This window comes from Halobacterium sp. R2-5, from assembly GCF_011734195.1.
Taxonomy (GTDB): domain Archaea; phylum Halobacteriota; class Halobacteria; order Halobacteriales; family Halobacteriaceae; genus Halobacterium.
In genome coordinates, this window is record NZ_JAANTH010000002.1 from 109,655 (window position 1) to 163,221 (window position 53,567).

62 protein-coding genes, 2 tRNA genes and 1 pseudogene (2 of these 65 running past the window's edge) are annotated in these 53,567 nt (G+C 69.7%); 41 read left to right on the forward strand and 24 right to left on the reverse strand.

Annotated elements, in window-relative coordinates:
- The 3 genes from G9C83_RS09045 to G9C83_RS09055 form a co-directional block, all read left to right on the forward strand.
- Positions 1-982 carry the 3' portion of a flippase activity-associated protein Agl23 gene (locus G9C83_RS09045; protein ID WP_167245820.1) on the forward strand. The gene continues 695 nt to the left of window position 1, outside the view, so only the last 982 of its 1,677 coding nucleotides appear in the window; its start codon lies off the left edge, out of view; it ends in the stop codon at positions 980-982.
- Positions 983-1,222: 240 nt separating this feature from the next.
- Positions 1,223-2,542: an ATP-binding protein gene (locus G9C83_RS09050; RefSeq protein WP_347877794.1), complete on the forward strand. Its 1,320-nt coding sequence runs from the start codon at positions 1,223-1,225 to the stop codon at positions 2,540-2,542.
- A complete protein-coding gene (locus G9C83_RS09055; RefSeq protein ID WP_167245822.1) occupies positions 2,539-3,357 on the forward strand; it encodes an MBL fold metallo-hydrolase in 819 nt (272 codons plus the stop codon). Before G9C83_RS09050 ends, G9C83_RS09055 begins: the two co-directional genes overlap by 4 nt.
- Here the strand turns inward: G9C83_RS09055 and G9C83_RS09060 are convergent.
- Both G9C83_RS09060 and G9C83_RS09065 read right to left on the reverse strand, forming a co-directional pair.
- Entirely contained in the window at positions 3,354-3,695 is a 342-nt protein-coding gene (locus tag G9C83_RS09060) for a hypothetical protein (protein WP_167245823.1), read from the reverse strand. The genes G9C83_RS09055 and G9C83_RS09060 overlap by 4 nt on opposite strands.
- A gap of 58 nt (positions 3,696-3,753) precedes the next feature.
- Positions 3,754-4,740: a DUF5787 family protein gene (locus tag G9C83_RS09065; RefSeq protein ID WP_167245824.1), complete on the reverse strand. Its 987-nt coding sequence runs from the start codon at positions 4,738-4,740 to the stop codon at positions 3,754-3,756.
- Between the two features lie 167 nt (positions 4,741-4,907).
- Here G9C83_RS09065 and G9C83_RS09070 point away from each other — a divergent pair, with 167 nt between their 5' ends.
- The 10 genes from G9C83_RS09070 (at position 4,908) to rdgB (ending at position 10,902) form a co-directional block, all read left to right on the forward strand.
- Positions 4,908-6,146 carry a translation initiation factor IF-2 subunit gamma gene (locus tag G9C83_RS09070; protein ID WP_167245825.1) on the forward strand — a complete coding sequence of 413 codons (1,239 nt, stop codon included), beginning with the start codon at positions 4,908-4,910 and terminating at the stop codon, positions 6,144-6,146.
- Positions 6,146-6,523, forward strand: coding sequence for a twitching motility protein PilT (locus G9C83_RS09075; RefSeq protein ID WP_208288674.1), 378 nt, complete (start codon positions 6,146-6,148; stop codon positions 6,521-6,523). The genes G9C83_RS09070 and G9C83_RS09075 overlap by 1 nt, the downstream gene beginning before the upstream one ends.
- Positions 6,524-7,093, forward strand: a complete 570-nt coding sequence (locus tag G9C83_RS09080) for a DNA-directed RNA polymerase (RefSeq protein ID WP_167245827.1) — start codon at positions 6,524-6,526, stop codon at positions 7,091-7,093.
- Positions 7,094-7,291, forward strand: coding sequence for a transcription elongation factor subunit Spt4 (gene spt4 / locus G9C83_RS09085; RefSeq protein WP_059057698.1), 198 nt, complete (start codon positions 7,094-7,096; stop codon positions 7,289-7,291).
- A 1-nt stretch (position 7,292) separates the two neighbouring features.
- On the forward strand, positions 7,293-7,826 hold the full coding sequence (locus G9C83_RS09090; protein ID WP_167245828.1) for a GTP-dependent dephospho-CoA kinase family protein: 534 nt from the start codon (positions 7,293-7,295) through the stop codon (positions 7,824-7,826).
- Between the two features lie 77 nt (positions 7,827-7,903).
- A complete protein-coding gene (locus G9C83_RS09095) occupies positions 7,904-8,215 on the forward strand; it encodes a 30S ribosomal protein S24e (RefSeq protein ID WP_167245829.1) in 312 nt (103 codons plus the stop codon).
- Positions 8,216-8,350, forward strand: coding sequence for a 30S ribosomal protein S27ae (locus G9C83_RS09100; RefSeq protein WP_167245830.1), 135 nt, complete (start codon positions 8,216-8,218; stop codon positions 8,348-8,350).
- A gap of 8 nt (positions 8,351-8,358) precedes the next feature.
- Complete coding sequence (locus tag G9C83_RS09105; RefSeq protein WP_167245831.1) at positions 8,359-9,987, forward strand: bifunctional N(6)-L-threonylcarbamoyladenine synthase/serine/threonine protein kinase; 1,629 nt, start codon at positions 8,359-8,361, stop codon at positions 9,985-9,987.
- Between the two features lie 41 nt (positions 9,988-10,028).
- The gene (locus G9C83_RS09110) at positions 10,029-10,304 is read left to right on the forward strand and encodes a DUF5808 domain-containing protein (protein WP_167245832.1); all 276 of its coding nucleotides are present in this window, start codon (positions 10,029-10,031) and stop codon (positions 10,302-10,304) included.
- A 43-nt stretch (positions 10,305-10,347) separates the two neighbouring features.
- Positions 10,348-10,902 (forward strand): RdgB/HAM1 family non-canonical purine NTP pyrophosphatase, encoded by a 555-nt coding sequence (rdgB, locus tag G9C83_RS09115; protein ID WP_167245833.1) that lies wholly within the window; start codon positions 10,348-10,350, stop codon positions 10,900-10,902.
- Position 10,903: 1 nt separating this feature from the next.
- Here the strand turns inward: rdgB and G9C83_RS09120 are convergent, their stop codons facing one another.
- From G9C83_RS09120 to G9C83_RS09130, 3 genes are all read right to left on the reverse strand, one after another.
- Positions 10,904-11,374, reverse strand: coding sequence for a hypothetical protein (locus tag G9C83_RS09120; protein WP_167245834.1), 471 nt, complete (start codon positions 11,372-11,374; stop codon positions 10,904-10,906).
- Between the two features lie 87 nt (positions 11,375-11,461).
- Complete coding sequence (locus tag G9C83_RS09125) at positions 11,462-12,229, reverse strand: DUF6517 family protein (protein ID WP_167245835.1); 768 nt, start codon at positions 12,227-12,229, stop codon at positions 11,462-11,464.
- Positions 12,230-12,288: 59 nt separating this feature from the next.
- The gene (locus tag G9C83_RS09130; protein ID WP_167245836.1) at positions 12,289-13,155 is read right to left on the reverse strand and encodes a dihydrodipicolinate synthase family protein; all 867 of its coding nucleotides are present in this window, start codon (positions 13,153-13,155) and stop codon (positions 12,289-12,291) included.
- Positions 13,156-13,366: 211 nt separating this feature from the next.
- Between G9C83_RS09130 and G9C83_RS09135 the strand changes: the two genes are divergently transcribed.
- Both G9C83_RS09135 and G9C83_RS09140 read left to right on the forward strand, forming a co-directional pair.
- Positions 13,367-14,566, forward strand: coding sequence for an inorganic phosphate transporter (locus G9C83_RS09135; RefSeq protein ID WP_167245837.1), 1,200 nt, complete (start codon positions 13,367-13,369; stop codon positions 14,564-14,566).
- 44 nt (positions 14,567-14,610) lie between these two features.
- Positions 14,611-15,003, forward strand: coding sequence for a hypothetical protein (locus G9C83_RS09140; RefSeq protein ID WP_208288678.1), 393 nt, complete (start codon positions 14,611-14,613; stop codon positions 15,001-15,003).
- Between the two features lie 16 nt (positions 15,004-15,019).
- Here G9C83_RS09140 and G9C83_RS09145 read toward each other — a convergent pair whose 3' ends face one another.
- From G9C83_RS09145 to G9C83_RS09155, 3 genes are all read right to left on the reverse strand, one after another.
- Positions 15,020-15,211: a hypothetical protein gene (locus tag G9C83_RS09145; protein WP_167245838.1), complete on the reverse strand. Its 192-nt coding sequence runs from the start codon at positions 15,209-15,211 to the stop codon at positions 15,020-15,022.
- Positions 15,212-15,484: 273 nt separating this feature from the next.
- Positions 15,485-15,556: transfer RNA gene (locus tag G9C83_RS09150), tRNA-Thr, on the reverse strand.
- Between the two features lie 44 nt (positions 15,557-15,600).
- Positions 15,601-16,263 carry a hypothetical protein gene (locus G9C83_RS09155; protein ID WP_167245839.1) on the reverse strand — a complete coding sequence of 221 codons (663 nt, stop codon included), beginning with the start codon at positions 16,261-16,263 and terminating at the stop codon, positions 15,601-15,603.
- A 59-nt stretch (positions 16,264-16,322) separates the two neighbouring features.
- Here G9C83_RS09155 and G9C83_RS09160 point away from each other — a divergent pair, with 59 nt between their 5' ends.
- Complete coding sequence (locus G9C83_RS09160) at positions 16,323-17,006, forward strand: enoyl-CoA hydratase/isomerase family protein (protein WP_167245840.1); 684 nt, start codon at positions 16,323-16,325, stop codon at positions 17,004-17,006.
- Here G9C83_RS09160 and G9C83_RS09165 read toward each other — a convergent pair.
- Positions 17,003-17,809: an NAD+ synthase gene (locus G9C83_RS09165; RefSeq protein ID WP_167245841.1), complete on the reverse strand. Its 807-nt coding sequence runs from the start codon at positions 17,807-17,809 to the stop codon at positions 17,003-17,005. The genes G9C83_RS09160 and G9C83_RS09165 overlap by 4 nt on opposite strands.
- Positions 17,810-17,985: 176 nt before the next feature.
- Here G9C83_RS09165 and G9C83_RS09170 point away from each other — a divergent pair.
- A tRNA-Gly gene (locus G9C83_RS09170) sits at positions 17,986-18,056 on the forward strand.
- A 263-nt stretch (positions 18,057-18,319) separates the two neighbouring features.
- On the opposite strand, the gene G9C83_RS09175 is transcribed toward G9C83_RS09170, so the two are convergent.
- The 4 genes from G9C83_RS09175 to G9C83_RS09190 all read right to left on the reverse strand — a co-directional run bounded on the left by G9C83_RS09175 (position 18,320) and on the right by G9C83_RS09190 (position 20,540).
- A complete protein-coding gene (locus G9C83_RS09175; RefSeq protein WP_167245842.1) occupies positions 18,320-18,580 on the reverse strand; it encodes a glutathione S-transferase N-terminal domain-containing protein in 261 nt (86 codons plus the stop codon).
- 32 nt (positions 18,581-18,612) lie between these two features.
- Positions 18,613-19,323 carry a hypothetical protein gene (locus tag G9C83_RS09180; RefSeq protein ID WP_167245843.1) on the reverse strand — a complete coding sequence of 237 codons (711 nt, stop codon included), beginning with the start codon at positions 19,321-19,323 and terminating at the stop codon, positions 18,613-18,615.
- Complete coding sequence (locus G9C83_RS09185; protein ID WP_167245844.1) at positions 19,320-19,562, reverse strand: zinc ribbon domain-containing protein; 243 nt, start codon at positions 19,560-19,562, stop codon at positions 19,320-19,322. The genes G9C83_RS09180 and G9C83_RS09185 overlap by 4 nt, the downstream gene beginning before the upstream one ends.
- Before the next feature lie 66 nt (positions 19,563-19,628).
- Positions 19,629-20,540: an acyltransferase gene (locus G9C83_RS09190; RefSeq protein WP_167245845.1), complete on the reverse strand. Its 912-nt coding sequence runs from the start codon at positions 20,538-20,540 to the stop codon at positions 19,629-19,631.
- Positions 20,541-20,704: 164 nt separating this feature from the next.
- On the opposite strand from G9C83_RS09190, the gene G9C83_RS09195 reads away from it, so the two are divergent.
- Positions 20,705-21,763 (forward strand): aldo/keto reductase, encoded by a 1,059-nt coding sequence (locus G9C83_RS09195; protein ID WP_167245846.1) that lies wholly within the window; start codon positions 20,705-20,707, stop codon positions 21,761-21,763.
- 134 nt (positions 21,764-21,897) lie between these two features.
- On the opposite strand, the gene G9C83_RS09200 is transcribed toward G9C83_RS09195, so the two are convergent.
- Positions 21,898-23,412 carry a heme-binding protein gene (locus G9C83_RS09200; protein ID WP_167245847.1) on the reverse strand — a complete coding sequence of 505 codons (1,515 nt, stop codon included), beginning with the start codon at positions 23,410-23,412 and terminating at the stop codon, positions 21,898-21,900.
- 230 nt (positions 23,413-23,642) lie between these two features.
- Between G9C83_RS09200 and G9C83_RS09205 the strand changes: the two genes are divergently transcribed.
- Positions 23,643-24,164: a PadR family transcriptional regulator gene (locus tag G9C83_RS09205; protein WP_167245848.1), complete on the forward strand. Its 522-nt coding sequence runs from the start codon at positions 23,643-23,645 to the stop codon at positions 24,162-24,164.
- A gap of 10 nt (positions 24,165-24,174) precedes the next feature.
- On the opposite strand, the gene G9C83_RS09210 is transcribed toward G9C83_RS09205, so the two are convergent.
- Genes G9C83_RS09210 through pyrH form a run of 3 tightly spaced genes read right to left on the reverse strand, consistent with a single transcriptional unit; the run spans position 24,175 to position 28,396 of the window.
- Positions 24,175-25,968, reverse strand: a complete 1,794-nt coding sequence (locus tag G9C83_RS09210; protein ID WP_167245849.1) for a site-2 protease family protein — start codon at positions 25,966-25,968, stop codon at positions 24,175-24,177.
- Positions 25,969-26,022: 54 nt separating this feature from the next.
- Entirely contained in the window at positions 26,023-27,669 is a 1,647-nt protein-coding gene (gene lysS, locus G9C83_RS09215; protein WP_167245850.1) for a lysine--tRNA ligase, read from the reverse strand.
- A gap of 1 nt (position 27,670) precedes the next feature.
- The gene (gene pyrH / locus G9C83_RS09220; RefSeq protein ID WP_167245851.1) at positions 27,671-28,396 is read right to left on the reverse strand and encodes a UMP kinase; all 726 of its coding nucleotides are present in this window, start codon (positions 28,394-28,396) and stop codon (positions 27,671-27,673) included.
- Between the two features lie 104 nt (positions 28,397-28,500).
- Here pyrH and G9C83_RS09225 point away from each other — a divergent pair, with 104 nt between their 5' ends.
- From G9C83_RS09225 to G9C83_RS09240, 4 genes are all read left to right on the forward strand, one after another.
- The gene (locus G9C83_RS09225) at positions 28,501-28,767 is read left to right on the forward strand and encodes a hypothetical protein (protein ID WP_167245852.1); all 267 of its coding nucleotides are present in this window, start codon (positions 28,501-28,503) and stop codon (positions 28,765-28,767) included.
- 41 nt (positions 28,768-28,808) lie between these two features.
- Entirely contained in the window at positions 28,809-29,573 is a 765-nt protein-coding gene (locus G9C83_RS09230; protein WP_167245853.1) for a molybdopterin synthase, read from the forward strand.
- A gap of 268 nt (positions 29,574-29,841) precedes the next feature.
- A complete protein-coding gene (locus tag G9C83_RS09235) occupies positions 29,842-30,096 on the forward strand; it encodes a hypothetical protein (RefSeq protein WP_167245854.1) in 255 nt (84 codons plus the stop codon).
- A gap of 103 nt (positions 30,097-30,199) precedes the next feature.
- Positions 30,200-31,309 carry a site-2 protease family protein gene (locus G9C83_RS09240; RefSeq protein ID WP_167245855.1) on the forward strand — a complete coding sequence of 370 codons (1,110 nt, stop codon included), beginning with the start codon at positions 30,200-30,202 and terminating at the stop codon, positions 31,307-31,309.
- Here G9C83_RS09240 and thiL read toward each other — a convergent pair.
- Complete coding sequence (thiL, locus tag G9C83_RS09245) at positions 31,306-32,166, reverse strand: thiamine-phosphate kinase (protein WP_167245856.1); 861 nt, start codon at positions 32,164-32,166, stop codon at positions 31,306-31,308. The two genes, G9C83_RS09240 and thiL, sit on opposite strands and share 4 nt — an antisense overlap.
- Positions 32,167-32,268: 102 nt before the next feature.
- Here thiL and G9C83_RS09250 point away from each other — a divergent pair, with 102 nt between their 5' ends.
- The 5 genes from G9C83_RS09250 to G9C83_RS09270 all read left to right on the forward strand — a co-directional run bounded on the left by G9C83_RS09250 (position 32,269) and on the right by G9C83_RS09270 (position 35,788).
- The gene (locus tag G9C83_RS09250; RefSeq protein WP_167245857.1) at positions 32,269-33,288 is read left to right on the forward strand and encodes a lysylphosphatidylglycerol synthase transmembrane domain-containing protein; all 1,020 of its coding nucleotides are present in this window, start codon (positions 32,269-32,271) and stop codon (positions 33,286-33,288) included.
- A gap of 37 nt (positions 33,289-33,325) precedes the next feature.
- Positions 33,326-33,781 (forward strand): 30S ribosomal protein S19e, encoded by a 456-nt coding sequence (locus G9C83_RS09255; protein ID WP_167245858.1) that lies wholly within the window; start codon positions 33,326-33,328, stop codon positions 33,779-33,781.
- A gap of 96 nt (positions 33,782-33,877) precedes the next feature.
- Positions 33,878-34,240, forward strand: coding sequence for a DNA-binding protein (locus G9C83_RS09260; RefSeq protein ID WP_167245859.1), 363 nt, complete (start codon positions 33,878-33,880; stop codon positions 34,238-34,240).
- A gap of 3 nt (positions 34,241-34,243) precedes the next feature.
- On the forward strand, positions 34,244-34,837 hold the full coding sequence (locus tag G9C83_RS09265) for an alpha hydrolase (protein WP_167245860.1): 594 nt from the start codon (positions 34,244-34,246) through the stop codon (positions 34,835-34,837).
- A gap of 75 nt (positions 34,838-34,912) precedes the next feature.
- Entirely contained in the window at positions 34,913-35,788 is an 876-nt protein-coding gene (locus G9C83_RS09270) for a DMT family transporter (RefSeq protein ID WP_167245861.1), read from the forward strand.
- Positions 35,789-35,809: 21 nt separating this feature from the next.
- On the opposite strand, the gene G9C83_RS09275 is transcribed toward G9C83_RS09270, so the two are convergent.
- On the reverse strand, positions 35,810-36,016 hold the full coding sequence (locus G9C83_RS09275) for a hypothetical protein (RefSeq protein ID WP_167245862.1): 207 nt from the start codon (positions 36,014-36,016) through the stop codon (positions 35,810-35,812).
- A gap of 104 nt (positions 36,017-36,120) precedes the next feature.
- On the opposite strand from G9C83_RS09275, the gene hisS reads away from it, so the two are divergent.
- Entirely contained in the window at positions 36,121-37,419 is a 1,299-nt protein-coding gene (gene hisS, locus G9C83_RS09280) for a histidine--tRNA ligase (protein WP_167245863.1), read from the forward strand.
- Positions 37,420-37,422: 3 nt separating this feature from the next.
- Positions 37,423-38,322: a tRNA pseudouridine(38-40) synthase TruA gene (gene truA / locus G9C83_RS09285; RefSeq protein WP_167245864.1), complete on the forward strand. Its 900-nt coding sequence runs from the start codon at positions 37,423-37,425 to the stop codon at positions 38,320-38,322.
- Here truA and G9C83_RS09290 read toward each other — a convergent pair.
- Entirely contained in the window at positions 38,319-39,644 is a 1,326-nt protein-coding gene (locus G9C83_RS09290) for a M28 family metallopeptidase (protein ID WP_167245865.1), read from the reverse strand. The two genes, truA and G9C83_RS09290, sit on opposite strands and share 4 nt — an antisense overlap.
- A gap of 116 nt (positions 39,645-39,760) precedes the next feature.
- Between G9C83_RS09290 and pepF the strand changes: the two genes are divergently transcribed.
- From pepF to G9C83_RS09335, 9 genes and pseudogenes are all read left to right on the forward strand, one after another.
- On the forward strand, positions 39,761-41,557 hold the full coding sequence (pepF, locus tag G9C83_RS09295) for an oligoendopeptidase F (RefSeq protein ID WP_167245866.1): 1,797 nt from the start codon (positions 39,761-39,763) through the stop codon (positions 41,555-41,557).
- A gap of 84 nt (positions 41,558-41,641) precedes the next feature.
- Entirely contained in the window at positions 41,642-41,779 is a 138-nt protein-coding gene (locus tag G9C83_RS09300; protein ID WP_082678834.1) for a plasmid partition protein ParG, read from the forward strand.
- Positions 41,776-43,050: an RNA-guided endonuclease TnpB family protein gene (locus G9C83_RS09305; protein ID WP_167245867.1), complete on the forward strand. Its 1,275-nt coding sequence runs from the start codon at positions 41,776-41,778 to the stop codon at positions 43,048-43,050. Before G9C83_RS09300 ends, G9C83_RS09305 begins: the two co-directional genes overlap by 4 nt.
- Before the next feature lie 46 nt (positions 43,051-43,096).
- Positions 43,097-43,333 (forward strand): annotated as a pseudogene (locus tag G9C83_RS09310) (M3 family metallopeptidase); the annotation flags it as partial.
- A 110-nt stretch (positions 43,334-43,443) separates the two neighbouring features.
- Positions 43,444-44,676: a proteasome-activating nucleotidase gene (locus tag G9C83_RS09315; protein ID WP_167245868.1), complete on the forward strand. Its 1,233-nt coding sequence runs from the start codon at positions 43,444-43,446 to the stop codon at positions 44,674-44,676.
- 48 nt (positions 44,677-44,724) lie between these two features.
- Positions 44,725-45,198: a pyruvoyl-dependent arginine decarboxylase gene (locus G9C83_RS09320; RefSeq protein WP_167245869.1), complete on the forward strand. Its 474-nt coding sequence runs from the start codon at positions 44,725-44,727 to the stop codon at positions 45,196-45,198.
- 181 nt (positions 45,199-45,379) lie between these two features.
- On the forward strand, positions 45,380-47,095 hold the full coding sequence (locus tag G9C83_RS09325; protein WP_167245870.1) for an ABC transporter substrate-binding protein: 1,716 nt from the start codon (positions 45,380-45,382) through the stop codon (positions 47,093-47,095).
- Position 47,096: 1 nt separating this feature from the next.
- Positions 47,097-47,939 carry a phosphatase PAP2 family protein gene (locus tag G9C83_RS09330; protein WP_167245871.1) on the forward strand — a complete coding sequence of 281 codons (843 nt, stop codon included), beginning with the start codon at positions 47,097-47,099 and terminating at the stop codon, positions 47,937-47,939.
- A gap of 70 nt (positions 47,940-48,009) precedes the next feature.
- On the forward strand, positions 48,010-48,381 hold the full coding sequence (locus G9C83_RS09335) for a DUF5811 family protein (protein ID WP_167245872.1): 372 nt from the start codon (positions 48,010-48,012) through the stop codon (positions 48,379-48,381).
- 54 nt (positions 48,382-48,435) lie between these two features.
- On the opposite strand, the gene infB is transcribed toward G9C83_RS09335, so the two are convergent.
- Positions 48,436-50,238 carry a translation initiation factor IF-2 gene (gene infB / locus G9C83_RS09340; RefSeq protein ID WP_167245873.1) on the reverse strand — a complete coding sequence of 601 codons (1,803 nt, stop codon included), beginning with the start codon at positions 50,236-50,238 and terminating at the stop codon, positions 48,436-48,438.
- Positions 50,239-50,375: 137 nt separating this feature from the next.
- Between infB and G9C83_RS09345 the strand changes: the two genes are divergently transcribed.
- Together G9C83_RS09345 and G9C83_RS09350 are read left to right on the forward strand one after the other, a co-directional pair.
- Entirely contained in the window at positions 50,376-50,618 is a 243-nt protein-coding gene (locus tag G9C83_RS09345; RefSeq protein ID WP_167245874.1) for a PRC-barrel domain-containing protein, read from the forward strand.
- Positions 50,618-51,076 carry an NOB1 family endonuclease gene (locus G9C83_RS09350; protein WP_167245875.1) on the forward strand — a complete coding sequence of 153 codons (459 nt, stop codon included), beginning with the start codon at positions 50,618-50,620 and terminating at the stop codon, positions 51,074-51,076. The genes G9C83_RS09345 and G9C83_RS09350 overlap by 1 nt, the downstream gene beginning before the upstream one ends.
- Here G9C83_RS09350 and G9C83_RS09355 read toward each other — a convergent pair.
- The 3 genes in view from G9C83_RS09355 to G9C83_RS09365 are tightly spaced (at most 60 nt apart) and all read right to left on the reverse strand, a layout consistent with a single transcriptional unit that may run on beyond the window.
- Positions 51,073-51,237 (reverse strand): CopG family transcriptional regulator, encoded by a 165-nt coding sequence (locus G9C83_RS09355; protein WP_167245876.1) that lies wholly within the window; start codon positions 51,235-51,237, stop codon positions 51,073-51,075. The two genes, G9C83_RS09350 and G9C83_RS09355, sit on opposite strands and share 4 nt — an antisense overlap.
- A 60-nt stretch (positions 51,238-51,297) precedes the next feature.
- Positions 51,298-52,332: a type II CAAX endopeptidase family protein gene (locus G9C83_RS09360; protein ID WP_167245877.1), complete on the reverse strand. Its 1,035-nt coding sequence runs from the start codon at positions 52,330-52,332 to the stop codon at positions 51,298-51,300.
- A gap of 45 nt (positions 52,333-52,377) precedes the next feature.
- Positions 52,378-53,567: the 3' portion of a glucose-6-phosphate isomerase gene (locus tag G9C83_RS09365; protein ID WP_167245878.1), read on the reverse strand. It continues 88 nt past the right edge of the window; the window shows 1,190 of its 1,278 coding nt (coding positions 89-1,278); its start codon lies off the right edge, out of view — the gene reads right to left on this strand; its stop codon occupies positions 52,378-52,380.

Below are 53,567 nucleotides of genomic sequence, written 5' to 3' on the forward strand. Positions count from 1 at the left end.
CGCACTCGCCGAGGCCGCGGCCGTCGTCGTGATGTTCTACGCGCCGAAGCCCGACCTCTACGAGGCGCTGTCGAACCCCGCGCTGCTGCCGGGCGTGCTCCGAGACGCGACCCTCGGATCGTGGAGCGAGTTCATGCGGCTCTGGGGGTCGACGGGGATGCAGGAGCACTCCTACATCGCGTTCCTCGAACACGACCTCACGGTGCTCGCGGTCGGCGCCACCGCGCTCGTCGCGTTCGCCCTCCTCGGCTTCTTCTACGAGCGCTACGTCACCGCGGAGCCCCGCTCCGTCGTCGAGGTGTGCTTCTACTGGGGGGCGTTCTCGCTGTTCGGCTACCCGGCGGTCGCGGACATCTCCGCGGCGTGGACGATGATCAACGTCGTCGTGCCGCTGGCGGTGCCCGCGGGCGTCGGCGCCGGCCTCCTCTTCAGCCAGGGTCGCGCGGCCGTCGCCGCCGGGAACGCGCCCGCCGCGCGCGCCGTCGCGCTCGCGTTCCTCGTCGCCGCCGCCGGCACCGGCGCCGTCGCCGCCCAGACGACGTACGTGAACGCGCAGGGCCCGGACAATCCACTCGTCCAGTACGCCCAGCCCTCGGGCGAGATGAAGCCCACGCTCTCGGAGGTCCGGGAGATCTCCGCACGGAACGACGGCGTCGACGTCATGTTCTACGGGAGCGAGTTCAACAACCCGAACGACCTCACGACGACGCCCAGGCTGAACGTCACGACGGGCTCCTACGAGGGGTGGTTCGAGCGCCTGCCGCTCCCGTGGTACCTCGACCGCTACGGCGCGAACGTCTCCAGCACCACCCGCAACGAGACGCTGTTCGAACACGAGCCGCCCGTCGTCGTCGCGCTCGACAGCGACGATGACGGCATCGAGGACGAACTCACCGAGCGCGGCTACGAACGGGAGGTCTACCAGGGCTACCAGTACGCCCGCCCGCTCGTCTTCTACGTGCAGGAGAACGCGACTGTCTGAATCAGGTGCCAGCCGAAACAACCGGTGGGACTGAAAGGGGCGGCTCGCTCGCGCTCTGTGCAGTCGCCTCGTCGACCACTATCCGCGAGCGCAGCGAGCGGATATGTCGGCGAGCGACCGCAAGCGAGCCGGGGCTTTCGAGGCGTTCTCGGTGCCGTCCTCGCCGACACTACCCTGGATATTTACCGGTCAAGTCGACTGCGACGCGCTTATGCGCCCCGAGTTGGTAGGTTGAGGGTAGTGACTGAGGCGCTCGACGTCGTCGAATTCCTGTTGACGGCCCGTGTCTACGACAAGCACCGGGAGCTCGACGAGAACGACCTGCCGCCGGCGTACCGTAGCGTGCTGTGGGACGACGACGGCGTCCCGCGGCCACCGCAGACGACGGAGACGGCTGTCAGCGAGGGGACCGACGTGGACGACCCCTGGGACGCCATCTCCGAGTTGATGTTCACCGACCGGGACACGTTCTCGGGGGGGATGAGCCTCGTGGACGACGAGATGGCCGTCGACTGGTTCGTGGACAACGCGGACGCCGACCGGGTGCGGGAGAACCCGGCGATGGCGTACGCGGTCGGCGACGAGTTCGGCGTGGACTACGAGGCCGCCCGCGACGAGAACCGCCCCGTGCAGGCGGACCCGCAGTGGATCGACGGCCTGCTCGCGGAGTACTTCGACGAGGACGACGAGGAGATGCTGGACCTCGTGGAGGTGCGCTCGCCCGCCGAAATCGACGTGACCCTCGACGACATCGTGCTCACGGAGGAGCAGGAGGCCGAGATCTCGAAGGTGGCGAAGGCCATCGAGCACCGCGACTACCTCGCGACGATCGGGCTCAGCGAGATCGGGAAGCTCCTGTTCGTCGGCCCGCCGGGCACGGGGAAGACCTCGACCGCCCGCGGGCTCGCCCACCAGCTCGACCTGCCGTTCGTGGAGGTAAAGCTCTCGATGATCACGAGCCAGTACCTCGGCGAGACGGCGAAGAACGTCGAGAAGGTCTTCGAGGTGGCCAAGCGCCTCTCGCCGTGCATCCTCTTCATGGACGAGTTCGACTTCGTCGCGACGACGCGGACGGGCGACGAGCACAACGCCATCAAGCGCGCGGTGAACACGCTCCTGAAGTCCATCGACGAGGTGAGCCTCGTCAACGACGACGTGCTGCTCATCGGCGCGACCAACCACCCGGACGAGCTCGACGCCGCGGCGTGGCGGCGCTTCGACGAGATCCTCTCGTTCCCGCGGCCGGACGAGGGGATGCGCGCGGAGATTCTGGAACTCGTCACCCAGGAGCTCGCGGTCGACGACTTCAACCCCGAGGAGCTCGCCGCCGAGACGGAGGGCCTGACGGGCAGTGACCTCCGGCTCGTGCTCCGGGAGGCCGTCCTCGACGCGCTCGTGGAGGACCGCCGCACGCTCACGCAGGACGACCTCGTGGCGGCGGTCGAGGACTTCGAGGACCGCGACCACCTCCGCAACCTCGACACCCTCGAGGAGGCCATCGACGACCCCGACGAACCCGACCACGACGACGCGCCCCACGCCGGCCACGACCACGCATGAGGGTCACGCTGCTGGGCACGGGTGACACCACGGGCACGCCGACGCCCGGGTGTGACTGCGAGACGTGCCGGGCAGCCCGCGACCGCGGCGTCGAGCGCACGCGATTCGCCGTCCACGTCGAGGACGAGGCCACGGGCGACGCGCTCCTCCTCGACTTCAGCCCGGACTTCCGCACGCAGTTCCTCCGCGAGGACGTCGCCTTACCGGACGCGGGCGTGGTCTCCCACATTCACTTCGACCACCTCGACGGCCTCGGGAACGCCTACCGGCTGTTCGACCACCTCCCGGTGTACGCGGCCGACGAGACCGACTCCAAAACGGGTGAGAGCGTCGCGGAAACCGTCGCGTCGAAGTACGACTACCTCGACAACGTGGAACCCAGAGCAGTCTCGCCGTTCGAGCCGTTCGACGCCGCCGGCTTCGAGGTGACGCTCGTCCCCGTCGACCACCCGCCGTTGTTGTGCTACGGCGTCGTCGTCGAGCGCGACGGCGCGAAACTCGCGCTCTCCGGCGACACCACCTACGACGTCCCCGACGAGTCGCTGGACGCGCTGCGGGATCCGGACCTCCTGCTCGCGGACGGCATCGTGCCCGCGCACCTCGCCGACCACCACCCCGTCGGCGGCCGCCACGAGGACGAGGACGGCGTCCCGCGGACGTTCGGCACGAAACACATGACCCGGGAGGGCGCGCTCGCGCTCGGCGACGACCTCGCCGCCGACGAGACTCGCGTCGTCCACGTCTCCCATTTCTACCCCGCCGACGAGGCGTTCGCGGACGAACTCGCCGTCGACGGCGAGACGTTCACGCTCTAGGACGGTTCGGGACGGCTGCGCGCCCACGCGACACCGACCGCGAACCCGAACGAAGCGAGGCCGAAGCCGTAGACGAGCAACCACGGGGGCGCGTTAACGGTCGTCAGCCCGAACAGCCCGAGGGTGAGACCGCCGCCGAGCGCACCGGCGACCCAGTCCGGCTTCGGTCGCTCGGAACCGCCCCCGAGGACGTCGGGATACCGTGCGACGTAGAAGCCGGTAGCGGCGTACAGCGCGCCGGTCGGAAGCAGGGACACCGACGGCGCATCGAGGACCACGGAGACGCCGACCGCAGCGAGCGCGGCCGCCACCGCGGCTGCTCGCTCTCGTCGTCGCATACCTGCTTCGTCGCGCCGTCGGAACTTGAAACGGCTGGCGGACTCGCAGCGCGTGCAGTCAGAACTGGTCGAGGCCGGACTGCCGGCGGCGACCGCCCGCGTCAGCGCGCCACGGCGTGTGCCGCTCGCGCTCCGCGTCGAGGTCCGCCTCGGGGGCGTCGGCCGTCTCGTAGCCCGGGCAGTCGGCCCCGCACTCGCTGGCGGCGTCCACGAGCCGGTCCTTGTACGCGCAGAACGGGAGCGTGTCGGCGTCTGCTTCGGTCCCCCGCTCGGCTCGCGCACACGCCGGGAGGTCGTACGTCCGCCAGCCCTTGCCGTACGCGCGCTCGGCGACCCGGCGGCGCTGGCGGGCTTTCTCCGCGGCCGTCACCGGCCGCACGTCCGTCCGCCCCGGTTTCGCGTCGAGCACCTCCAGGCCCGGGCCCGCCGAATCGAGCGGCTCGGGTTCGCGGACGACCTCGACCGGGTCGTTGGCGTCGAAGTCCACGCGCCAGACGCCGACCGCGTCGGGGAGCCGGTTGAGGTGGGCGCGCGTGACGTGGGACGCGGTCGCGACGACGGCGTAGTCGAGGACGCCGAGGCTGGCGTCGTGGCGCAGCTGGCGTTCGAGGTCCCCCGGGCGCCCGAGGTCGGGCTTGTTCTCGACGCCCACCAGCCCTCCTATCCAGTCGGGATAGCGGGAGTGCTGGCGGACGACCGTCTGGCCGCCGCGGCGGTCGAGGTCGAGGAAGCCGGTGTCGGCGCCGCGCTCCGCGAGGCTGCGGGCGCGCTCGGGCGGGCCGTCGAAGACGCGGGCGACGCGCTCGTACTCGCCGACGGGGACGTCGGCGTCGAGGACCGCGGGCGGAATCGTCTCGCTCGCGAGGCCGGTGCGGGCGTCGAACTCCGGACCGGGGAGCACGCAGACGGCGTCCACGATGCGGCCCCCGGCCTCGTGGACGCTCGTGCCGAGCTGGCGGGCGACCACGCCCGTGTCGCCGACGCTCGGGACGCCGTCGGCCTCCAGGCGGGCGCACAGCCGGAGTTCGAACCCGAACTCTCGCACGCCACGGCGTTGGTCGTTGACGGGGTTAAACGCCGCGCTCGGCGCGGCGACTCCGGCCGCAGCCGAAACGCGAGTTCGCGGCGCCCAGCGCCGCCGCGACGACGGCTCCGTAACAGTAGGTTTATCAGTCGTTCGGGGCGAAATTCACGCAAGATTACTCTGTGAACATGGCAGACAACCACCGACAACCGGAGGTGAACATCGGACTGGTCGGCCACGTCGATCACGGCAAGACCACGCTCGTCCGTGCGCTCAGCGGTGAGTGGACGGACCAGCACTCCGAGGAGATGAAACGCGGCATCTCCATTCGCCTCGGGTACGCCGACGCTACGCTGCGGCAGTGTCCGGACTGCGAGGTACCCGACGCGTACACCGTCGCCGAGGAGTGCCCCGAGCACGGCACGGAGACGGAGGTACTGCGCACGGTCTCGTTCGTCGACGCACCCGGCCACGAGACGCTGATGGCGACGATGCTCTCGGGCGCATCGCTGATGGACGGCGCGGTGCTGGTCGTCAGCGCCAACGAGCCCGTCCCCCAGCCCCAGACCGAGGAGCACCTGATGGCGCTGGACATCATCGGCATCGACAACGTCGTCATCGCGCAGAACAAGGTCGACCTCGTCGACGGCGAACAGGCCCGCGAGAACTACGAACAGATCCAGGAGTTCGTCGAGGGAACGGTCGCCGAGGGCGCGCCAATCGTCCCGATCTCCGCCGAACAGGAGATCAACATCGACCTCGTCATCGACGCGCTCGAAACGGAGATTCCGACGCCGGAGCGCGACCCGGACGCCGACCCCCGGATGTACGTCGCGCGCTCGTTCGACATCAACAAGCCCGGGACGAAGTGGGGCGGCCTGCTGGGCGGCGTGCTCGGCGGCAGCCTCGTACAGGGCGAACTCGATGTCGACGAGGAGATCGAGCTCCGCCCCGGCCGCGAGGTCGAAGAAGGCGGCCAGACGGAGTGGCGGGCGGTCTCGACGACGGTCCGGAGTCTCCAGGCGGGCGGCGAGAACGCCGACTCCGTCTCGCCCGGTGGCCTGCTCGGCGTCGGCACGGGCCTCGACCCGAGCCTGACGAAGGGCGACGCGCTCGCCGGCCAGGTCGCCGGCCCGCCCGGGTCGCTCCCGCCGACGTGGAACTCCTTCACGATGGACGTCGAGCTCCTCGAACGCCTCGTCGGCGCCGAGGAGGGTGAGACCATCGACGAGATCAACACTGGTGAACCGCTGATGCTGACCGTCGGCACCGCCACCACGGTGGGTTCGGTGACGAGCGCCCGCGACGGCGAGTGCGACGTCCAGCTGAAGCGGCCGGTGTGCGCGCCCGCCGGCTCGAAAATCGCCATCAACCGCCGCGTCGGCGCGCGCTGGCGCCTCATCGGCGTGGGGACGCTCACGGAGTGATGCGGGTCGCCATGGACGCCAACGCGCTGATGATGCCGGTCGAGGCCGACGTGCGAGTGTTCGACGAACTCGACCGCATCTTAGAGGACTACGCTGCCGTCGTCCCCGAGACTGTGCGCGCCGAGTTGGAGAAGCTCGCCGCGGGCGGCGGGGACGAGGCGACGGCCGCGAGCGTGGCGGCGGACCTGGCGGACCGATGCGACACCGTGAGCGCAGAGGAATCGTACGCGGACGACGCGCTGTACGCGCTCGCCACCGATGGCGACGCCGACGCTGTCGTCACGAACGACGGCCCCCTCCGTGAGCGCCTGCTCGACGCGGGCGTGCCGGTAATTCATTTAAGGGGTCGGAATCAACTGACTATCACTCAACCATAAATGTACAAGCGAGCACGGCTGAAGGACACGATAGAGGTTCCCCCCGAGCACCTCGGGGACGTGAGTCCGGACCTCGTGAAGCGGCTGCTGCAGGACAAACTGGAAGGACGGATGGACGAGGACATCGGGAGCGTCGTCACCGTCACCGAGGTCCACGACCTCGGCGACGGCGCGGTGCTGCCGAGCCGTCCGGGCGTCTACTTCGAGGCGGAGTTCGACGCCGTCACGTTCGACCCCGAGATGCAGGAAGTCGTCGACGGCGAGATCGTCGAAGTGGTGAGCTTCGGCGCGTTCGTCGGCATCGGCCCCGTCGACGGCCTCCTGCACGTCTCCCAGATCAGCGACGAGTACCTCGCGTTCGACGAGGAGAACCAGCAGCTCGCCTCCCGGGAGTCCAACAGCGTCATCGGGACCGGCGACGCGGTGCGGGCCCGCATCGTCACGAAGAGCATCGACGAGCGCAACCCCCGGGAGTCCAAGATCGGGCTCACGGCGAAACAGCCCGGCCTCGGGAAGCACGGCTGGCTCCGCGAGGAGCGCGAGCGCGAACAGAGCGAGGAGGCCGAGTAGATGGCGTCGAACCGCCTGGCCTGCCACGACTGCCACCGCATCGTCGAGCCGGACGAGGAGATGTGCCCGTACTGCTCGTCGACGAGCCTCACGGAGGACTGGGCGGGGTACGTGGTCATCACGCACCCCGAGGAGTCCGAAATCGCGGAGAAGATGGAGGTCTCGGAGCCGGGCGAGTACGCGCTGAAGGTCCGGTAGCGTGGCCCGCGCGGCCGCGACTCTCCCGCCGGACGCCCGCGGGGCGTTCAAGGAGCCGCTGGGCCCCGTCTACGAGGACGCCCAGCGACTGCTGGCGGACGCCGGCGACCCCGTAATCGCCGTCGGTGACGTCGTGACGTACCACCTCGTGGAGGCGGACGCGCCGCCGAAGGTCGCAATCGTGGACGGGAAGACCGAGCGCGAGGCCGTCACCGAGGAGGTGGCTGACGGCCGGCCGGACGCCGACCGCACCGTCGAGGTCGCCAGCGAGCCCGGCACTATCTCGGAGGAGCTGCTCGCGGCGCTCGTCGAAGCGATCGAGGCCGAGGGGTCGACGCTGCTAGCGGTCGACGGAGAGGAGGACCTCGCGACGCTGCCCGCGGTCCTCGCGGCGCCGGTCGGCGCGAGCGTCGTCTACGGCCAGCCCGGCCAGGGGATGGTGCTGGCGAACGTGACGAGCGCGCTCGAAGAGCAGGCCCGCGAACTCTGCGAGCTCTTAGAGACCACCGACGCGTTCTGGTCGCTGCTGGAGTGACGGCTGGGCGCTCGCGTGCGCAATCAGCCCTTCGAAATGCTTTTACTGATTTCGCGTGCATATACGAACAACTGACCATGGAAATCGAGATTCTGGAGCAGGAGGACAACCCCCTGCTTCACCGGACTGAGGTCAAATTCGAGATCGAACACGAGGACGCCACGCCGTCGCGGCTCTCCGTGCGGGACAGCCTCGCGGCGAAACTCGACAAGGACTCCGAGGAAGTCGTCATCCACGAGCTCGACACGAAGTTCGGGATGCGGAAGACCGTCGGCCGCGCGAAGACCTACGAGTCCCCGGAGGACGCCGCCGAGGTCGAACACGAGCACATGCTCGACCGGAACAAGATCGGCGCCGAGGAGGAAGCCGACGCGGAGGAGGCCGAATAGATGCCCCGGAGCGACTACTACAACGACGACGGCACCACGGACAAGGAGATGTGCCCGCGCTGCGGGGACACGTTCCTCGCGGACCACGGCGACCGGCAGTACTGCGGGAAGTGCGGCTACACCGAGTGGGACTAACCCGGTAGATGCGGGTTCTCGGAATCGAGGGGACAGCGTGGTGTGCGAGCGCGGCGCTGTACGATTCCGGGACTGATTCTGTCGTCATCGAGTCCGACGCGTACGCGCCCGACAGCGGCGGCATCCACCCGCGCGAGGCCGCCGAGCACATGCGGTCGGCGATTCCCGAGGTCGTGGAGACCATCCTCGACGAGAGCGACGGTCAGGTAGACGCGGTCGCGTTCTCTCGCGGACCCGGCCTCGGGCCGTGCCTGCGAATCGTCGGGTCGGCGGCGCGCGCGCTCGCGCAGACGCTCGACGTCCCCCTCGTGGGCGTGAACCACATGGTCGCCCACCTCGAGATCGGGCGCCACCGCTCGGGATTCGACGCCCCCGTCTGCCTGAACGCCAGCGGCGCGAACGCCCACGTGCTCGCGTTCCGGAACGGCCGGTACCGCGTGCTCGGGGAGACGATGGACACGGGCGTCGGGAACGCCCTCGACAAGTTCACGCGGCACGTCGGCTGGAGCCACCCCGGCGGCCCGAAAGTCGAATCCCACGCCAAAGACGGCGAGTACACGGACCTGCCGTACGTCGTGAAGGGGATGGACTTCTCCTTCTCCGGTATCATGAGCGCCGCCAAGCAGGCCTACGACGACGGCACGCCCGTCGAGGACGTCTGCCGCGGGCTGGAGGAGACGGTGTTCGCGATGCTCGCGGAGGTCAGCGAGCGCGCGCTCTCGCTGACCGGCCGGGACGAGCTCGTGCTCGGCGGTGGCGTCGCGCAGAACGACCGCCTGCGGGGGATGCTCGCGGAGATGTGCGAGCAGCGCGGCGCGGACTTCTTCGCGCCCGAACCCCGCTTCCTGCGGGACAACGCGGGGATGATCGCGGTGCTCGGCGAGAAGATGGCGCGCGCGGGCGACACGCTCGAAATCGAGGACTCCGCCATCGACTCGAACTTCCGGCCGGACGAGGTCCCGGTGACGTGGCGCGACCCCGAGCCGCCGGTGCGCCCGGACCGCGACGTCCTGCAGGGCGCGGAGGCCACCGTCACTTTCGAGAACGACCACGTGACGAAGGTACGGCTCCCGAAGAGCTACCGCCACGGCCGCCTCGACGCGCGCCTGCGCCGCGACCGCACCGTCCTCGAAGCCCGCCTGACGAGCGAGGCGCGCCGGCACGGCGTCCCCACGCCGCTTGTCTGGGACGTCGACGTGCCGGAGTCGACGCTGACGCTCCAGCGCGTCGGCGACAGCGACCTCCGGGACGCCCTCACCGAGTCCCGCGTCCGGGATGTCGGCCGCCACCTCGCGGCGATTCACGACGCCGGGTTCGTGCACGGCGACCCGACGACGCGGAACGTGCGCGTGACCGCGGAGCAGTCACGGGACGAACCAGCGGGGAGCGAGACGACCCGCGAGCGCGTCTCCGCGAGCGACGACCGCACGTTCCTCATCGACTTCGGGCTCGGCTACTACACGGACGACGTCGAGGACTACGCGATGGACTGCCACGTCTTCGAGCAGAGCCTCGCGGGCACCGCCGACGACGCCGAGGCGCTGACCGCGGCGTTCGAGGACGCATACGGGGAGGCGGGCGACGAGGCGGTCCTCGACCAGCTGCGAGCAATCGAGGGCCGCGGGCGCTACCAGTAGGTCCCCAAACTGATTTGAGTCCCGCCGCCGAACTGGCGCGTATGGCCGAGAAACCGTCCAGCGGCGAACTGTTCGGCGTTCCGTACAACTTCGAGCGCCCGAAGCTCAGCCGGATGCTGCAGTCCTACTGGCAGCCCGGCGAGGGGATGCTCGTGGAGAAGCCGTTCGGCATCGGGTACACGCTGAACCTCGCGAACTGGCGGTCGTGGATCGTGCTGGCGGTCGCGGGCGGACTGCTCTGGCAGCAACAGCAGAGCGACAGCGACGAGAGCGGCGACGGCGACGCGGAGGCCGTGGAAGTCGTCGTCGACGACTGATTCTAATCGACGCTTCCAACTCGGTGCGGGTCGACGCGCCGGTATGCGCACGCTCCGGTTCGTGACGACCAACCCCGGGAAGGTCCGGGAGGCCGAGCAGTACCTCGACGGCGTCTACGACGTCGAGCAACACGACTACGACTACGCCGAGATTCAGAGCGACGAGCTCGCCGAAATCGCGGCCCGCGGCGCCGAAGACGCCTACGAGGCCCAGGACGCCGACGTCCCCGTCGTCGTCGACGACGCGGGACTGTTCGTCCGCGCGCTCGACGGCTTCCCGGGGCCGTACTCGTCGTACGTCGAGGACACGCTCGGCGTCGAGCGCGTCTGGAATCTCGCGGAGGACCTCGAAGACCGCCGCGGCGCGTTCCGCTGTACGGTCGCGTACGCGGACGGCGACGTCACGGAGACGTTCTCGGGGGCCGTGCGGGGCACCATCGTCGCGCCGCGCGGGGACGGCGGGTTCGGCTACGACCCCATCTTCGAGCACGACGGCGAGACGTTCGCGGAGATGGACACCGACGAGAAGAACGCGCTCAGCCACCGCGGCCGCGCGCTCGCGAAGCTCGCGGACTGGCTGGCGGACCGGCAGGACTGAGCTACTCGCGGGGGTCGCGGTCCGGACCGGGGTAGTCGCCGCCGACCACGGTCGGGTAGAGCTTCGCCGGGTCGAACAGCGCCGCGAAGCCGTCAGGCGCCTTCACGCTGACGTCCACGCGCTCCTTGAGCTCCATCCCGGCTCGCGCGGAGCGCAGGCGCTCGTCGTACGTGAGCACGTGTGCGGCGCCGCCGGCGTGTGCGGCGGCGAGCGCGGGCTGGTCGCCCTCGGGGTGGTCGACGAGCACCGCTTCGTCCTCGACGCGTTCGCGCCACTCCGCCGCGAGGTCGGCGTCGGCGAGCGCCGCAATCACGGCCTCGGCGTCGTCGAGCAGCGGGTCGCTGGCGACGAGGTCGACCCACGAGTGCGAGCGCACGTGGTCGAGCGCGTCCCGCGCGTCCCCGTCCGCGAAGAGGTCCGCGGCGAGCACGTCCGCGTCGGCCGTGACGCGCGCCGGGTTCACGTCAGTCATCGTCTCGGTGTTCGGTCAGCGCCGCGCGCACGTCGTCTGCGTCGGCGTCACGCTCGGCGGCGCGGTCGAACAGCTCGCGCCACGTGGTCATCTCGTTGCGGCCATCAGCCCTCGGACCTCCGTCCGGTACTCGTCGGGCGTGAGCCCGAGGTCGACGTCCACGGTGACGGAGATGGCCTCAGAGAGGTCCGTCTCGGTCGTAGTCGCGAAGTTCTCGCCGGGGTACGCGCCGCCAGCGACGACGACGTAGTCGCCGTCGTTCCACACCGCGAGGTCGCCCGCGACCTCGATGGGCTCGCCCCCGAGCTCGAACGTCTCCCCGCCGGCCTCGTAGGACATGTCGCCGACCGGGAACTCCGCGCTGAACGTCGTGACGCCGGGGCTGGCGCCGGAGTCCGTCTCGAACTCCTCCTCGCCGGTCTTGGAGACGTTCTCCAGGCCGTTGTCCCGCATCTGCTGTTCGAACTGCTGCTCGGCGGCGGCCTCGACCTCGTTGAGCACCTCCTTGCGGCCGACGCCGCCGGGGAGGTTGTTGAGGTCCGGCGAGAAGTTGATGTGCGACGCCGAGTAGATGGCCAGCGGCCCCTCGACCTGGCCGAGCGTCTTCTCGCGCACGTCGGCGGTGAGCGCTTCGTCCTCGTAGATCACCGACGAGGACGTCGCGGTGATCGTGACTGGCCCGTAGCTCTGCTCGAAGACGGTCTCCTCGCTGCTGTCGGTCTGCGTCCACCCGCCCTCGCTGAGCTCGCCTTCGGGAACTGACGGCGGTGCGACCGAGCCGGCCGCGCTCGAACAGCCCGCGAGCGCGGCGAGCCCGGCGACGCCGGCGGCGCCGAGGAATCTGCGACGGTTCATGCAACAGATTCGGACGCTCCGCGCTAATGGGTCTTCCGCCGCGCCTCGGCGGGCTGACGTTACGGGAGCGCGTCCTCGACGAGTGCCGCGAGCTCCGCTTCGGTGTCGTCGTCGGCGGGGCGGTGGGGCGACCGCACGGTCCCGGCGGGCTGGCCCCGCGAGCGCATCGCGGCTTTCAGCCCGGGGACGCCGTACTCGGCGGTGACGGCGTGGTTGAGGTCGAGCACGCGGCGGTTGACGTCCCGCGCGGCCTCGCCCTTGCCGGCGGCGTGCAGCTCCGCGATTTCGCTGGCGCGCTCGGGGACGACGTTCGACACCGCGAGGATGCCGCCGTCCGCGCCCGCGTCGAGAGCGGGCGCGAACACGCCGCCGCTCCCGACGAACAACTCGAAGTCCGCGTCCGCGGTTCTCGCGCGCGTGCGCTGGAACGCCGTGAGGTCGCCCGAGGAATCTTTCATCCCGGCGACGTTCGGGTGGTCGGCCAGCGACCCCGCGGTCTCGGGGCTGAGCTTCACGTCCGTGTACGCGGGGACGCTGTAGAGGTACACCGGTAGCGGTGACTCGTCGGCGACCTCCCGGTAGTACGCTTCCAGGTCCGCGTCGTCGTGGTCGAAGTAGAACGGCGTCACGACGAGCGCAGCGTCGGCGCCCGCGTCGGCGGCGCGCTCGGTCGCCTCGAGCGTCTCCCGGATGCCGGGGCTGCCCGTGCCCGCGAGTACGGGAACGTCGACGGCGTCGACGACGGTCTCGACGACCGCCGCGCGCTCGCCCGCGGTGAGCAGTTCGGCCTCGCTGTTCGACCCGCAGGGCACGATGAAGTCCACGCCCTCGTCGGTCACCCACGCGGCCAGGTCCGCGAGGGCGTCGTGATCGACAGCACCGTCCTCGTCGAAGGGCGTCGCCAGTGGCACACCGAGTCCGTCCATGCAGCCACCCACGACGGCCGGCGACGTAGGCTTTCGCGTCGAGCCGGCGGTGCGTCTGACGAATCTTTATAACCCGTCGGTAACCACGGACCACCTGGACGCGCGTTCGATTCTCCCCACCTCCCCCCGCGCGTCCGGCACTCCCCCACTCCCGCTTTCGATTCGAGTGAGAAGCGATTATATTCCACTCGCTCCTAGCGTCGCCCGAACCGTGACAGGTACGCTGCTCGCTGTCGGCGTACTCATCGCGTGTTTCGTCGCGTACAACGTCGGCGGGTCGACGACGGGACCCGCGTTCGGGCCGGCCGTGGGCGCGGGCGCCATCTCGAAGGTGGGCGCCGCCGCGCTCATGTCGGTCTGCTTCTTCGCGGGCGCGTGGACGCTTGGCCGCCGGGTCGTGGACACGCTCGGCGAGGGTCTGCTCGCCGACCCCGGCGTGTTCACGCTCCCGGTGAGCATCACCGTCCTGTTCTTCGTCGGCGGCGCGCTCCTCGTCGGCAACCTCTCGGGCGCGCCCGCGTCGACGTCGATGACCGCGGTGGGCGCCATCGTCGGCCTCGGGCTCGCTGCCGACAGCGTGAACTGGGCGGTCGTCGGGGAGATCGCGAGCTGGTGGCTGGTGTCCCCGGCGATCGGCTTCTGGGTGTCCGTGATGATCGGGCGGTACGGCTACTCGCGCGTCGACCGCGTGTTCGCCATCGACCAGACCGACGGCCCGCTGCTCGACGTCGAGTGGACCGGCCCGCTCCCGCGGCCCGCGCTCGGTCCGAACACTACCCGCCGCGAGTTCGTGGGGACGCTCGTCGTCGTCGCCATCGGCTGCCTGATGGCGTTCAGCTCGGGGACGAGCAACGTCGCGAACGCCGTCGCGCCGCTCGTCGGGAGCGGCGAACTCGGCATGAACACCGCCATCCTCGTCGGCTCCGCCGCCGTCGCGGTGGGCGCGTTCACGATCGCGCGGCGCACGATGGAGACGCTCGGCAACGACATCACCGACCTCCCGCTCACCGCGGCCATCGTCGTCGCCGTCGTCAGCTCCACTATCGTCGTCTCGCTGTCGGCGGTCGGCATCCCCGCGAGCTTCGTCGTCATCGCCACCATGTCCATCGTCGGCCTCGGCTGGGGGCAGGCGACCCGGACGTTCACCGTCGCGGACGCCGTGCGCGGCCGGGCGTCCCCGCGGGTGTCTGTCGGCGCGCTCACCGACGACGACGCACCCACCGTCGGCGACCCGGAGGTTGCGGGCGAGGACGCGACCAGCGACATCGGCGAGGACGCCCCCGAGGACCTCCCGGACAGCTCCGAGCTGTTCGACCCGTCGACGACCGTCCGCGTCGTCGCGATGCAGAACCTCGTCCCCGTCGCCGCCACCGTCGGGTCGTTCCTCGCGTTCGAACTCGCGTTCTTCTGAGACCGGCGTAGCGCCTTTTAGCGGACGGGACGAAGGGGCGAGTGATGCCACCGCTCAGTGGGCGACAGACGCAGTTCTACATCGACGTCGTCTACGGGATCGCGTTCAGTCTCGGCTTCGGCTACCTGCTGGTCTTCGGGATGGACGCTCGCGTCGCCGCGCTCCAGGGCGGCCTCGTGCTCGGGTACTTCCTGCGCGTCTGGGAGAACATGAGCATCTACGAGCAGATCCTCGAGGAGGAGGTCGCCCAGGAGGCCGAGACACAGGTCGCCGCGGAGGTCGAAGACCAGGTGTCGGGCGCGGTCGCCGACGAGGTGGAGACGCACGTCGAAGAACAGGTGGACGAACGCGTCGAGGAGCGCGTCGAGTCGGAGGTTAGCGACCAGGTCCAGGAGCGCATCGAGGACGCCGACCGCGTCAGCGACCCCTCGGCCTGACGCGCCGGCTCCGCCGCTACCCCGACCAGCCGCCGGGTACGTCGCCGCCGACGCGGTCGCGCCACGTGTCGAAGTCCGCGCTGCACTCGGGGTTCTCCTCGACGTGAATCATGAACCCCTTCCCCGGGGAGGCGACGTGCTCCCCGCAGAACGGGCACTGGTGGGGGTCCGTCTCGTGCGCGTCGGCGTTCGGGTTCTTCGCTGCCATACGAGACACTGGCCGCGAGAGAAATATAACTCTATCCCGAATACAGGTTATTCCGGTATAATGTGGTTATATATCAATTAAGACGTTCGAGGGGGTACTCCGACGCGGAGCTCACGCCGGAACGCGGAGCCGTGACTCCGCAGTGAATCGCTCGGAAGAAGAGCCCGGGCCGGAATCTGAACGTCGTCAGACGGTCGCTCCATCGGTCGCGCTGCGACTGACTGGCTCAAATTCCGGCTACGGCGTCCGCTCGTCACGTGGCTCCTCGCAGAAAGCCTAGGCCGGAATTTGAATCCGGGGTCTCGTCCTTACCAAGGACGCGCTTTACCGCTAAGCTACCCAGGCACGCATTCGTTAGAAGGCACGGGGACTTCTTTAGGCGTTTCGATTCAGCGGTCGGCGGTCGAGGTGGGGCTGACGCGGTCGTCGGCCTGCCGGCTGCCGACTCGGGCCATCACGTCCTCGATCTCATCGGGGAGCGCGTCGCCGGCGCCGGGGAGCGGGACGGCCGCGTTGTCCGCGAGCCCGACGACGTACTGGCGCAGCGCCACCGGCGTCTCGCCGCCCGCCGCGGTGCCGCCCGCGATGGCCGCGAGCTCGAAGACGTTCGACTCCAGCGAGCGCGACGTCGACGCGCGGCCCTCCTGCTCGTCGGTCTGCTGGCGGCCGAACTCCCGGACGGTCTGGACCGCGTGGCCGGCCGCCTCGGTGCGCGCGAGCAGCCGGAAGCCGCGCGCGACGAGCACGTCCGCCGCGAGCACGTCGAGGTCGTCGCCGGGGTCCTGTTCGTCGGTGTCCGCCCACGGCTCCTCGGCGACGAGGTCCCGCGTGGTGCGCAAGCCTTCGTAGATTAGCTGGACGCCCGCGGCCCGCCGCGTCACCGCGTCGTCGTCGGTCGACCCGTCGACGACGCGAGCGCTCAACACCGTGAGTACGCCGGGGAGCATCGAGGACGACGCGACGTGGTCGTCGATGACCGCCCGGAGCCCGTCGGGCTCGATGTCCGCGACGGCGTCCCGGGCGGCAGCCCGCGCCTGCTCGGCCTCCTCCATCGACGAAGCGTAGCGGCGGGAACGGCAAAGACCTTTGGAAACCGCCGCCACCGTCCGGTATGCTCCGCGTGACAGACGGTGACGCCGTCCGCGTCGCCACTCTCGACAGGCCGACCGTCCGGAACGCGCTCACGCCCGACGCCCTCGACGACCTTCGGGACGCGGTGACCGACGCCGACCAGCCGGTGGTGTACGTCCACGGCGCGGGCGACGCGTTCTGCGCGGGGGCGGACCTCGACGTCGTCCGTGGTTTGGACGGCCCGCGGGGCGAGGCGTTCGCGCGCCGCGGCCAGCGAACGATGAACGCGATCGAGGACAGTGACAGCGTCGTCGTCGCCGGTGTCGACGGCGCGGCCCGCGGTGGCGGCGTCGAACTCGCACTCGCCTGCGACGTCCGCGTCTGCACGCCGGACGCGACGTTCGCCGAGCCAGGCGTCTCCCTCGGCGTGTTCGGCGCGTGGGGCGGCACCCGCCGGCTCTCCGAGGCTGTCGGCGCCACGCACGCCGCGGACCTCTCGCTGTCCGGCCGCACAATCGACGCCGAGACGGCTCGCGACGTCGGCCTCGTCTCCAGAGTCGCCGCGGACCCGCGCGAGGTCGCCGAGGAGATCGCGGCCAACGACCCCGCGGCGTTGCGCGAGCTTACGGGCCTGCTCTCGATGGACGCGAGCCGCGAGGAATCAGACCGCGCGGAAGCCGACGCGTTCGCCCGCCTGCTCGCCGACGACCCGTTCGAGAACTAGGGAGAGGGCGGCACCGCGCGCTTGTGCTCGCTGCGCTCGTAGAGCCCGCGTACCGTCTCCACGACGCCGTCGCGAACGCCCAGAACGTCTGCGGTCGCGCGCGCCGGAACGTTCCCGTCGACGTGGAGCGCCAGCACCGCGTCGATCGTGTCGTAGTCGACGCCGAGCTCGCCCTCGTCGGTCTGGTCGGCCCACAGCTCCGCGGTCGGCGTCTTCGTCACGAGGTCCTCGTCGACGCCGAGGTCGCGGGCGAGCTGACGGACCTGCATCTTGTAGAGGTTCCCGATGGGGTGGCAGTCGACCGCGCCGTCCCCGTACTTCGTGAAGTAGCCGACGAGCGCCTCCGTCCGGTTCCCGGTGCCGAGCACCACGCCGTTCTCGTGGTTCGCGACGAGGTAGTTCAGCACCGCTCGCGTCCGCGCGCGAGCGTTCCCGACGGCGACCTGGTCACCCTCCGCTTCCGGGTAGAGCTCCGTGAGCAGGTCGACGACGGGGTCGATCTCCGCGACGTCGTACTCGATGTCGAGGTCTTCGGCGACGCGCTCGGCGTCGCTCATGTTCTGCTCGCTGGACACCTCCCCCGGCATCACGAGCCCGTGGACGGCGTCCGTCCCGAGCTCGTCCACGGCGAGGTGCGCGACGGTCGTCGAGTCGATACCCCCGGAGAGCCCGAGCACGCAGCGGTCCGCGCCCGCCGCCTCCACGGTCTCCCGGATGAACGACTGGATGCGGTCGCGGCGCGCCGCCAACTCCGACTCCGAGAACCGCAAGTCCAGCGGCGCTATCGTGTCTGGCGCAGTCATCGTCTCCGCGTTCGTCGGCACCCGACTAAAACCCACCCCCGACGGCCGATTCGTGAACGAACGTTCACTCCCGAAAACGCTACGTTCAAGTGGGACGGTCGGGTAATCGCAGACAGAGCGCTGTTGGTGGGCAAACCTGAAGGGTTTGCGAGCCGCAGAGCGCAAACACCGTGAGCGCGCTGGTGGTCTAGTGGTAGGACATGAGCTTCCCAAGCTCATAGCCCGGGTTCAATTCCCGGCCAGCGCACTTCTCTACGACCGAACCAGCCAGCGACGCTCGTGTCGCTGGCCGTTCGTACCGTCGTGAATGCGCGAGGGGATTGAGCCCTGCCAGTCGCGCGCAGCGAACGGAGTGAGCGAGCACGTCTGGCTCCGGTTCAATTCCCGGCCAGCGCACTTCGCAGTCTCACTTCGTTCGACAGCTCGTGCGCCGCCCGATGTCACGCTCGCTTCGCTCGCGTGACTCCCGGCCACGCATTTCTCGACTACCGAACCAGCCAGCGGCGCTCGTCAGGCGTAGTGTTCGTCGAGGTAGTCGACGATGTCGTCGCTGCCGTACAACGCCTCTTCACGGGTGGTGTCGACGAGGTACGGTATCTCGTCGTTGCCGCCGGCCTGCAGTTCGTCGTGGGCCTGTTCGTTGGTGACGTCGCCACCCTGATCGCCCGGCAGCCGGGGGTTGTGGGCGACGTAGGAGACGCCGAGTTCGGAGAGCTTCTCGCGGACCTTCGCGGAGTACGGACAGCCCTCCGACTGGTACAGTTCCAGCATGTTCGACCGTTCGCCGGCCAGACACGTAAACGTCAGCGAACCGGCGGGTGCGCCTCCCGCTGGACCCACTCGCGGAGGCGGGCGTGGCCGGCGTCGTCGTATCGAAGCGGCCGCCGCCACCACGGCCCCTTCCCGGAGTCCGCGGACCACTCCGTGACCGCGCGGTTGGCCTCGGTGCCGCGCGCGCCGCTCAGCGGGACCGCGCGGTTGTAGAGCCGCGAGTCGTCGGTACCGGCGAGCATCACGGCGGCGTCGAACGGGTCGCGACGCACGTGGGCGTTCCCCGCGAACGCCGCGCGCTCGCGCTCGGGAAGGTCCGGGAACTCGTCGCCGGGCACGGGGTCGCGGGCGAGCGTGAACTCGCCGATGAGGTACGTCCCCCAGTCGTCGGCCATCCACGGCGCGGGGTCGCTCGGTGCGTCCAGCGTGGCGTAGAAGTAGACGCGGTCGCCCGCGTCGAGGTCCAGCAGCGGGCGGGCCTTCACGCCGTGCGGGTCGCCGTACGTGTAGCCCTCGCAGCAGGAGTACTCCGCGAACGACGGGTCGAGGTGGACCGGCGTCTCGCGGACGTCCTCGGGAACGTCGAGCGGGAGGTCGAGGTCGGCGTACGTCGGCGCTGGCTCGACGGTCGGCTCGCTCTCGGGAATCGGCACGTAGACGAACGAGCCGTCCGCGCGCAGCGGTCCGCGGAACCCCGGCTGGTTCGTGTTCGCGGCGACGTTGACGGCGACCGCGCGCGTCACGGCTGCAGCTGCGCGACGCACTCGCGGCAGAACGTGTAGTTAGCGTCGTTCTCGGCGCCGCAGGACGGACACAGCAGCGTCGTGCCGTCCTGCTTCGCGCGCACGTCCGTCGGCTGGACGCGCTCGCTGACGCCCGAGGAGTCCGGCGTGCCCGCGTCCTCGCTCTGGAGGCGCCGCCACACGGCGAACTGCAGGGCCGCCACGAGCACCACCGCGAGCACGAACAACCCCCATTCCATGGGTGAACGTAACACGGGGAGCCTATTCAGCCTTGGCCCTTGCAGTCTCAGGCGAAAGCCGCTCAGTCACGCGTCTGGCGGGCTGCGGTCGCGCTGGAACTCGTCGAAGACGTCGATGTCGTCGGGGACTTCGTCGTCGAGGCGGCGCTCGGCTTGCCGGTTCACGCCCGCGTCCTCGACCGGTTCGGCGACGGACTCCCAGCCGGGCTTGATCTTGATGCTCTTGGCGGGCATCCCGACCGCGATGTGGTGGTCGGGGACGTCGTTCTGGACGACCGCCCGCGACCCGACGACGGCGTTCTCGCCGACGCGGACGCCGGCGCGGACGAGCGCGCCCTGCGTGACGCGGGCGTCGTCGTCGATGACGGTGTGGTAGTTCTCGACTTCGGTCTGGTCGACGACGTCGTGGTCGTGCGTGTAGATGTGGACGCCGTCGCTGATGCTCGCGCGGTCACCGACGTCGAGGTCGCCGCGGTCGTCGAGGTGAACGTCGTCGTGGACGACGACGTTGTCCCCCATCTCGATGTTGTGACCGTACGTCATCGAGATGCCTTTGAACAGCCGGACGCCGTCGCCGACGCTCTCGAAGAGGTGGCCGGCGAGCATCCGGCGGAAGCGCAGCGCGAACTCCACGTTGTCCGCCAGCGGCGTGTTGTCGAACTGCCGCCACAGCCACTGGAGGGGCTTCGAGCGCGCGAACGCGTCCTCGTCCTTCTCGGCGTAGTACTCGGACTCGAGGGTGGCGTTCCGCGGGTCGAAGTTCGCGAGCCGCGCGGCCGCCGTCGGCGACACGTCGCCGTCGTTCTGCCAGCTCTCGTAGGCGTCCCGGGCGCCGTTGAGGTCCACGAGCGTCTCCGTGACGGCGTCCGCGAGCTCGTCGGGTTCGCTCGCGGCCGCGAGTCGGTCGTCTACCTCCGAGACGAACCCGCGGAGGGTCGCCTCCGCGCCGTCCGGGAGGGAGACGTGGCGCTTGGTCATACCCCATCCTCGGCCGCCAGCACTGATAGTGGTTTCCGTCCCGACGTGGAGCCCCGGAACCGCCGCGGAATCCGCCCGCGAGCCGGTATAACCGTTGCCCTCGTCTCTCTGGAGTTGCCACCGGAACCACACCCGCTAAGTGCCAGTCGTTCTAACTCCGGGGTATGCAACACCGCGAACTCGGGAACTCCGGGGTCGAAGTCAGCGAAGTCGGATTCGGCGCGTGGGTCGTCGGCACCGACTGGTGGGGGGACCGCGACGAGGACGACGCCCTCGAGATGGTGGAGTACGCCCTCGACCAGGGCATCACGTACTTCGACACGGGCGACGTCTACGGCCACGGCCGCAGCGAGGAGCTCCTCGGGGAGGTGCTCGCCGAGCGCGGCGACGAGATGACCGTCGCGACGAAGGTCGGCTACGACTTCTACAACAACCCGCAGGCGGGCCACGGCGAGCTCCCGAAGGAGATGGACGTGGAGTACCTCCGGGACGCCGTCGAGCAGAGCCTCGACCGCCTCGGCGTCGACCACGTCGACGTGCTCCAGCTCCACAACCCGGACGTCGGCGAGCTCACGCCGGACGTCCTCGAACTGCTGGACGAGCTCCGCGAGGACGGCACGGCGGACGCCATCGGCGTCGCGCTCGGCCCGTCCATCGGCTGGCTCGCGGAGGGCGAGAAGGCCATCGAGGAGGCGTTCGACTCGGTCCAGTACGTCGGGAACGTGCTCGAACAGGACGTCCACAGCCACTTCGTGGAGTACGTCCGCGAGCAGGACGCCGCCACGTCCCTGATTCCGCGCGTCCCGCACTCCTCGGGCCTCCTGAACGAGCAGGTCACCCCGGACACGGAGCTCGGCGAGGGCGACCACCGCGGCTTCCGCCCGGACGAGTGGTACGAGACGGGCTGGGAGAAGGTCGACACGCTGCGCTTCTTGGAGCGCGACGGCGAGCGCACGATGGGACAGGCGGCTATCCAGTGGCTCCTGAGCTTCGACGAGGTCGCGACCGTCACGCCGACGTTCCGCTCGAAGGCCGACGTCGACGAGTGGGCGGCCACGCCGGAAACGCCCGCGCTCAGCGACGAGGAGCAACGGCGCGTCGCCGACCTCTACGAGGACAACTTCGGCGTCGACCGCTTCGACGGCATGAGCCACGAGGACTACCGCACGAGCGTCGACGGCGAGGACCTCCAGGACGCCGGCCTCATCGGTTCTGCTGACTGAGCCGGACGGCTGTCGGGAGAAGCATACCCGAGCGGAGCGAGGGTTTCACCGCGCGAACGAGTGGAGCGAGTGAGCGCGGCCTTTTTATCTGACTTTTTGGAAGGGGGTGCGCTCCGCGCACCTCCTTCGAAAATTTAGGCTAGGAAGACGTGCCGCGGGCGGTCGGCGAGGACGTCGCGGCCCCAGTCGACGGTGTCGGCGAAGTCGTCGCTGCGGAAGAAGCTCATGGCGTCCTCCTTGGAGGCCCACTGGCTGGCGATGAACATGTCGTCGTCGTCTTCGACGTTCACCATGAGGTCGGTCTCGAAGTGGCCGTCCATGTCCGCGAGGACGTCGGCGACGGTGTCGAACTTCTCGACGAAGTCGTCGGTGTGCTCGGGCTTGGTCTCGTAGAACATGCCCATGGTGCCGAAGCCGGACTCCTCGCCGACGCGGCTCGCGCCTTCCGAGGGCCCCTGGCCCTCGCGGGAGACGACGTCGGGGAGTTCGGAGAGGAAGCCGGCGGCGGTGTCGGCGGCGCTGGCGGTGTCCCAGATGGAGACGACGGCGGCGCGGTCGGTCTTGCGGCCGTCGTAGACGGCGGTCTTGACGTGGGTGCCGTAGTGGTCGAAGTTCTCGCGGAGCCCCTCGACTTCCTCGAACAGCTCGTCGACGTCGGCCTCGGAGTAGAGGACGGTCGCGTAGACGTCCTCGCCGTGGGGCTGGCCGGCGTAGATGTCGAGGTCTTCGAGTTCGCCGCGGATGCTCTCGCTGTCCTCGTCGCCGCCGTGGTCGTGGTGGCCGTCGCTGTCTCCGTGGCTGTGCCCGTCACCGTGGCCGCCTCTGCCGTGGGAGTGCTCGCTCTCGCCGTGGTCGTGGTGGGCGTCCTCGGGCGCGGGGACTTCCTCGCCGGCCATGTACGCCGAGAGGTCTTCGGGCGGGAAGCGGCGGCCGACGTAGAAGTCGCCGAACTCGCCGTACTTCGAGGACGCGGGGTCGAAGCGCATCTCGTAGACGATGTCCTTGACGTCCGTGAGGTCGTCCGCGAACAGCGTCACGCCCCACTCCCAGTCGTCGAGGCCGACCGAGGACGCGATGACCTGACTGATTTTGCCGGCGTACTGCTTGCCGACCTCGCCGTGGCCCGCCATGAGCTCGGCGCGCTCCTCGAAGGAGAGGTCGTACCAGTTCTGCTCGGGCTGGCGGCGCTTGCTCATCGGGTAGAAGGAGACGTACGTGTCCTCGGGGATCTCGGGCGTGAGCTTCCCCTCCATGTAGTTCCGGAGCCCCTCGTCGACGCTGTCGGGATCCTCGAAGTACTCGGGGCTCGTGTAGCCCGAAATCTCCGTGACGGAGACGTACGAGTAGGACTGCTCGGTGTACTCCGCGAACGTCGTCCCCTCGAACTGGCGCTCGATGCGGTCGAGTTCGTCGAGGCTCTCCCGGAAGTGCACGAACAGGAGGTCGGCCTTGTGGCCGGTGATCGAGAACACCGCGGAGTCGCCCTCGTCCGCGTCCGCGAGCGCCTCGCGGTGTTCGAGGAACGACTCGGCCTCCGCCAGCGCGCTCTCGCGGTCGCGCTCGGGGGCGTCCCGCCACGCGTCCCAGTCCACGGTGCGGAAGTCGTGGAGTGCGAACCAGCCCTCCTCCGTCTGCGGCGCGTCTACCATGTTCGGCTGTTGGGATTCGCCGTAGAAGGGTTTTCCTAACGAGCCGCGCCAGCGGACGATAACAGCCCGCGGTAGCCGATCGACCAGCCGGTAGCGGGTAGACGAGAGGGGCGGCGGGGCTTTCGAAGACGCGTCCGCGACGAAATCACCCGGGTGAACAGATACGCCGAAACCGACCTCGTCGCCGCGACCGAAACGCTTTCCCGCCGAACAGCGAAACCTGTGGCCGAATGCGTAAGAGCGGTCCGCCGAAGGGACTCGTCTCGTATCTGGTGCTGGAACTGCTCGAAGAGCAACCCCGGTACGGGTACGAGATTCTGAAGGAGATCGAGGACCTGAGCGGCGGACACTGGGAGCCCTCGTACGGCTCGGTGTACCCGATTCTGTACAAGTTCGAGGACGAGGGGTACGCCGAGCGAATCGAGGTCGAGGACGAGCCCGACCGCAAGTACTTCGAGATCACGGACGCTGGCCGCGAGGAGCTCGCGGAGAAGCGCTCGGAGGTCGGCGGCACGGCGGACGACGTGACCGACGTCATCCTGGGGTTCTACCACGTGTTCGCGGTGCTGGCGACCGACGAGCGGTTCGGCGTGGAGAACCCCGAGGAGGGCGAGGGGTGGCGCTTCGACGAGGCGTTCTCGGCGTGGATCGCCGAGCAGCTCATCCGCCACCACGAGTACTACTTCGAGGACTTCGAGCGCGTGCCGGACACGCCAGAGGAGTTCGCCGAGCGGATGGGCCTCGACGAGTAGCCGCTCCCGCCTAGCTCAGTAGCTGCGGTCCGAAGAACATGATGACGAGCGCCGCGAGCATCGTGAGCCCGATGCTCGTGGTGATGGCGCGGGTGACGGCCTGCCGGTCGTCAATCGGGAGGCGGGCGGTGAACGCCTCCGCGACCGTCCGCAGCAGGTGGCCGCCGTCCAGCGGGAACGCGGGGATGCAGTTGAAGAACGCGAGGTTGAGGTTGATCCACCCGGTCCACAGCAGGACGTTCGCGGTCACGAACACGGCGCTCTCCGGTAGGGCCCCGGAGACGACGTAGAAGTTCTCGTTGACGCCGGCGAACCCGGGGAAGTTGAACGCGAGCGTGGGGTCGATGATGCTCAACAGCGGGAGGAACAGCGCGGCGGCGATGCCCTGCAGGAACCCGACGAGGCCGCTTGCGGCGCCGCCGAGCAGCAGACCGAGCCCGGTGCCGCCGTCGACGTTCCCGGAGGCCAGCGAGAGGAACGCCTCCGCGGGGTAGAGCTGTGCGCCGAACCCGGACGCGGTGAGGCCGCTGACGCCGGGGGCGATGGCGCCGCCGAAGTAGCTCGACCCGTCGTCCTGCTCGCCGAGCGTGACTTCGTAGGACTCCGCGGTGCCGTTGACGTACGCTTCGACGGTCACCGTCTCGCCGGGGTCGTGGGCGTCGAGGGCGTCACGCATGTCGCCTCCGGTGGCGATTCGCTCGCCGGCCAGCCGCGTCACGATGACGTCCTCCCCGCCGGGCAGACCGTCCTCGTCGGCGGGGCCGTCGGGGACGACGGTGACGAACGCGCCGGCGGGCGCGGTGACACTCGTGCCGTTGGCCGTTTCGAACGTCGCAACCGTCCGGTCCTCGACGGCGGCTTCGAGCTCCGCTTCGGTGTACACCTCGGTGTCGTTCACTTCCGAGAGGACGCTCCCGGTGCCGAACTCCGCCAGGGGAGAGTCCGCGGCGAGCGCGGTGACGAGCAGGTGGCGGTCGACGGTCACCTGCTCGCCGCCCGCGAGCGTCATGGTGACCTCGCGGCCCGGCGCGTCGTCGAGCGCCCGCTGGAACTCCGTGTTGTTCGCGACGGGGGCGCCGGCCACTTCGGTGACGCGGTCGCCCGCGCCGACGCCGGCGGCGGCGGCCGCGGAGTCGTCGTAGACGTCGCCGACGAGCCCGCCGCTGGCGACGCCGACCGCGCCCGCGACCGGACCGAACAGCAGCGCGAACGCGAGGACGACGACGAGGAAGTTGTTCGTCACGCCCGCGGCGAACATGCGGGCGCGGGACCCGCGGTCCGCGCGGCGCTGGCTCTCCTCGTCCGGCTGGACGAACGCGCCGATCGGCAGCACGGCGAGCAGCACTGCGCCCATCGAGTCCACGTCGATGTCCTCGACGTAGCAGAGCAGGCCGTGGCCGAACTCGTGGACGACCATCCCGACGAACAGCCCGACGACGATCTCGGGGGCGACCGACAGCGGCATGAAGTCGCTGACGCCGGGGATGACGAGCGCGTTCCGCGGCTGGTTCACCGCCGACGGCGCGGGCGGGTTCGCGAGCGTCTGTGCTGCCGACGTCACGAGCATGAACAGCGTGCCGGCGGCGACGACGAGCGCGATGCCGAGCCCGAAGTTCCCCCACGCGCGCCAGAACCGCTTCGGGGCGGCCGCTCGCTCTAGCAGCCGCTTCCCGCGCTTCGTGTGGAGGGTGAGAACCGGGCCGGTCGCGGAGACGAACGACGGCAGCAGGTCCCGAGCTTTCGCCCACGACACGGCCGCCCAGTACGCGAACAGGGCGACGGCGAGGACCGTCCAGATATCCATTACGCGAGATTCAGGGGTCGCGCGGCAAAAGCCGTTGGGTATGAGAGAGAGCGGTCAGCGGTCGCGGCGCAGTCGGCCGAGCACGAACTCGCGGTCGAGCTTCGCGAGGAACGGCCCGAGCTTCGGACCCTGGTCCTCGTCGAAGAACAGCCGGTAGCCGGCCGAGAAGAACGCGCCGATGTCGACGTCGTGGCGCTTCGCCGTCTCGTAGATCTCGCCCTGGAGTTCGTCGCCGTCCGGGTCTTCGGCTTCGAGGAACGCCGCGAGCTCGTCGAGCGCGGTCTCGGTGTCGTCGTCGAAGTCGTGGTCGGGCAGCTCGGTCCGCTTGAGGTCGTAGTTGAACTCGTTGTCCGTGCGTCGGGCCCACTCGCGGGCGCGCTCGACGCGTTCGAGCGCGGCGTCGACCGCCCACTCGGGGGCGTCCTCGGGGACGTGTCCCTCGCGGCGCGCGATCTCCTCGCGGAGCGCGGGGTCGTCGGTCATCCCGAGGACGGCCGCGAACGTGTACGGGATGCGGATGCGCTCCTCGCGGGGTTCGTCGACGAGCAGCGGGTAGACGCGTTCGGCGCGCTCGCGTTCGTCCTCGTCTGCGTCGACTTCGCCGAAGTAGACGGCTTCCATGCGGTCGAATTCGTCGACGAGCTGGTCGAGGCGTTCGACGGAGAAGTCCCGGGCGCGCTGGGGGTCCTTGCTGAAGAAGAACCGGACGACCTCGGGGCCGAGCAGCCGGAGGACGTCCTGCACGAGGACGACGTGGCCCGCCGAGGAGGAGAAGGGCTCGCCGTCGAGCGTGAACCACTCGTACACCATCGGGACCGGGGGCTCGTCGCCGAGGACGTTCCGCGCGACGTCCGTACCGGAGGGCCACGACCCCTCCGCGTGGTCCTTCCCGAACGGCTCGAAGTCGACGCCCAGCACGTGCCACTGCGCGGGCCACTCGAAGCGCCACGGGAGCTTCCCGTCGCGCAGGCTCGCGGTGCCCTCGTGGCCGCAGCCCTCGATGGTGCGGTCGCCGGCCTCCACGTCGCTGCACTCGTAGTGCACGACGCCCTCCTCGAGGTCGATGTCGGTGACGGCGTCGGTCTCCGTGACGTGCCCGCACTCCTCACAGATGGGGCGGAACGGGACGTAGCCGGCGTCGACTTTCTCCTGGTACTCCGAGAGCACTTCGCGGGCCGTCTCCCGGTTCTCCAGCAGGAACGCCGTGACGTCCTCGAGGTCGCCGTCCTCGTAGAGGTCCGTGTTCGACACCATCTCCACGTCGATGCCGAGGAGTTCGGCGGACTCCTCGATGAGGTTCGAGAAGTGCGCGCCGTACGAGTCGCAGCACCCGAACGGGTCCGGAATCGCGGTGTACGGCGCGCCGAGGTTCTGGCCGAGCGCGCCCGCGTTCACGTCCCCGAGGTCGACGAGGTCGCCGTCGAGGTCCGCGAGCTTCCGGGGGAGCTTCCGGAGCGGGTCGCGGTCGTCGCTCGTGAACAGCTGTCGCACCTCGTAACCGCGCTCGCGGAGGACTTCCGCGACGAAGTAGCCGCGGACGATCTCGTTCATGTTCCCGAGGTGCGGGACGCCCGAGGGCGAGATGCCGCCCTTGATGACGATGGGCTCCTCGGGGTCGCGTTCGAGGACGCGGTCCGCCGCGATGTCCGCCCAGAAGCCGTGGCCGTCGCCGAGAATGTAGGGGTCGTCGGCGTCGCGCATGCTACTCGTCGCCGCCCGCCCAGTAGGTCATCTGGTCGGCGGTACCCTCGGGGATGACGTCCGTCCCGTCGTGTTCGCCGCGCAGCACGGCGTCGACGATGCGGGAGGGGTCGGTGCCGTCGAGGACGATGGTGCGGACGCCCGAGCGCTCGATGAGCTTCGCGGCGAGCAGGTCGACGGGCGCCGACGACCCCGCGTTCATCTCGATGTCCGCGATGATGTCCACGAGCTCGCCCGCGGTCATCCGCTCGAAGTGCTCGGCGTCGTCGTCCTCGTTCGGGTCCGCGGAGAACACGCCCGGGACGCTGGTGGCGTACAGCAGCAGGTCCGCGTCCGTGTACTCCGCGAGCGCGGCGCTGACCGCGTCCGTCGTCTGGCCGGCGACCACGCCGCCCATCACGGCGACGTCGCCGCGGCGCATCGCCTCGCCCGCGCCCTCGTAGTCCTCCGCCGGGCTCGGTGCGGCCATCCCGTCGAGCGCCGCGATGAGCAGCCGGGCGTTCAGCCGCGTCACGTCGATGCCGATGTCGTCGAGCTCGATCTCGTTCGCGCCGAGCTCCCGCGCAGCCCCGATGTAGTCCCGCGCGACACCCCCGCCGCCGACGACGGCTCCGATCTCGCAGCCGGCGTCGGCGAGTTCTTCGATGGCGGCGGCGTGCTCCTCGACCCGCCCGTGGGCGAGGTCGGGCGCGAGGACACTGCCGCCGATAGAAACCACGACACGCATACTACAGCGTGGTAACCCTGTTGCGTCCTTAAGGGTTGCCAACTCCCCTTGCAGCGGCTGCGAGCGCGACGAACGGTTAACCCGCGGCGACGTCTCGACCGGGCATGGTCGCGGTCACCGAGCCGGCGGTCGTCCTGACGATCGCGTGGCTGCTCGTCCTGTTCGTCGTCGCGTGGCGGTACCGCTTCGGGTCGCTGCCGTCCGCACGGGCGTTCGTCCTCGTCGCCGCCGCGCTCGCGTGGCTGGCGTTCTCGCTGCTCCAGCTCGCGGACCTGCTCTCGCCGCCGTACGACGACGCACTCGGCGCTGTCTCGGGAATCACGCTGCTGGTCGGCGCGTGGTTCGCGCTGCGGTGGTGGCGAACTCGATAGCTGGCGACACCTACAAGCCGCGAGCCGCCCCACGTCCGAGTATGCAACTGCACGGCATCGTCGGCGACGGCGCCGACGCCGTCGCGGACCGGCTCGCCGACCGCCTCGGCGACCGCGGCCGCGTCGGCGTCGTCCGGGCCGGCGAGACGGACGCCCCCGAGCGGACGACGTACGTCGTCGGCGACGGCTGGACGGGAGCGGGCAGCGACCGCTCGACGGACGACGTGCTCGACGAGCTCGCCCGGGACCACGACTACGCGCTGCTGGTCGGCTTTCCGGACGCCCGCGTCCCCCAGATTGCCGTCGGGGACGCATCCGTCGACGACCCCGCGCTCCGCGTCGACGCCGAGAACCCCGACCTCGACGCCGCCGTCGACGCCGTCGAGGCCGCGGAGCCGTTCGAGACGCTGTCCTCGCTGGTCGCCGACCTGAAGCGGTCGCCGCGGGCGGACTACTCGGGCGCCATCGCGACGTTCACGGGCCGCGTGCGAGCGCTCGAGGACGAGGACGACGACTGGACGGAGTCGCTCACGTTCGAGAAGTACGAGGGCGTCGCCGCCGAGCGCACCGCAGTCATCCGCGAGGAACTGGAAGCCCGCGACGGCGTTCTGGACGTCCGCCTCCACCACCGCGTCGGCCGCATCGACGCCGGCGAGGACATCGTCTTCGTCGCAGTGCTCGCCGGTCACCGCGGCGAGGCCTTCGAAGCCGTCGAGGACGGCATCGACCGGCTCAAGGCGGAAGTCCCGATCTTCAAGAAGGAGGTCACCGTCGAGGACGAGTTCTGGAAGCACGAGGCCGAGTAGCCGTCACGCGGCCGCCACGACGGACGGTTTCACGGGCGATACCACCGCCGAATCAGCCGTCTCACGCGCGAAACGACCGCCGTTCGTCCGACGATAAGTACGTGAAATAGGAAACGAAATAACGTATCTAAGGACTCGATAAAACGTCTAACTACCTCTCGAATAGTCGTGAAACGTCCGACAAAATGGGTCCGGCGGTGAATTCGCACGAATCTTCCCGAACGTTCACCCCTTTATAACCTCCCGCAGCCAGTAGGGTGAGCCGAAGATGAGCGCAACCCAATCCCCCTCCACCGACGCCGACGAACCGCAGGACAAGGAGACGCGGCTGAAGGCGTACCTCCGCGAGAAGGCCGACGACGGCGAGGTGTACTTCAAGAGCAAGTTCATCGCCGACGACGTCGACCTCTCTCCGAAGGAGATCGGCGCGCTCATGGTGAAGCTCTCGAAGTCCGCGACCGACCTCGACATCGAGAAGTGGTCGTACACGAGCGCCACCACGTGGCGCGTCCAGTCCGCCTAACTCCCGCTCGCGCTCGCACCCGCACCGCCCTGAGAACAGCCGCTCCCTTCGTTCTGCGCCGCCGACTAAGTGCTTAAACCCGTGGAGCGGTAAGTGGCGGCCGATGTCGGCCCAGCCGCCCGACGGCGCCCCGAGCCCGGACTCGTTCGCGTCCGTCTTCGACGTCTACGAGGTACGTCGCGAGGACGGCCGAATCCTCTACTTCGGCGACCCCGGCGCGGACCGCGAGACCCTCATGCAGACCGTCTGGCCGGCGTTCCGCGAGCGCGGCTACGAGGTCCGGCTCGCGCGCCGCACGGGCGAAGTCGTCCTCGTCGCGGAACCGCACGACGCCGACGACGGCGGCGTCCCGTGGACGAACATCGCGCTGTTCGTCGCGACGCTCGCGTCGACGCTGTTCGTCGGCGCGAACTGGTACTACGTCGACCCGTTCTCCCCGGCGGTCGTGCAGGCGCTCCCGTTCATGCTCGCGGTCGTCGGCGTGCTCGGCGTCCACGAGCTCGGCCACTACGCGATGAGCCGCTACCACGACGTCGACGCCTCCCTCCCGTACTTCATCCCGTTCCCGTCGCTGTTCGGCACGATGGGCGCGGTCATCCGGATGCGCGGCCGGATTCCCGACCGCGAGGCCCTGTTCGACATCGGCGTCGCCGGCCCGCTGGCCGGACTCGTCGCCGCAATCCTCGTCTCCGCGATCGGGCTCGCGCTGCCGCCCGTGACGGTGCCGCCGGAGCTCGCCAACTCCGCGGACGCCGTCGAAGTACAGTTCGCCTACCCCCCGCTGCTGCAGGCCATCGCCGCCGTGCTCGGCGAGCCGCTGTCGTACAGCGACCCGTCGCGGTCCATCAACCCGGTCGTGATGGGCGGCTGGATCGGGATGTTCATCACGTTCCTGAACCTCATCCCGGTCGGCCAGCTCGACGGCGGCCACGTCCTCCGGTCGCTGGTCGGCGACCAGGCCGACCGCGTCGCGCCGCTGGTGCCCACCGCGCTGTTCGCGCTCGCGGGCTACCAGTGGTTCGTCTCCGACGCCGGCAACGCCGCCGGCATCTGGGTGATGTGGGGGCTCATCGCGACGGTCATCACGTTCGCGGGTAACGTCGACCCCGTCGACGACTCGCCGCTGGACAAGCGCCGCGTCGCCGTCGGCGTGCTCGCGTTCGTGCTCGGCGCGCTCTGCTTCATGCCCGTCCCCATCCAGATCGTCGGCTAGTGGGTCCAGCCGCGGTCCGCCAGCGGCTCGCCGTCCAGCGTTATCCCCGACTCGGTGACCTCCCCAATCACGGATAGGGGGACGTCAGATGCCGCTCGAACTCCCTCGACCACTTCCGCCGGGACAGTGGCAACGAGTTCGAAGTCCTCGCCGTACGAAACGGCTGTGTCCAGCGGGTCCGAGACGGCTCCCCGGAGCTCGTCCGCGACCGGAACGGCGTCGCCGTCGACCGCGAACCCGCAGCCGCTGGCCTCCGCGAGCTGGTGGAGCGAGCGCGCGAGCCCGTCGCTGGAGTCCATCATCGCGGTGGCGTGCCCGGCGAGCGCGCGGCCCGAGCTCACGCGCGGCGTGAACCGGAACAGCTCGTTGGCCGCCTCGACGTCGCCTGCCTCGAACCGCCGCATGGCGGCTGCGGTCCGGCCGAGGGTCCCGGTCACGACGACGCTGTCCCCGGGCGCCGCACCGTCCCGGTAGACCGGGTCGTCGGCCTGGCCGATGGCGGCCGTCGCAACCGTGAACTCGTCGTGGCCGTCCAGGTCGCCGCCGACGTACTCCGCGCCGACCGCCTCGCAGACGTCGAGCGCGCCCTCGACGTACGCGCGCAGGTCGTCCTCCGCAAAGTCGGGGGCGCCGTAGACGCCGACCGCCGCCGTCGCCGCCGCGCCCATCGCGGCGACGTCCGAGAGGGACGCGCCGACGGACCGCCAGCCCGCCGTGTACTTGGTCGTGCCCGCCGGGAAGTCCGTCGACTCGTGGAGCATGTCGATGGTGAACGCCGTGTCGCCGACGACCGCGGCGTCGTCGCCGGCGCTGTCGACGAGGCCGCCGACCACGTCCAGCGCCGCCCGTTCGTTCATGCAGACACGATTCGCGCCCGCCGGCAAAAACGCCGCGACTGGGGCCGCGGTCTCCTCCTTAGTCGGAGCGTTTACCCGTCTGTCCCCGTTCGGGCCGTCCGCATGGACGCTGACGTCACTCGGAGCGTCGGCGGCTTCCTCGCGGCTGCGCTCGTACTCGCCGTGCTCGTCGCAGCCGTCGGCGTGGACGACGTCGCTAGCACCCTCTCCCTACTCGACCCGCGAGAGGCGGTCGTTCTCGCCGCCGCGGGCGCATGCTGGCTGGCCGCGTGGGGCTTGTGCCTGTACACCGTGCTCTCCGCGATCGGCGTTCCGGTCTCTCGCGGTACCGCTGTGCTCCTGTACGCGGCCGCCGCGTTCGCGAACAACGTCACGCCGTTCGGACAGGCCGGCGGCGAGCCGTTCAGCGCGTACCTCATCTCGCGGTCGACCGGCGCCGACTACGAGCGCGGCCTCGCCGCAATCGCGAGCGTCGACGCGCTCAACTTCGTGCCGTCGCTGACGTTCGCCTCGCTCGGGCTGGCGTACTACGCGGCCTCGTACACCGTCTTCGAGGGGCTCTGGTACGTCGTCGCCGTCGTCGCCGCGCTCGTTGTCGGCGTCCCGGCAGCGCTCTACGGCGCGTGGCGCTACCGCGCGCGGCTCCGGGCCGCCGCCGTCCGGACGCTGACACCCGTGCTCGCCGCGCTCGATCGCGTCGTACCGGGGGTCTCGCCGCCCGACGGCGACCAGCTCCGGGAGCGCGTAGACGACTTCTTCGACGCGCTCGGCCGCGTCGCCACCAGCCGCCGTCGCCTCGTCGCCGCTGGCGCGTTCTCCACCGCCGGCTGGGCGGTCCTCTGCGGGACGATGTGGGTGACACTGTACAGCCTCGGGTACGCTGCGCCGGCCGCTGTCGCGTTCGTCGTCGTCCCCGTCGCCACAATCGCGAGCGCCACGCCCCTGCCGGGCGGCACGGGCGCCGTCGAGTTCGCCATCGTCGCCGTGCTCGTCCCGGCGACGGCCGTCACACCGGGCGCCGCGGGCGCCGTCGCACTGGTGTTCCGTGCGGCCACGTACTGGCTACCGACGGCACTGGGCGGTGTCGCCGCCGTCGCGCTCGAACACCGAGCGAGTCCCTAACGATGGCTTTAAACGAATCCGACGTGAATTCCGCCCAATGGCAACCCTCTACGACGCTCCCGTGGACGAGCTCGTCGACGAGCTCGCGAGCGAGCTCGAAGATCGACTCGACGAACCGGACTGGGCGCAGTTCGCGAAGACCGGCGTTGGTCGTGAACTCCCGCCCGAACAGGAGGACTTCTGGGCGCGACGCGCCGCCAGCATCCTCCGGAAGGTCGCGATGGAAGGCCCCATCGGCGTCAAGCGCCTCGCGACCGCCTACGGCGACACCACCGACGGCTCCAACCGCTACCGTGTCTCTCCGCCGGACAGCACGTCCAGCTCCCGGAACATCGTCCGCACCGCGCTCCAGCAGCTCGAGGACGAGGACCTCGTCGAGCAGCAGCACAACCGCGGCCGTGTCGTCACCGCCGAGGGCCGCAGCCTCCTCGACGACACCGCGGGCGAGGTCATCGAGAACCTCGACCGGCCCGAGCTCGAACGCTACGCCTGACGCTCCCGCTTCTTCGCTGTTCTCGTCGGTGTAGCCGCGGCGCTACTACCCCGTTGCGTTACAATTAACCGGATTCGCTCCTAACTACCCACGAACATGAGTGGGAGCCCGGACGACGAACGACTCGAAGAGCTTCGCCAGCAGAAGAAAGAACAGCTCAAGCAGCAGCAACAGCAACAGCAGCAGGGCGGGGGCCGCGAGGCGGCCCAGCAGGCCCAGCGCGAGCAGGCCGAACAGCAGAAGCAGGCGCTGCTCCGCCAGCACCTCACGGACGGCGCGCGCAAGCGCCTGAACACCATCAAGATGAGCAAGCCGGAGTTCGCGGAGAAGGCCGAGCAGCAGATTCTCGCGCTCGCCCAGTCCGGCCGCCTCCAGGACCAGATCGACGAGGAGCAGATGAAGGAGCTGCTCCGCGAGCTCAAGCCCGACTCCCAGAGCTTCGACATCAGCCGCAGGTAGGCGATGCGGCTGGGGCTGCTCTACAGCGGGGGGAAAGACTCCACGCTCGCGGCGCTGCTCGTCGAGCGATTCTACGACGTCACGCTCGTCACTGCGCACTTCGGCGTCACGGACGAGCACGAGCACGCCGAGCGTGCGGCCGAGTCCGCGGGCTTCGAGTTCCGGACGCTCGAACTCGACCGCGAGGTCGCCGACGAGGCCGCCGAGCGGATGCGCGAGGACGGCTACCCACGTAACGGCATCCAGCACGTCCACGAGGAAGCGCTGGAGGCCGTCGCCGCGCTCGACTTCGACGCCGTCGCGGACGGCACGCGCCGCGACGACCGCGTGCCGACGGTTTCGCGGGCGCAGGCCCAGAGCCTCGAAGACCGCCACGGCGTCGACTACCTCTCCCCGCTCGCGGGGTTCGGCCGCGGCGCCGTCGACCGCCTCGTGGACGCCGAACTCGACGTCGAGGTCGGGCCCAGCGAGGAGATTCCGCGCGCCGACTACGAGGCCGAGCTGCGCGCGATTCTCCGCGAGGAGCACGGCGAGGACGCCATCCGCGAGGTGTTCCCGGACCACGACCAGACGTACGTCCACGGCCTCCGCGAGTAGCGCGTCGGCCCGCGGCCCGCTGGCCCGTCCGGCGAATCGATTGACTCTTCTCCCGGCGACGGCTCGGTTCGCGCAATGGAGTCGGGGCTCGTCTACGCGCTCGCCGCGGCCGGCATCTGGGGGGTGTGGCTGTTCGCGCTCAAGCGCTTCTTCGACGGCGTCCACGCCGCCGTCCTCACGCTGTTCGTGAACTGCGCGGCGATTCTGTGGTACCTCCCGGTCGCCGCCGCGACGGGTGCCGACGGCTTCCCGGCGTTCCCGCCGATGGACGCGACCGGCGTCGGCGTCTTCGCGGCAACCGTCGTCCTGGGCGGCGCGGCGTTCATCGTGTCCGTGTACGCGCTCGCCGTGGGCGACGTCTCCTACGTCGCGCCCATCGCGAAAATCGTGCCCGTGTTCGTCGTCCCCATCGAGGTGTTCGCGCTGCACGAGGCGCTCGAACCGACCGCCGTGGCCGGCATCGCCGTCGCCACCACCGCGGTCTACCTCGCGAACTACGAGGGCGGAAGCCTGCTCGCGCCGCTGCAACGCGCCGTCCACGCGCGGCCCGCCCAGCTCGCGCTGGCGTCCGCGATGCTGTACGCGGGCAGCGACATCGGCCGTCGGCTCGTCCTCGGGGACTACACGTTCCCGACGCGGCTCTGGGTGCCGACGTTCCTCGCGGGCATCGCGCTCGCTGTCGCGCCGCTCGCGCTGCGCCGCTGGCCGACGGGCGGCGTCCGCCCGCACCTCCCGAAGTTCGTCCTCGCGGGCGCGGGCGTCGCCGTCGGCGAGCACGTCACTGCGCTCGCGTTCGCCAGCGCCTCGGCCAGCGTCGTCTCCACGCTCGTCAACGCGCAGGCCATCGTCGCCGTCCTCCTGGGCTGCGTGCTGCTCGGCGAACCCGGGCTGCGTCGCCGGTTCGCCGCCGCGTGTCTCGCCGTCGCCGGCGTCGGCCTGATTGCGGTCTGAGTTGCTACCCGCGACCCGCCGTCACTCCGGCGACCACTCGCAGGCGTCGCCGGTCGCGAGGTCCTGCTCGTCGACGTGCGCTGAGAGGCACGCGTAGTTACAGAAGTACGTCGGCGACCCGCAGTCTTCGGTGCAGTCGCGCACGCAGACGGGGTCGTGGTCGAAGATGCGCGACCCGCAGTACGCACAGGTCGTCTCCTCCGTCGGCGTCTCGACGGTCGTCGTCATGCGGACAGCGTCGGCTCGCGGCGGCAAAACAGTTCGCGCCGACGCACTCGCCGCCGCTTCCGGGAACGGAAGCTTTCAAGCGCGGCACGGGCGAACGTCGGTGCATGTACGACCGACTCAAGGGATTCCGGGACTTCTACCCCGAGGAGATGGGGCCGCGCCGCGAGGCGATGGACGCCTTAGAGGACGCGGCGCGCGGGCACGGCTTCCGGGAGATCGGGACGCCCGCGCTGGAGGCGACCCAGATGTACGTCGACAAGTCCGGCGAGGGGATCGTCGACGAGCTCTACTCCTTTACCGACCAGGGCGGCCGGGACGTCGCGCTCACGCCGGAGCTGACGCCGACGGTCGCGCGCATGGTCGTCGCGAAACAGCAGGAGCTCTCGAAGCCCATCAAGTGGTACTCGACGCGCGCGTTCTGGCGGTACGAGGAGCCCCAGCAGGGGCGCTTCCGGGAGTTCTACCAGACGAACGTCGACATCTTCGGGTCGAGCGACCCGCGCGCGGACGCCGAGGTGCTTGCCGTCGCCGCCGACGGTCTGACGAGCCTCGGGCTGACCGGCGACGACTTCGAGTTCCGCGTCTCCCACCGCGACATCCTCGGCGGCCTCCTGAACGCTTTCGACGCCGACGTGGACACCGAGGCGGCCATCCGCGTCGTGGACAAGCGCGAGAAGATCGAGCGCGCGGAGTACCTCGACGGCCTCGCGGAGGCCGGGCTCTCCTACGACCAGGCCGAGCGCTTCGACGACCTGCTCGCGGGCGACGACCTCGACGCGCTCACCGAGTTCGCTGGCACCGACCGGGTCGCCGACGCCGTGGAGAACCTCCGCGCGGTCCTCGACGCCGCCGAGAATCTGGGCGTCCGGCAGTACTGCGACATCTCCCTGACGACGGCACGGGGGCTCGACTACTACACGGGCGTCGTCTTCGAGTGCTTCGACGCCACCGGCGACATCGGGCGCTCGGTGTTCGGCGGTGGCCGCTACGACGACCTCATCGAGGAGTTCGGCGGCCAGCCGACGCCCGCGGTCGGCGTCGCGCCCGGCCACGCCCCACTGAACCTCCTGCTGGAGCGCGCTGGCGTCCGCCCCGAGGGCGACCTCTCGACGGACTACTACGTCCTCCAGGTCGGCGACACGGAGGAGGAGGCCGCCCGCGTCGCCGGCGACCTCCGCGAGCGCGGCCACGTCGTCGAGAGCGACGTCGCCGACCGGAGCTTCGGCGCGCAGATGAACTACGCCGACTCGATCGGCGCGGAGACGGTCGTCATCGTCGGCGAGCAGGACCTCGCGAACGGCGAGGTCACCGTCAAGGACATGGAGAGCGGCGACCAGACCACCGCGCCGTTCGAGGATTTCCCCGGCGACCGCGAGCGCCCCACCTTGGCCGACTTCGAGTAGCGAATGCCCCGCCGTGCGTTCCGCGTCGCGTACGACGGCCGGCCGTACTACGGCTTCCAGCGCCAGCCCGAGGTCACCACCGTCGAGGGCGAGCTGTTCGGCGCGCTCCGCCGGCTCGACGTCTTCGAGGGCGAGAAACCGCCGGGCTACGCGGCCGCCGGCCGCACCGATGCGGGCGTGTCGGCGCGCGCGCAGACCATCGCGCTCGACGCCCCCGAGTGGCTGACGCCGTCCGCGCTGAACGGCGAACTCCCCGACCTGATTCACGCGTGGGCGCACGCCGACGCTCCCTCTGACTTCCACGCGACCCACGACGCGAACTGGCGGGCGTACCGGTACTTCTGGCACGCGCCCGAGCGCAGCGAGGGCGCGGAACGAGCGAGCGGCGTCTCCGGGAGTGAAACGCCCGGGGGCTCGGAAGAGCAGCGCTCTTCTGGCGGAGCCGCGAGCCACGCGGAAGGAGTGGACGACCAGCGAGCAGCCGGAGCGCTCGGCCGCCTGCTCGGCGAGCGCGACTTCCACAACCTCACGCCCGACGACGAGAACACGGTCCGCGAACTCTCGGGCGGCGTCTCTCGGGAGAACGACTTCCTCGTCGTGACGCTGCGCGCGAGCGGGTTCTGCCGGGAACTCGTGCGGCGCGTCGTCTCGCTCGTGCAGGCGGTCGCAGCGGGCGCGGACTTCGAGCGCATCGACCGCGTGCTCGGCGACGAGCGCGTCGACGGCCCGGAGGGCGTCCCGCCCGCGCCGGCGGGGCCGCTCGTGCTCCACGACGTGGACTACGGCCTCGACTTCGAGCGCGAGGCGCGCGCCGCGGCCGCCGTCCGGGAGACGTTCAGGGAACTGCGCGAGGAGCGACGCGCGCTCGCTCGCGTCGCCGGGCACGTCGCCGATTCAGTTTAATCCCAGTCGGCGGGCCAGACGCCCGCGGCCTCCATGCCCGGGCGCATCCCGGCGCCGGCGAGCGTCTCGCGCAGACGGCCGTCCTCGGGGCGTGGAACGTCGCGGCTCGTGAGTTCCCGGACGAGCAGCGCGGCGAGCGCGCCGTGCTCCCGGAGGTTCCGCGAGTCGGCCTTGTCCCGGGTGTCGGCGGGCGTGTGCCCCCAGCCGCGGCCGCGCTCGGGCGTGACGCTGTGCAGTTGGACCGCGGGGACGCCGCGCCGGAGGAAGGGCCAGTGGTCGCTGTACGGGTGGAGTGTCGGCTCGACTTCGATGGGGCGGTTCGCGCGCTCGCTGACGCCGTCGAGCACGTCCGCGAAGGCGTCCGTGCCGTGCGTGAACGCGCGCAGCGTCCGGTAGCGGCCCGCGCCGTCGACGTTCACGACCGCGCGCACCGATTTCGAATCGACGCGGTCGGCGAGCGCGGCGGAGCCGAGCAGCCCAACCTCTTCGGCGCCGACGGTCGCGACGCGGACCTTGCAGTCGAGGTCGAGGTCGGCGAGCACGCGGGCGGCGGCGACGAGCGTCGCGACACCGCAGCCGTTGTCGAGTGCGCCCTCCGCGACGTCGTGGGCGTCGTGGTGCGCGAGCGCGAGGACTTCCTCGTCGGTGTCCGGGCCGAGGACGGCGTGGACGTTCTTCCCCGTTCCCGAATCCGTGCTGGCGTCGACAGAGAAGCCGACGCGGCCGTCCCGGTCGGCGTACTCGCGGAGCCACGCGCCCGTCTCCTTGGAGACGCCAGCCGCGGGAATCTCGCCCTCGCGGCCGAACCGGAGCGCGCCCGTCGGTGGGAGCTGGCCGTCCTTGTGGTTGTAGAAGACGAACCCCGCGGCGCCGCCGCCGACGGCGTAGCCGTACTTCTCCATGCGGTGGACGAGCCGCCCGTCCGCCGGGCTGTCCGTGGACGCGAGCACGACCGCGCCCTCCACGTCGGCATCCTGAAAGTCGTCCTCCGTACCGTGCCCGACGTCGACGAGCGACGCGTCCGCGACGTCGCCGGCGGGCGAGTACGGGAGCGCGAACGCCGGGAAGTCGCGCTCGACGGGGTCGGTGACCGCGAGCGCGCAGTCCCCGCGCGTCCACACCGGGAGGTCGAACGTCTCGACGGTCGCGTCGCGGGCGCCGGCGTCCGCGAACGCGCGGCCCGCGAGTTCGGCGGCGCGCGCCTCGCCCTCGTGGCCCGCGAGCCGGTCGTCGAGCTCCGTCAGCGCGGTCAACACCTGCCACGGAACGTCGTCGCGCCACGCCCGGCCGAGCGCCGCGTCGACGCGCGTGTCCTCGGTCATACGTGTCCGTTCGCGCGCCCGCCACGAAAAACGCAGCCCCGCAGTTTCGCGCGCGAGCGCCGGCAAGCCCGCCGCCGTTCACCAACGTTTAACCGGTCTGCCCCGAACGCCCGTGCATGAGCAGCGTTCCCGAACGCAGCGAGCTCTCCGAGGAGCACACGTGGGACCTCGAGAGCATCTACGCGACCGACGACGACTGGGAGGCCGCCTACGAGGACGTCGCCGCGAAGCTCGACGAGCTCGAGGCCTACGAGGGCCGGCTCGCGGAGTCCGGCGAGACCCTCCTCGAAGCCCTCCGTCTGCGCGACGAGATCCACCGCGAGGCCGAGCAGGTGTCCGCGTACGCGCGGATGCGCTCGGACGAGGACACCCGCGACCAGCAGTACCAGGCGCTCCGCGCACGGGCGTCCAGCCTGATGGCGGACGTCTCCAGCGCGAGCTCCTTCTTCGACCCAGAGCTCCAGGACTGCACCCGCGAGGAGCTCCAGGCCCTCGTCGAGGACGAACCCGAGCTAGAGACCTACGAGCACTACTTCGACGACGTGCTCCGCATGAAGCCGCACACGCGCTCGGCGGAGGTCGAGGAGCTGCTGAGCGACCTCGGCGAGGTGCTCGGCGCGCCCAGCGACGCGTACAACATGCTGACGGATGCGGACCTGGAGTTCCCGACGGTCGAGGACCCCGACGGCGAGCCCGTGGAGATCTCGCAGGCGAACTTCACGAAGCTCCTCAAAGAGCCCGACCGCGAGTTCCGCCAGACCGTCCACGAGTCCTTCTACGAGACCATCGGCGACGTCCGGAACACCATCGGCGCGACGATGAAGAATCAGGTCAAGAAGGACGTCAAGCTCGCGGACGCGCGGAACTACGACACCGCCCGCGCGGCCGCCCTCGACGGCGCGAACATCCCGACGGAGGTGTACGACAACCTCGTCGATACGGTCGACGACAACCTCGACAAGCTCCACCGCCACGTCGACCTCAAGCGCAAGGCGCTCGGCGTCGACGACTTCCAGATGTGGGACCTCTACATGCCCATCGTTGACTCCGAGAGCCCCGAAGTCTCCTACGAGGAGGCCAAAGAGCACGTCGTGGAGGCGGTCGCGCCGCTCGGCGACGACTACCAGAACCGGGTCGCCGACGGCCTCGAATCCCGGTGGGTGGACGTCTACGAGAACCGCGGGAAGCGCTCGGGCGCGTACTCCGGGGGGACGTACGACACCCAGCCGTTCATCCTGATGAACTACCAGGACGACATCTCCTCGATGTTCACGCTGGCCCACGAGCTCGGGCACAGTCTCCACAGCCAGTACACCAGCGAACAGCAGCCGTACGTCTACTCGCAGTACGAGATCTTCGTGGCGGAGGTCGCCTCCACGGTCAACGAGGCGCTGCTCGTCAACCACCTGCTGGACACGGTCGAGGACGACCACTTCCGGCGCCACATCCTCAACGAGTACCTCGAGCGCTTCCGCTCGACGCTGTACCGCCAGACGCTGTTCGCGGACGTCGAGCACCGCCTGCACTCGCTGGCGGAGGACGGCGAGGCACTCACCCCGGACCGCGTCGACGAGGTGTACGGCGAGCGCAAGGAGGCCTACTACGCGAACGCCGTCGTCGACGACCACATCCGCCGCGAGTGGATGCGCATCCCGCACTTCTACTATAATTTTTATGTTTACCAATATGCGACTGGAATAAGCTCTGCCGTTGCAATTGCTGACCGCATCCTAAATGAAGGTGGTAATGAAGCTGCGACCCAGTACCGTGAGGCTCTGCAACTGGGCGGCAGTGAGTACCCCATCGATATCCTCGACCACGCCGGAGTCGACGTAACTAACTCCAAGTTCATCGAGACCGCTCTCGATGTTTACGAAGAACACCTTGATGAGGCGGCCGAACTGCTGGAATAGCGATACCTGTGATTTGACCTTCTATCATCTATCTCTCTGCCAAACAAATATTAAGTACTTCAGTATCTAAGTAAGCTATGTGAGATGACGAAGCGATTGACAGTGGACTTCGAGGATGACGTGTACAAGGAGTTCTCAAAGCAGTGCATCGACGCCGAGAAAACCAAGTCCGACGTAGTGCGCGGACTTGTCACCGATTGGCTGAACGAACCCGAAGAATGACCGGCTCACAGGCCCTCGTTAAGACGCTGGACTTCCAACTCGATATCCAGAATGACAACGAGAGCCTGCTCCGTGGCGCCACGCTTGAAGCGCGCTCGGTGTACAACGAAACCATCCGCCTCGCCAAAGACGGCGTGGATTGGGACACGATTTCCGACCGTGTGGCCGATGACGCGAACCTCGTGAAGAACACGACACAGCGCGTCGTCGCCAAAGCACTCGGGGCGATGGAGAACTACTACGAGTACGACGACTTCGGCCAGCCGAGCCACACCAAGGACGGCGTGTACCCGCTTCGAGCCAACTACGAAGAAGGCTACAATCTATCCCTCACCGACGACGGTGACGTGACGTTCCGTATCAGCGCGAAGCCGTACAAACACGTCACGGGCGTTCTCAAAGGGAATGACGCCCATCTCAACATTCTCAAGACCGCCCTCGAAAGTGACGAGTGGACGATTGGGACGGCGGAAGCCTTGTTCCACGACAACACCGCCGAGTTGCACGTCAACGTCACCAACACCGAGCAGACTGTTCGGAACAAGCAGGATTCACGAACAGTCGTTGGTGTGGACGTGAACGAGGACAACGTGGCTCTGACCGCACTCTCTGCGGATGGGGTTGAGGATACGTTGGTTATCGACTTCCCCGAGATCAAATTCGAGCGCCACCGCTACTTCACGATGCGCAAGCGCGTGCAGAACGCGGAGAAGCCGAGTATGCACGATACGCTGGAAGGGCGTGAGGAACGGTTTGTCTGTGATAGACTCCACAAGGTGTCTCGACACATCGTGGAGTGGAGCCGTCAGTTCGAGAAGCCATGTATCGTCTTTGAAGACCTCAAAGAGATACGCGACAGTATCGACTACGGCACGCGGATGAACCGACGCTTGCACCACCTCCCCTTCCGCACCCTCCAACACTACACGTCGTACAAGGCGGCCTTTGAGGAGATTCCAACTACGTGGATTAATCCCGAGTACACGAGCCAACGGTGTCCGCTCTGCGGGCATACGGAGCGCGCGAACCGCAATAAGAAGCGGTTCAAGTGTCGAGACTGTGAACATCAAGACCACAGCGACCGTGGTGCAAGCATCAACATCGCCGTCAAAGGCAGCAAGAAACTCGATTGGAATGTGCCTGCTCTCAACAACCTTCCCCAAGTCAGGAAGGTGCGACGGCAGGCATCGGGGGCCGTGGACGCCCCGACCGTGACCCACGACACCGCTACAGGCCACCTTGCCGATGGTGTCGCGGGAGTGTCCGACTAACCACGGGAAGCCTCGGGACTTGACCCCAGAGGCGGTTCACTACAACTTCTACGTCTTCCAGTACGCCACGGGCATCTCGGCGGCCGTCGCGCTCGTCCAGGACATCCTCGAGGAGGGCCAGCCCGCCGCGGACCGCTATCTGGACTTCCTCGAGCGCGGCTCCAGCGAGTACCCGCTGGAGCTGCTGCGGGCCGCCGGCGTCGACATGTCCACGAGCGAGCCCATCGAGCGCGCGCTCGACGTCTACGACGAGCGCCTCGAACAGGCCGAACAGCTGTTCTGAACCCACGAGAGCCGCCCGCTCGCGGCCACTACCGTCAGACGCGCGAACGCCGGTAGGCGTTCCGCCTACCCAAAGGAACTTCTACGCGCGTCCCTTAGAACGGGCAACGAATGTCTCGTAGTCCTTCACTACCTGACCGGCCGACGCTCGACATCGACCCCGAGTCGTCGCCGGAGGAACACCTCGACGCACTCCAGGACCACTACGGGGAGATTCTCGACGTTCACGAGCAGCTCCAGGCCCAGCTCGAGGACGTCGAGTCGCGTCGCGAAGAGCTCCGCGAGGAGGTCGACCGCCTGCAGCGCGAGAACGAGACGCTGAAGACCGCGTCGCTGTACCTCGCGACGGTCGAAGACCTGCCGGAGGACGGCAGCGCCGTCATCAAGCAGCACGGCAACAACCAGGAAGTCCTCACCGAGCTGTCCCCGCGGCTCGCCGACGAGCTCGAGGTCGGGGACCGCGTCGCCATCAACGACTCGTTCAGCGTGCAGCGCGTCCTCGACGACGAGACGGACGCCCGCGCGCAGGCGATGGAAGTCGACGAGTCGCCGACCGTCGAGTACGACGACATCGGCGGTCTCGACGAGCAGCTCCGGGAGGTCCGGGAGGCCGTCGAGGACCCGCTCGTCAACCCCGAGAAGTTCGAGAAGGTCGGCGTGGAGCCGCCGAGCGGCGTGCTCCTGCACGGCCCGCCGGGGACCGGGAAGACGATGCTCGCGAAGGCCGTCGCGAACCAGACGGACGCGACGTTCATCAAGATGGCCGGCAGCGAGCTCGTCCGGAAGTTCATCGGGGAGGGCTCGCGGCTGGTCCGCGACCTCTTCGAGCTCGCCGACCAGAAGGAGCCCGCCATCATCTTCATCGACGAGATCGACGCCGTCGCCGCCAAGCGCACGGACTCGAAGACGTCCGGCGACGCCGAGGTCCAGCGGACGATGATGCAGCTGCTCAGCGAGATGGACGGCTTCGACGAGCGCGGCGACGTCCGCATCATCGCGGCGACGAACCGCTTCGACATGCTCGACTCCGCGATTCTCCGCCCCGGCCGCTTCGATCGCCTCATCGAGGTGCCGAACCCGACCGAGGAGGCCCGCGAACGCATCCTCGAGATCCACGCGGGCGACATGAACGTCGCCGACGACGTGGAGTTCGCGGACCTCGCCCGCCAGACGGACGGCTTCTCGGGCGCGCAGCTCGCGAGCCTCGCCACCGAGGCGGGGATGTTCGCGATCCGCGACGACCGCGACGAGGTCCGCCGCGATGACTTCGACGCCGCCTACGAGAAGCTCGTCGCCGAGGGCGAGGACGACTTCGGGCCGAGCTACCCGAGCTACATCCGGTAGCCGTCCCGGACTGGAACGCTCTTGTGTCCCCGGGCCCGAACCTCACGCGTGACTATCAGAGTCGTCTGGGGGACGGGCACGGCACCGACAGAGATGGCGGCCTACGACGCCGCGCTCGCCGACGCCGGCGTCCACAACTACAACCTCGTCGCGGTGTCCTCGGTGATTCCCGCGGACGCCGACGTCGAGGCGGTCGGGACCGCGCCGGACCTCGGTCCCGTCGGGAATCGACTGACCGTCGTGGAGGCGCGCACCGACGCCGCCGGGCCGCGCCACGTCAGCGCCGCGCTCGGGTGGGCCGAAAGCGAGGACGGACCCGGCCTGTTCTACGAGGCCGCCGACGAGACCGACGCCGACGACGTCGAGGCGCGCGTGCGCGCCGGCATCGACGCGGGTATGGACCTCCGGGACTGGACGTTCGACGAACCGACAGTGCGCTCGGCGACCGCGGAGGCCGACGCCGGCGAGTACGCGGCCGCGGTCGTGCTCGCGGCGTACGGCGACAGCGAGCCGATACTCTGAGTCCGCGCGCGGCGTTCCCGAACACATAATACGTGTCACGGCCTACAGTTACGACTAGAACAGCGACGAACTGCCCCACCGTCGGCGGCCGCGCCCCGCGCTCGCTGCCGGCCCGCGAGCGGGTCGCGCTGCCCGCGCTCACGCCGGTCTCCGCCGCCACGCTACCGTGGCCGTCCGCCCCATGACCTCGACACTCCACTCCCGGCGGTCGTTTCTCGCCGCCGCCACCGCGACCGCCGCGACGCTCGCCGGCTGCAGCGGCACCCGGTACAGCGACCGGTACAGCCCCGGCGAGCGCGTTTCGCTGACGGTGAGCGCGCCGCCCGCGGACGACGACCGTGCGGCCACCACGCTCGGCCGCCAGCTCACCGACCGGCTGAGCGCCGTGGGCGTGGACGCGACCTTCGCGCCGAAGGCCCAGTCCCAGCTCTACCTCGACGCGCTCATCAACCACGACTTCGACGTGTTCGTCGGCCGCCACCCCCACCTCGGCCACCCGGACGCGCTCTACCCGCTGTTGCACTCGTCGTTCGCGCCGGAATCGGGCTGGCAGAACCCGTTCGGCGTCGCCAGCCCGGAGCTCGACCAGACACTGGAGGCGTTGCGCGCGGGCGACTCCGAGAACGAGCTCGGCGACGTCCTCGACGCGTACGCACAACGCGTGCCGTTCACCGTGGTCGCCGCGCCCGAGTTCCTCACCGCGCGCCGCGCCGACCGGCCCGCCGAGGCGGGGACGACGACCGAGCGCCCGCTCGCGGTCCTCGGCCAGCTCGCGGCCGCCGACCTCGACCGGCCGCTGCGTGCGGGCATCTTCTCCGCGGCGCTGACAGAGAACCGCAACCCCATCGCGGGCGAGTTCCGGTGGAACCGCCAGCTCCTCGGGCTGCTGTACGACCCGCTCGCCCGTCCCGCGTGGGACGGCGAGTCGCTGCTCCCGTGGGCCGCCGAGTCCTGGCGGTTCGACGGCGACGACCTCCTCGTGACCCTCCGTTCGGACCAGCGGTTCCACGACGGCACCCCCGTGACAGCGACGGACGTCGCGTTCACGATGGAGTTCCTCTCGGACACGTCGATGGGGGAGGCGTCCTCCCCGGTGCCGGCGACGCGGTTCCGCGGCCGCACGTCGCTGGTCGCGTCCGCGACCGAGCTCAACCGGGACACAGTCCGGCTCTCTCTGAAGCGCGGGCTCGACGAGGGCTCCGCCGAGCGCGTGCTCTCGCTGCCAATTCTCCCGGCCTCCGAGTGGCGCGACAAGTCCGAGCTCGTCGACGACCGCGTGACGCGTGCGCTCGTCTGGGAGAACCGCCAGCCCGTCGGCAGCGGTCCGCTCGCGTTCGAGAGCGCGGTCGAGCGCGAGTCAGTGACGCTGACGCCGTACGAGGACCACTTCCTCACGGACGTCGACGCGGTCAACCTCGCGCGGTACGCGCCCGCGCTCGAAACGGAGGGAATCGTCGCCCGCTACGCGCCGTCGGGAGAGGACGCCATCGAGGCGCTCGAAGCCGGGCGGCTGGACACGTCGCTCCACCAGTTCCCGCTGCACGCCTTCGACGGCGTCGCCGACGCCGAGGGCGTCGAGTCCGTGACGGCACCCTCGACGGAGCTCTGCATCGTCGGCTACAACACCCGCCGTGCGCCGCTGTCGGACTTCCACTTCCGGACGGTGCTGTCCCGGCTCCACGACCGCGAGCACGCCGCGTCGTCGGTGTTCGAGGGGTTCGCGACCGCGACCGACATGCCGGTCGTAGCGCAGTGGGACGTCGAGAGCATAGACGAGGACGACCACTCCCTCGGGCCGTTCCCCGGCTCGGGCGGCGAACTCGACGTCGAGCGCGCCCGCGAGCTGTTCCGCGAGGCGGGCTACACGTACGACGACGACGGGAACCTCTACCGCTAACATGGTCCTCCTAGAGACGATTCTGGTGCTGGTGGCGCACGTGCTCGCGATGCTCGCGCTGGGGATCGCCATCTCCATCGGGCCGCGGCGGTTCGTCGGGGCGCTCGGCGACGCCAGGCGCCGGTTCGTCGCCGTAACTCCCTACGTGTTGCCGTTGCTCGTCGTGCTCGGGATGCGCCGGCTCGCGCTCACCATCGGCCCGGAGCTGTCGTGGTACCTCCAGTGGAACGTCAGCGGCGTCATCTACTCGCTGGAGGGGTCGGCCATCGCGACCATCCAGACGCTGGCGACGCCGCTCGTCACCGAGTACTTCGTGTTCGTCTACCTCTACGGCTACGTCTTCCTGCTCGTCTTCCCGGTGCTCGCGTACTTCTCGCTGGACGACAGCGAACGCCTCGCGGGGCTGCTCGCGGCGTACGGGCTGAACTACGGCCTCGGGCTGGTGTGTTACGTGCTGTTCGTCTCCTACGGCCCGCGCAACGTCATCCCGGGGCTCGCGGACTCGCTGCTGTTCACGACGTACCCGACCGCCCAGCACCTCACCGCGGAAGTGAACCTCCCGACGAACGTCTTCCCGTCGCTGCACACGTCGCTGTCCGTGACCGTGGCGCTGTTCGCGTGGCGCACTCGCAGCGAGTACCCCGGCTGGCTGGTGGTCGCAACGCTGATCGCGGGCAGCGTCGCCGTCGCGACGATGTACCTCGGCATCCACTGGGTGACCGACGTCGTCGGCGGGTTCGCGCTCGCCGGCGTCTCCTACTGGGGCGCGATCCGGGTCGTCGACCGCTACGGCTGCTGGCGGTCGCTGCCGCTGTGGCTCGCGGACCTCCCGTCGCGGCGCTGACCCGCTCGGGGCCGTGCGAATCTCTCCCAAACTAAAAGGCCTTTACGTGGAGGTGCCCTACTGTGTCTCAATGCACGGGAACACGCCGTACAGTGGTGCCGAGCCGTCGGAGCCCGAACCCGAACTCACGGGGACCCAGCGCCGGGCGCTCCAGAACAGCATCTCCCAGATTACCGCTCGCACGCGGGACTTCCTCCCCGACGAGTACGTCGTCGGCTCGGAGATCAGCACCGGAAACAACGGCGTCCAGGTCACCGTCGCCGTCCGCCCGCCCGCCGGCAACCCCGTCAGCGCCGGCTTCACGCCCGAGTTCGACGGCGTCGCCGACGACGACCTCATCCCGGACGACGACCGCGAGGAGGTCGCCCGCGGCCTCGCCGCCAGCGCCGCCCTCCAGGTGAAGCACGCGCTCGGCGACGACGTCCCGCAGACCGCGCGGTAATCGGTTCTCTCTCTGTCTCCGGCCGCCGCAGAACAGCCGACAGCCGCTCGGCCGCTACTTCCCCCAGAAGGGGTCGCGCTTACGCTGGGTTTCGAGGTACGCCTTCAGCGCCTCGCGCTCGTCGGCGGGAATCTCGTCGGTGAGCTCCTGTTCGAGGACCTTCGCGTGCTTCTCCGGGAGGTCCACCCAGAGCTCGTCGCCCTCATCGATGTCCCGGCCGACTGTCGGGCCGTCGATGGAGACGCTGACGCGGTTGCCCGCGCGCACCTCGTCGACGTCCTCGCCCTGCTCCTGGATGCCCTTCACGACGCCGACGCGCTGGAGTTCGTTGCCCTCCATGTAGCCGACCGGCGTGTTGCGCTTCAGGGTCCCCGAGACGACCTCGACGCCGACGACCGCGGGGTCGCTCTGGCGGAACACGTGGTCCTTGAGGATGCGGAAGCGAGCGGGCCGCACGATGTTCTCGAAGATGGCCTCCTGCTGGGCGCGCTCGCGCTCCTCGACGAACTCCTCGTAGTTCTCGACGAGCTGGTAGATGACGTCGCTGTCGAAGATGCGGACGTCCTCGTCCTCGGCCTTGCGCTCGGCGTCCGCGAGCACGTCCACGTTGAATCCGAGGATAGTGCGGTGTTTGTCGTCGTCCGCCGTGGTCGCCATCGCCACGTCCCGGGGTGCGATGTCGCCGACCTCCGCGGACATCACGGGAATCTCGGCTTCCTCCATGGCGTTCGCGAGCGCTTCGAGGCTGCCGAGCGTGTCCGCCTTCACGACGACGCCCTCCTCGGCGGTCTCGACCGCGACCTCCTCGAGTTCGGCCTGGACTTCCGCGATTACCTCGTCGACCTCGCGGTCGCCGACTACGCGGACGGGCGCGCCCGCCATCGCGTCGTCGAGGTCGGGCGCGGCGATTTTCAGGCCGGCCGCGGCCTCCATCGACTCGATGTCCTCGAAGCGGTTCTCCGTACGGATTTCGGCGAGCTCGCGCGGCTTCAGGAGCGCGCGCACCTCGGTGACGATGGTGTCGTTGGTGCCGCCGACGACGATTTCGTCGCCCTGCTCGATGGTGCCGTCGTACAGAATCACGTCCAGGGTCGTCCCGAACCCGCGCTCCTCGACGACCTCGAGGACGGTGCCGGCGCCGGGGCCGTCGATGTCGACCTCCATCTCGTCTTTCATGTACCGCTGGGCGAGCCCCATCAGCACCGTCAGGAGGTCCGGGATGCCCTCGCCGGTCTCCGCGGACACCGGGACGACGCCGATGTTCGCCTGGAAGTTCTGGACGCGCCAGTAGAGGTCCGAGGAGAACCCCGCGTCCGAGAGCTCGCCGATGAGCTCGTAGAGCTTCTCGTCGAGCTGGCTGGTGACGCGGTCGGACTGGCTCTCGTAGGTCTGCTGGACGGGCGCGTCCGCCGTCGGGTTCCAGCCGGGGATGGTGTCGATCTTGTTCGCGGCGACGACGAACGGCGTCCCCGTGTCCTTGAGGATGCGGATGGCCTCCTCGGTCTGGGGCTGGAAGCCGTCGTTGACGTCCACGACGAGGATGGCGATGTCCGCGAGCGCGCCGCCCCGCGAGCGCAGCGTCGAGAACGAGTGGTGGCCGGGCGTGTCGATGAACAGCAGCCCCGGCAGGTCGAACTCCGTGGGGTCGACGAGGCTGCCCGCCACCTCGCTGACGACGTCCAGCGGCACGGCTGTCGCGCCGATGTGCTGGGTGATGGCGCCGGCTTCCCCCTCGATGACGGCGGAGCCGCGAATCTTGTCGAGCAAGCTGGTCTTCCCGTGGTCGACGTGGCCGAGGACCGCGACGATGGGCGTCCGCAGCTCCCCGGGTTCTTCGGTGGTGTCTGCGTCGGACATAGTAGAATCCTCCGAGAGAACGGTTGTTGACCGAATAGAACGGACGGTGGCGTATAATTCCATCGTAACGGCCCGCGTGTGTCGCGCGTCCGACGACCCCGCGGGGTTTATGGGGATTCCACGCCAGACTCCCGGGTATGGCCGACATCCTCGCCGAGAACCTCTCCGGGAAGGCCGTGATGGGTTCGGACGGCACGGAGCTCGGAATGCTGTACAACATCACGATGGACCTCAAGAGCGGGAAGCTCGAAGACCTGCTCGTGGAGCCCCACGAGGACTCCCCCGTGAACGTCGACTTCCCCTCGGACGACGAGGGCCACTACCGCGTCCCCGTCGGGCGCGTGCAGGCGGTCAAGGACTACATCGTCGTCCAGCGATAGTGCAGGTCTTAGACGCCTCCGCGTTCATTCACGACTACGATCCCGAGGGCGAGACGGCGTCGATTCCCGCCGTTCGGGAGGAACTGGAGGACGCCGCGGCGTACCGCTACGACGCGCTCGCGGGCGGCGGCATGCAGGTCCAGGTGCCGGGGGAGGCGGCGCTCGCGTCCGCTCGCGAGGCCGCGCGCACGACCGGCGACCTCGACGTGCTCTCCGAGACCGACCTCCGGCTGCTGGCGGCCGCGTACGAGCTCGACGGCACGGTCGTCACGGACGACTACGCGGTCCAGAACGCGGCCGACGAGCTGGGCGTCGGCGTCGACGTCATCGAGCAGGCCGGCATCAGCGAGCGCCGCGACTGGAACTTCCAGTGCCAGGGCTGCGGTCGGGAGTTCGAGGAGTCCAGGGAGCGCTGTCCGGTCTGCGGGAGCGACCTCTCCCGGAAGCGCCCCCGCTAGTCGCTGCCCTCGGGGACCTCCGCGCTGTCGTCGACGGCTTCGAGGCCGTTCTCGATGAGCTGCCGGAGCACCTCCTGCTCGGAGAGCCCGTACTCTCTCGCCAGGTTCTCGACCTCGTTGGCGAGAGAGTCCCCACACACGACGGAGTACTTCCGAGGCATACGCTTCTATTCGAGGACCTTGACCGTAATACTTAGTCAGCCCCGCGTCAGACGGAAATATCAGGTGAACGCCACGTACGCCAGCGCGAACTGCACCGCGTCGTACGTGCCGTGGACGACGACGGGCGCGAACAGGTCGTCGGTGCGCTCGTAGGTCGCGCCGAGTACGAGCGAGACGGCGAACAGCCGTCCGAGGGTCACGAGCACCGCGCCCGGCGTCGCGCCCGAGCCGGCGTACGCGAGCACGTGCGCGCCGGTGAACACGAGACAGCCCGCGACGACGGCGCTACGCCGCGAGTACGCGCCGTAGAGGTACTTCTGGACGCCGTTGCGCGCGAGCAGTTCCTCGCCGGGACCGACCGCGAGGTACGACAGGAGCACGAGCGGCGGCAGAATTTCGGGGTGCTGGCGCGCGGTCTCGACGAGCGTGTGGCTGGTCTGCGGGAGGTCGAAGACCCTGACGAGCCCGACGAGCGCGTAGTGGACCGCGAAGATTGCGACGACGCCGGCGCCAGCGACGAGCCAGTCGCGGCGGGACGGCCGGCCGACGTCTACGCTGCCGTCGTACCACGCGACGAACGCGAGGCCGGCGAGGCCGTACCCGACGCTCGCGACCGCGGTGTTGACGGGGGTGGTGACGAGCGGGTCCGCGGGGGCGAGCCCGACGGCCACGCTCGCGAGCAGCGACCCGAACACGAGCGCGGCCAGCGACGCCACGACGGCGACGACGAAGCGCCGCTCGCGGGCGCGGACCGCCGCCTTCTCCAGGCCGGCGGTCGCCGCGACTGCCGTGCCGACGACGCCCAGCCCCGCGAGCAGCGCGACTGACGGGCCGGGCGGCAGCCCCGCGGTCGCGGCGCCGACGCCGAACGCCGCGGCGATAGCGAGCGCGGCGCCGGCCGCCCCGGCAACGAGGTCCAGCCGGGGGGCCTCGACGCCGTGCCGTCGCGCGCCGAACGCGACCGCCGCGAGCGCCGCGAACGCGGTCGCCGCACGCGCCGCGAGCGCGGCGTCGGCCGGCCAGTCGAGGAACGTCGCGGCGAGCCCGACGCCCGCGAGCACGAAGCCGACGGTCTGCGCGTACCGGTCGTTCACGTCGCGGACTGCGGACCACACGGACAAATGCGTGCCGCTCCCGGCCTACTCGACGACGAGTTCGGTCTTCTCGGGGAGCCCGCGCTCGCCCGACAGGAGCGCGCGGGCGGCCTCCTTCCCCCACTCGACGGCGGGCTGGGTGAACGTCTCCACGCCGTAGAGCTCGCCCGCGAGAATGCAGGCGGCCTCCATGTCGTAGAGCAAGCGGCCGAGCGAGGGCTCGTCGACCCGGGGAATCTCGACGCGGACGTTCGGCACGCCGGACTCCGCGAGGCTCGCTTCCGTCGCCTCGAACTCCGCGTCCAGCAGGTCGCCGAGGCTGCCGCCCGCGAGGTAGTCCAGGCCCTCCAGGTCAGTCTCGGGAATCCCGCGGTCGTCGCGCCCGCGGGCTCGAACGAGCGTCACGAGCTTGTCCCGCGGGCCGGCGCGGTAGAGCTGGAGCTGGCTGTGCTGGTCGGTCGCGCCGAGCGCCCGCGCGGGCGTCTGCCCGAGGCCGTCCTTTCCTAAACTTTCGGCCCAGAGCTGCGCGAACCACTCCGCGAACGTCTCCAGGGACTCCGCGTACGGCATCATCGCGTTGATGCCCGCGCCCCGCAGGTCCAGCGCGTACGCGGTCGCGCCGTACGCGTACGCCGGGCAGTCGAACAGCGACCCCGTGAGCGCGTCCCGCCCCTCGCGCGCGCCGTCGAGAATCGCGTCGACGTCGTGGCCGGCGAGCGCGGCGGCCGGCAGCCCCACCGTCGAGAGCGCGGAGAACCGCCCGGGGACGCCCTCGGGCGCGTCGAGCGCGGGCAGGTCGTGCTCCTCGGCGAGGTCCCGGAGGTTCCCCTCGGGGCCGGTCGTGACGAACGTGCGCTCGGTCCAGTCGACGCCCGCGTCCGCCATGGCGTCGCGCACGACGAGGAAGTTCGCGAGCGTCTCCGCGGTCGTCCCCGAGCGCGAGACCACGTGGACGGCGGTCCGCGAGAGGTCGACGCTGTCGAGCAGCGTGTCGACGTGCTCGGGGTCGACGTTGTCGAGGAAGTACGCCTCCAGGTCGCCGCCGAGGGCGTCCACGAGCGTCGCCGCGCCGAGCGCACTCCCGCCGATGCCGACGTTCAGCAAGACGTCGCTGTCCGCGAACGGCTCGACCGCCCGCTCGATGGCGTCCGCGTCCGCGGTCAGCGGGAGGTTCAGCGCCGCGTACCCGAACTCCTCGTCGGTCATCCCCGCGGCGATGCGCTCGTGTGCAGCCC

Bases quoted from the DNA above. Each gene is read 5' to 3' on its own strand.
- pyrH (WP_167245851.1), bottom strand. From the start codon at position 28,396: ATGCGTGTCGTGGTTTCTATCGGCGGCAGTGTCCTCGCGCCCGACCTC.
- G9C83_RS09270 (WP_167245861.1), top strand. From the start codon at position 34,913: ATGGAGTCGGGGCTCGTCTACGCGCTCGCCGCGGCCGGCATCTGGGGG.
- G9C83_RS09055 (WP_167245822.1), top strand. From the start codon at position 2,539: ATGAGGGTCACGCTGCTGGGCACGGGTGACACCACGGGCACGCCGACG.
- lysS (WP_167245850.1), bottom strand. From the start codon at position 27,669: ATGCGCGACGCCGACGACCCCTACATTCTCGGCGACGGCCACGGCTTC.
- G9C83_RS09275 (WP_167245862.1), bottom strand. From the start codon at position 36,016: ATGACGACGACCGTCGAGACGCCGACGGAGGAGACGACCTGTGCGTAC.
- G9C83_RS09265 (WP_167245860.1), top strand. From the start codon at position 34,244: ATGCGGCTGGGGCTGCTCTACAGCGGGGGGAAAGACTCCACGCTCGCG.
- G9C83_RS09235 (WP_167245854.1), top strand. From the start codon at position 29,842: ATGAGCGCAACCCAATCCCCCTCCACCGACGCCGACGAACCGCAGGAC.
- truA (WP_167245864.1), top strand. From the start codon at position 37,423: ATGCCCCGCCGTGCGTTCCGCGTCGCGTACGACGGCCGGCCGTACTAC.
- G9C83_RS09105 (WP_167245831.1), top strand. From the start codon at position 8,359: ATGCGGGTTCTCGGAATCGAGGGGACAGCGTGGTGTGCGAGCGCGGCG.
- G9C83_RS09070 (WP_167245825.1), top strand. From the start codon at position 4,908: ATGGCAGACAACCACCGACAACCGGAGGTGAACATCGGACTGGTCGGC.
- G9C83_RS09330 (WP_167245871.1), top strand. From the start codon at position 47,097: ATGGTCCTCCTAGAGACGATTCTGGTGCTGGTGGCGCACGTGCTCGCG.
- G9C83_RS09195 (WP_167245846.1), top strand. From the start codon at position 20,705: ATGCAACACCGCGAACTCGGGAACTCCGGGGTCGAAGTCAGCGAAGTC.
- G9C83_RS09110 (WP_167245832.1), top strand. From the start codon at position 10,029: ATGGCCGAGAAACCGTCCAGCGGCGAACTGTTCGGCGTTCCGTACAAC.
- G9C83_RS09315 (WP_167245868.1), top strand. From the start codon at position 43,444: ATGTCTCGTAGTCCTTCACTACCTGACCGGCCGACGCTCGACATCGAC.
- G9C83_RS09080 (WP_167245827.1), top strand. From the start codon at position 6,524: ATGTACAAGCGAGCACGGCTGAAGGACACGATAGAGGTTCCCCCCGAG.
- G9C83_RS09160 (WP_167245840.1), top strand. From the start codon at position 16,323: ATGCTCCGCGTGACAGACGGTGACGCCGTCCGCGTCGCCACTCTCGAC.
- G9C83_RS09255 (WP_167245858.1), top strand. From the start codon at position 33,326: ATGGCAACCCTCTACGACGCTCCCGTGGACGAGCTCGTCGACGAGCTC.
- G9C83_RS09355 (WP_167245876.1), bottom strand. From the start codon at position 51,237: ATGCCTCGGAAGTACTCCGTCGTGTGTGGGGACTCTCTCGCCAACGAG.
- G9C83_RS09155 (WP_167245839.1), bottom strand. From the start codon at position 16,263: ATGGAGGAGGCCGAGCAGGCGCGGGCTGCCGCCCGGGACGCCGTCGCG.
- G9C83_RS09075 (WP_208288674.1), top strand. From the start codon at position 6,146: ATGCGGGTCGCCATGGACGCCAACGCGCTGATGATGCCGGTCGAGGCC.
- hisS (WP_167245863.1), top strand. From the start codon at position 36,121: ATGTACGACCGACTCAAGGGATTCCGGGACTTCTACCCCGAGGAGATG.
- G9C83_RS09290 (WP_167245865.1), bottom strand. From the start codon at position 39,644: ATGACCGAGGACACGCGCGTCGACGCGGCGCTCGGCCGGGCGTGGCGC.
- G9C83_RS09100 (WP_167245830.1), top strand. From the start codon at position 8,216: ATGCCCCGGAGCGACTACTACAACGACGACGGCACCACGGACAAGGAG.
- G9C83_RS09210 (WP_167245849.1), bottom strand. From the start codon at position 25,968: ATGGATATCTGGACGGTCCTCGCCGTCGCCCTGTTCGCGTACTGGGCG.
- pepF (WP_167245866.1), top strand. From the start codon at position 39,761: ATGAGCAGCGTTCCCGAACGCAGCGAGCTCTCCGAGGAGCACACGTGG.
- G9C83_RS09205 (WP_167245848.1), top strand. From the start codon at position 23,643: ATGCGTAAGAGCGGTCCGCCGAAGGGACTCGTCTCGTATCTGGTGCTG.
- G9C83_RS09140 (WP_208288678.1), top strand. From the start codon at position 14,611: ATGCCACCGCTCAGTGGGCGACAGACGCAGTTCTACATCGACGTCGTC.
- G9C83_RS09145 (WP_167245838.1), bottom strand. From the start codon at position 15,211: ATGGCAGCGAAGAACCCGAACGCCGACGCGCACGAGACGGACCCCCAC.
- G9C83_RS09250 (WP_167245857.1), top strand. From the start codon at position 32,269: ATGGACGCTGACGTCACTCGGAGCGTCGGCGGCTTCCTCGCGGCTGCG.
- G9C83_RS09125 (WP_167245835.1), bottom strand. From the start codon at position 12,229: ATGAACCGTCGCAGATTCCTCGGCGCCGCCGGCGTCGCCGGGCTCGCC.
- G9C83_RS09120 (WP_167245834.1), bottom strand. From the start codon at position 11,374: ATGACTGACGTGAACCCGGCGCGCGTCACGGCCGACGCGGACGTGCTC.
- G9C83_RS09240 (WP_167245855.1), top strand. From the start codon at position 30,200: ATGTCGGCCCAGCCGCCCGACGGCGCCCCGAGCCCGGACTCGTTCGCG.
- rdgB (WP_167245833.1), top strand. From the start codon at position 10,348: ATGCGCACGCTCCGGTTCGTGACGACCAACCCCGGGAAGGTCCGGGAG.
- G9C83_RS09335 (WP_167245872.1), top strand. From the start codon at position 48,010: ATGCACGGGAACACGCCGTACAGTGGTGCCGAGCCGTCGGAGCCCGAA.
- G9C83_RS09095 (WP_167245829.1), top strand. From the start codon at position 7,904: ATGGAAATCGAGATTCTGGAGCAGGAGGACAACCCCCTGCTTCACCGG.
- G9C83_RS09175 (WP_167245842.1), bottom strand. From the start codon at position 18,580: ATGCTGGAACTGTACCAGTCGGAGGGCTGTCCGTACTCCGCGAAGGTC.
- spt4 (WP_059057698.1), top strand. From the start codon at position 7,094: ATGGCGTCGAACCGCCTGGCCTGCCACGACTGCCACCGCATCGTCGAG.
- infB (WP_167245873.1), bottom strand. From the start codon at position 50,238: ATGTCCGACGCAGACACCACCGAAGAACCCGGGGAGCTGCGGACGCCC.
- G9C83_RS09190 (WP_167245845.1), bottom strand. From the start codon at position 20,540: ATGACCAAGCGCCACGTCTCCCTCCCGGACGGCGCGGAGGCGACCCTC.
- G9C83_RS09300 (WP_082678834.1), top strand. From the start codon at position 41,642: ATGACGAAGCGATTGACAGTGGACTTCGAGGATGACGTGTACAAGGAG.
- G9C83_RS09345 (WP_167245874.1), top strand. From the start codon at position 50,376: ATGGCCGACATCCTCGCCGAGAACCTCTCCGGGAAGGCCGTGATGGGT.
- G9C83_RS09130 (WP_167245836.1), bottom strand. From the start codon at position 13,155: ATGGACGGACTCGGTGTGCCACTGGCGACGCCCTTCGACGAGGACGGT.
- G9C83_RS09165 (WP_167245841.1), bottom strand. From the start codon at position 17,809: ATGACTGCGCCAGACACGATAGCGCCGCTGGACTTGCGGTTCTCGGAG.
- G9C83_RS09060 (WP_167245823.1), bottom strand. From the start codon at position 3,695: ATGCGACGACGAGAGCGAGCAGCCGCGGTGGCGGCCGCGCTCGCTGCG.
- G9C83_RS09185 (WP_167245844.1), bottom strand. From the start codon at position 19,562: ATGGAATGGGGGTTGTTCGTGCTCGCGGTGGTGCTCGTGGCGGCCCTG.
- G9C83_RS09325 (WP_167245870.1), top strand. From the start codon at position 45,380: ATGACCTCGACACTCCACTCCCGGCGGTCGTTTCTCGCCGCCGCCACC.
- G9C83_RS09225 (WP_167245852.1), top strand. From the start codon at position 28,501: ATGGTCGCGGTCACCGAGCCGGCGGTCGTCCTGACGATCGCGTGGCTG.
- G9C83_RS09230 (WP_167245853.1), top strand. From the start codon at position 28,809: ATGCAACTGCACGGCATCGTCGGCGACGGCGCCGACGCCGTCGCGGAC.
- thiL (WP_167245856.1), bottom strand. From the start codon at position 32,166: ATGAACGAACGGGCGGCGCTGGACGTGGTCGGCGGCCTCGTCGACAGC.
- G9C83_RS09200 (WP_167245847.1), bottom strand. From the start codon at position 23,412: ATGGTAGACGCGCCGCAGACGGAGGAGGGCTGGTTCGCACTCCACGAC.
- G9C83_RS09305 (WP_167245867.1), top strand. From the start codon at position 41,776: ATGACCGGCTCACAGGCCCTCGTTAAGACGCTGGACTTCCAACTCGAT.
- G9C83_RS09260 (WP_167245859.1), top strand. From the start codon at position 33,878: ATGAGTGGGAGCCCGGACGACGAACGACTCGAAGAGCTTCGCCAGCAG.